Annotated in this window: 50 protein-coding genes and 1 pseudogene (2 of these 51 cut by a window edge); 20 read left to right on the top strand and 31 right to left on the bottom strand. The window is 69.6% G+C overall.

All coding sequences use genetic code 11. The annotated features are described in order from the left end of the window. The 3 genes from JFB92_RS09245 to JFB92_RS09255 all read left to right on the top strand — a co-directional run. A protein-coding gene (locus JFB92_RS09245) for a 2-oxoacid:acceptor oxidoreductase subunit alpha (RefSeq protein WP_307789075.1) crosses the window boundary here: on the top strand, window positions 1–830 show its final stretch. Its footprint begins 1027 nt before the window's first position; 830 of the gene's 1857 nt are visible here — the last part of the coding sequence; its start codon lies beyond the left edge, outside the window; it ends in the stop codon at window positions 828–830. Then, the gene (locus JFB92_RS09250) at window positions 823–1857 is read left to right on the top strand and encodes a 2-oxoacid:ferredoxin oxidoreductase subunit beta (protein ID WP_199037316.1); all 1035 of its coding nucleotides are present in this window, start codon (window positions 823–825) and stop codon (window positions 1855–1857) included. Before JFB92_RS09245 ends, JFB92_RS09250 begins: the two co-directional genes overlap by 8 nt. 225 nt (window positions 1858–2082) lie before the next feature. After that, window positions 2083–3321, top strand: a complete 1239-nt coding sequence (locus JFB92_RS09255; RefSeq protein WP_199037318.1) for a right-handed parallel beta-helix repeat-containing protein — start codon at window positions 2083–2085, stop codon at window positions 3319–3321. Window positions 3322–3387: 66 nt separating this feature from the next. On the opposite strand, the gene betT is transcribed toward JFB92_RS09255, so the two are convergent. Genes betT through JFB92_RS09270 form a run of 3 tightly spaced genes read right to left on the bottom strand, consistent with a single transcriptional unit; the run spans window position 3388 to window position 8652 of the window. After that, window positions 3388–5511: a choline BCCT transporter BetT gene (betT, locus tag JFB92_RS09260; protein ID WP_199037320.1), complete on the bottom strand. Its 2124-nt coding sequence runs from the start codon at window positions 5509–5511 to the stop codon at window positions 3388–3390. A 10-nt stretch (window positions 5512–5521) separates the two neighbouring features. Then, window positions 5522–7174: a choline dehydrogenase gene (gene betA, locus JFB92_RS09265; protein WP_199037332.1), complete on the bottom strand. Its 1653-nt coding sequence runs from the start codon at window positions 7172–7174 to the stop codon at window positions 5522–5524. Then, window positions 7174–8652, bottom strand: coding sequence for an aldehyde dehydrogenase family protein (locus tag JFB92_RS09270; protein ID WP_199037334.1), 1479 nt, complete (start codon window positions 8650–8652; stop codon window positions 7174–7176). Before JFB92_RS09270 ends, betA begins: the two co-directional genes overlap by 1 nt. A 98-nt stretch (window positions 8653–8750) precedes the next feature. Here JFB92_RS09270 and JFB92_RS09275 point away from each other — a divergent pair, with 98 nt between their 5' ends. Then, entirely contained in the window at window positions 8751–9143 is a 393-nt protein-coding gene (locus JFB92_RS09275; protein WP_199037336.1) for a phage holin family protein, read from the top strand. On the opposite strand, the gene JFB92_RS09280 is transcribed toward JFB92_RS09275, so the two are convergent. Then, window positions 9140–9919 (bottom strand): IclR family transcriptional regulator, encoded by a 780-nt coding sequence (locus tag JFB92_RS09280; protein ID WP_307789076.1) that lies wholly within the window; start codon window positions 9917–9919, stop codon window positions 9140–9142. The two genes, JFB92_RS09275 and JFB92_RS09280, sit on opposite strands and share 4 nt — an antisense overlap. A gap of 472 nt (window positions 9920–10391) precedes the next feature. Between JFB92_RS09280 and JFB92_RS09285 the strand changes: the two genes are divergently transcribed. The 3 genes from JFB92_RS09285 to JFB92_RS09295 all read left to right on the top strand — a co-directional run bounded on the left by JFB92_RS09285 (window position 10392) and on the right by JFB92_RS09295 (window position 13282). Continuing rightward, window positions 10392–11552, top strand: a complete 1161-nt coding sequence (locus tag JFB92_RS09285; RefSeq protein WP_307789078.1) for an MFS transporter — start codon at window positions 10392–10394, stop codon at window positions 11550–11552. Between the two features lie 64 nt (window positions 11553–11616). Then, window positions 11617–12612, top strand: a complete 996-nt coding sequence (locus JFB92_RS09290; protein ID WP_372451608.1) for a polyprenyl synthetase family protein — start codon at window positions 11617–11619, stop codon at window positions 12610–12612. A gap of 73 nt (window positions 12613–12685) precedes the next feature. After that, window positions 12686–13282 carry a Uma2 family endonuclease gene (locus tag JFB92_RS09295; RefSeq protein WP_199037338.1) on the top strand — a complete coding sequence of 199 codons (597 nt, stop codon included), beginning with the start codon at window positions 12686–12688 and terminating at the stop codon, window positions 13280–13282. Window positions 13283–13285: 3 nt separating this feature from the next. On the opposite strand, the gene JFB92_RS09300 is transcribed toward JFB92_RS09295, so the two are convergent. Both JFB92_RS09300 and JFB92_RS09305 read right to left on the bottom strand, forming a co-directional pair. Continuing rightward, on the bottom strand, window positions 13286–13873 hold the full coding sequence (locus JFB92_RS09300; RefSeq protein ID WP_199037340.1) for a TetR/AcrR family transcriptional regulator: 588 nt from the start codon (window positions 13871–13873) through the stop codon (window positions 13286–13288). Next, entirely contained in the window at window positions 13851–15383 is a 1533-nt protein-coding gene (locus JFB92_RS09305) for an MFS transporter (protein ID WP_199037342.1), read from the bottom strand. The genes JFB92_RS09300 and JFB92_RS09305 overlap by 23 nt, the downstream gene beginning before the upstream one ends. Window positions 15384–15492: 109 nt before the next feature. Between JFB92_RS09305 and JFB92_RS09310 the strand changes: the two genes are divergently transcribed. Next, on the top strand, window positions 15493–16143 hold the full coding sequence (locus tag JFB92_RS09310) for a hypothetical protein (protein ID WP_199037344.1): 651 nt from the start codon (window positions 15493–15495) through the stop codon (window positions 16141–16143). 121 nt (window positions 16144–16264) lie between these two features. Here JFB92_RS09310 and JFB92_RS09315 read toward each other — a convergent pair whose 3' ends face one another. The 16 genes and pseudogenes from JFB92_RS09315 to JFB92_RS09390 form a co-directional block, all read right to left on the bottom strand. Beyond that, entirely contained in the window at window positions 16265–16555 is a 291-nt protein-coding gene (locus JFB92_RS09315; protein ID WP_199037346.1) for a hypothetical protein, read from the bottom strand. A 273-nt stretch (window positions 16556–16828) separates the two neighbouring features. Further along, window positions 16829–18367, bottom strand: coding sequence for an NADH-quinone oxidoreductase subunit NuoN (gene nuoN, locus JFB92_RS09320; RefSeq protein ID WP_199037348.1), 1539 nt, complete (start codon window positions 18365–18367; stop codon window positions 16829–16831). Then, the gene (locus JFB92_RS09325; protein ID WP_199037350.1) at window positions 18360–19901 is read right to left on the bottom strand and encodes an NADH-quinone oxidoreductase subunit M; all 1542 of its coding nucleotides are present in this window, start codon (window positions 19899–19901) and stop codon (window positions 18360–18362) included. The genes nuoN and JFB92_RS09325 overlap by 8 nt, the downstream gene beginning before the upstream one ends. After that, a complete protein-coding gene (nuoL, locus tag JFB92_RS09330) occupies window positions 19898–21799 on the bottom strand; it encodes an NADH-quinone oxidoreductase subunit L (RefSeq protein WP_307789080.1) in 1902 nt (633 codons plus the stop codon). Before nuoL ends, JFB92_RS09325 begins: the two co-directional genes overlap by 4 nt. A 10-nt stretch (window positions 21800–21809) precedes the next feature. Continuing rightward, window positions 21810–22109 (bottom strand): NADH-quinone oxidoreductase subunit NuoK, encoded by a 300-nt coding sequence (gene nuoK / locus JFB92_RS09335; protein WP_199037352.1) that lies wholly within the window; start codon window positions 22107–22109, stop codon window positions 21810–21812. Then, window positions 22106–22870 carry an NADH-quinone oxidoreductase subunit J gene (locus tag JFB92_RS09340; RefSeq protein WP_199037354.1) on the bottom strand — a complete coding sequence of 255 codons (765 nt, stop codon included), beginning with the start codon at window positions 22868–22870 and terminating at the stop codon, window positions 22106–22108. Before JFB92_RS09340 ends, nuoK begins: the two co-directional genes overlap by 4 nt. Continuing rightward, the gene (gene nuoI, locus JFB92_RS09345) at window positions 22867–23421 is read right to left on the bottom strand and encodes an NADH-quinone oxidoreductase subunit NuoI (RefSeq protein ID WP_199037356.1); all 555 of its coding nucleotides are present in this window, start codon (window positions 23419–23421) and stop codon (window positions 22867–22869) included. Before nuoI ends, JFB92_RS09340 begins: the two co-directional genes overlap by 4 nt. Next, window positions 23422–24732 (bottom strand): NADH-quinone oxidoreductase subunit NuoH, encoded by a 1311-nt coding sequence (gene nuoH / locus JFB92_RS09350; protein WP_199037357.1) that lies wholly within the window; start codon window positions 24730–24732, stop codon window positions 23422–23424. Continuing rightward, window positions 24729–27188 carry an NADH-quinone oxidoreductase subunit G gene (locus JFB92_RS09355; protein ID WP_199037359.1) on the bottom strand — a complete coding sequence of 820 codons (2460 nt, stop codon included), beginning with the start codon at window positions 27186–27188 and terminating at the stop codon, window positions 24729–24731. The genes nuoH and JFB92_RS09355 overlap by 4 nt, the downstream gene beginning before the upstream one ends. Before the next feature lies 1 nt (window position 27189). Next, on the bottom strand, window positions 27190–28524 hold the full coding sequence (gene nuoF, locus JFB92_RS09360) for an NADH-quinone oxidoreductase subunit NuoF (protein WP_307789081.1): 1335 nt from the start codon (window positions 28522–28524) through the stop codon (window positions 27190–27192). A gap of 2 nt (window positions 28525–28526) precedes the next feature. Next, a pseudogene (gene nuoE, locus JFB92_RS09365) lies at window positions 28527–29213 on the bottom strand (NADH-quinone oxidoreductase subunit NuoE); the annotation flags it as partial. Then, the gene (locus tag JFB92_RS09370) at window positions 29210–30562 is read right to left on the bottom strand and encodes an NADH-quinone oxidoreductase subunit D (RefSeq protein ID WP_307789082.1); all 1353 of its coding nucleotides are present in this window, start codon (window positions 30560–30562) and stop codon (window positions 29210–29212) included. The gene JFB92_RS09370 and the pseudogene nuoE, both read right to left, overlap by 4 nt. Continuing rightward, on the bottom strand, window positions 30559–31293 hold the full coding sequence (locus JFB92_RS09375; RefSeq protein ID WP_199037363.1) for an NADH-quinone oxidoreductase subunit C: 735 nt from the start codon (window positions 31291–31293) through the stop codon (window positions 30559–30561). Before JFB92_RS09375 ends, JFB92_RS09370 begins: the two co-directional genes overlap by 4 nt. Beyond that, entirely contained in the window at window positions 31224–31859 is a 636-nt protein-coding gene (locus tag JFB92_RS09380) for a NuoB/complex I 20 kDa subunit family protein (RefSeq protein ID WP_199037365.1), read from the bottom strand. The genes JFB92_RS09375 and JFB92_RS09380 overlap by 70 nt, the downstream gene beginning before the upstream one ends. A gap of 2 nt (window positions 31860–31861) precedes the next feature. Then, window positions 31862–32221, bottom strand: a complete 360-nt coding sequence (locus tag JFB92_RS09385) for an NADH-quinone oxidoreductase subunit A (protein ID WP_199037367.1) — start codon at window positions 32219–32221, stop codon at window positions 31862–31864. A 4-nt stretch (window positions 32222–32225) separates the two neighbouring features. Beyond that, entirely contained in the window at window positions 32226–33545 is a 1320-nt protein-coding gene (locus JFB92_RS09390; protein ID WP_199037369.1) for a geranylgeranyl reductase family protein, read from the bottom strand. A gap of 466 nt (window positions 33546–34011) precedes the next feature. Between JFB92_RS09390 and wrbA the strand changes: the two genes are divergently transcribed. Further along, a complete protein-coding gene (gene wrbA, locus JFB92_RS09395) occupies window positions 34012–34635 on the top strand; it encodes an NAD(P)H:quinone oxidoreductase (protein ID WP_199037371.1) in 624 nt (207 codons plus the stop codon). A 63-nt stretch (window positions 34636–34698) separates the two neighbouring features. Here wrbA and JFB92_RS09400 read toward each other — a convergent pair whose 3' ends face one another. Further along, window positions 34699–35157, bottom strand: a complete 459-nt coding sequence (locus JFB92_RS09400; protein ID WP_199037373.1) for a MarR family winged helix-turn-helix transcriptional regulator — start codon at window positions 35155–35157, stop codon at window positions 34699–34701. Between the two features lie 82 nt (window positions 35158–35239). On the opposite strand from JFB92_RS09400, the gene JFB92_RS09405 reads away from it, so the two are divergent. The 3 genes from JFB92_RS09405 to JFB92_RS09415 all read left to right on the top strand — a co-directional run bounded on the left by JFB92_RS09405 (window position 35240) and on the right by JFB92_RS09415 (window position 38307). Further along, window positions 35240–36094, top strand: coding sequence for a dioxygenase family protein (locus JFB92_RS09405; protein ID WP_199037375.1), 855 nt, complete (start codon window positions 35240–35242; stop codon window positions 36092–36094). Between the two features lie 79 nt (window positions 36095–36173). Next, window positions 36174–36917, top strand: a complete 744-nt coding sequence (locus JFB92_RS09410) for a carbonic anhydrase (protein WP_199037377.1) — start codon at window positions 36174–36176, stop codon at window positions 36915–36917. A 136-nt stretch (window positions 36918–37053) separates the two neighbouring features. Next, the gene (locus tag JFB92_RS09415) at window positions 37054–38307 is read left to right on the top strand and encodes an RNA-guided endonuclease InsQ/TnpB family protein (protein ID WP_199037379.1); all 1254 of its coding nucleotides are present in this window, start codon (window positions 37054–37056) and stop codon (window positions 38305–38307) included. Between the two features lie 34 nt (window positions 38308–38341). Here JFB92_RS09415 and JFB92_RS09420 read toward each other — a convergent pair whose 3' ends face one another. The 5 genes from JFB92_RS09420 to JFB92_RS09440 all read right to left on the bottom strand — a co-directional run bounded on the left by JFB92_RS09420 (window position 38342) and on the right by JFB92_RS09440 (window position 43751). Beyond that, on the bottom strand, window positions 38342–38980 hold the full coding sequence (locus JFB92_RS09420; RefSeq protein WP_199037437.1) for a class I SAM-dependent methyltransferase: 639 nt from the start codon (window positions 38978–38980) through the stop codon (window positions 38342–38344). Window positions 38981–39670: 690 nt separating this feature from the next. Next, the gene (locus JFB92_RS09425; RefSeq protein WP_199037386.1) at window positions 39671–40909 is read right to left on the bottom strand and encodes an amidohydrolase family protein; all 1239 of its coding nucleotides are present in this window, start codon (window positions 40907–40909) and stop codon (window positions 39671–39673) included. Window positions 40910–40930: 21 nt separating this feature from the next. Beyond that, window positions 40931–42037 carry an adenosine deaminase gene (locus tag JFB92_RS09430; protein WP_199037388.1) on the bottom strand — a complete coding sequence of 369 codons (1107 nt, stop codon included), beginning with the start codon at window positions 42035–42037 and terminating at the stop codon, window positions 40931–40933. A gap of 117 nt (window positions 42038–42154) precedes the next feature. After that, window positions 42155–42775 carry a DUF4272 domain-containing protein gene (locus JFB92_RS09435; RefSeq protein WP_199037390.1) on the bottom strand — a complete coding sequence of 207 codons (621 nt, stop codon included), beginning with the start codon at window positions 42773–42775 and terminating at the stop codon, window positions 42155–42157. Window positions 42776–43079: 304 nt separating this feature from the next. Next, window positions 43080–43751: a hypothetical protein gene (locus tag JFB92_RS09440; RefSeq protein WP_199037392.1), complete on the bottom strand. Its 672-nt coding sequence runs from the start codon at window positions 43749–43751 to the stop codon at window positions 43080–43082. A gap of 392 nt (window positions 43752–44143) precedes the next feature. Between JFB92_RS09440 and JFB92_RS09445 the strand changes: the two genes are divergently transcribed. From JFB92_RS09445 to JFB92_RS09455, 3 genes are all read left to right on the top strand, one after another. Then, complete coding sequence (locus JFB92_RS09445) at window positions 44144–45184, top strand: hypothetical protein (protein ID WP_199037394.1); 1041 nt, start codon at window positions 44144–44146, stop codon at window positions 45182–45184. Window positions 45185–45255: 71 nt separating this feature from the next. Then, entirely contained in the window at window positions 45256–46701 is a 1446-nt protein-coding gene (locus JFB92_RS09450; protein WP_199037396.1) for a serine/threonine-protein kinase, read from the top strand. Next, window positions 46698–47396, top strand: a complete 699-nt coding sequence (locus tag JFB92_RS09455; RefSeq protein WP_199037398.1) for a ComEA family DNA-binding protein — start codon at window positions 46698–46700, stop codon at window positions 47394–47396. The genes JFB92_RS09450 and JFB92_RS09455 overlap by 4 nt, the downstream gene beginning before the upstream one ends. A gap of 67 nt (window positions 47397–47463) precedes the next feature. Here the strand turns inward: JFB92_RS09455 and JFB92_RS09460 are convergent, their stop codons facing one another. After that, on the bottom strand, window positions 47464–48036 hold the full coding sequence (locus tag JFB92_RS09460) for a hypothetical protein (RefSeq protein WP_199037400.1): 573 nt from the start codon (window positions 48034–48036) through the stop codon (window positions 47464–47466). A gap of 131 nt (window positions 48037–48167) precedes the next feature. Here JFB92_RS09460 and JFB92_RS09465 point away from each other — a divergent pair, with 131 nt between their 5' ends. The 4 genes from JFB92_RS09465 to JFB92_RS09480 all read left to right on the top strand — a co-directional run bounded on the left by JFB92_RS09465 (window position 48168) and on the right by JFB92_RS09480 (window position 53508). Then, window positions 48168–49841, top strand: coding sequence for an N-6 DNA methylase (locus JFB92_RS09465; RefSeq protein WP_199037402.1), 1674 nt, complete (start codon window positions 48168–48170; stop codon window positions 49839–49841). Between the two features lie 129 nt (window positions 49842–49970). Continuing rightward, window positions 49971–51638 carry an extracellular solute-binding protein gene (locus tag JFB92_RS09470; RefSeq protein ID WP_199037404.1) on the top strand — a complete coding sequence of 556 codons (1668 nt, stop codon included), beginning with the start codon at window positions 49971–49973 and terminating at the stop codon, window positions 51636–51638. Beyond that, on the top strand, window positions 51635–52630 hold the full coding sequence (locus JFB92_RS26550; RefSeq protein ID WP_199037406.1) for an ABC transporter permease: 996 nt from the start codon (window positions 51635–51637) through the stop codon (window positions 52628–52630). The genes JFB92_RS09470 and JFB92_RS26550 overlap by 4 nt, the downstream gene beginning before the upstream one ends. Further along, the gene (locus tag JFB92_RS09480; protein ID WP_199037408.1) at window positions 52627–53508 is read left to right on the top strand and encodes a carbohydrate ABC transporter permease; all 882 of its coding nucleotides are present in this window, start codon (window positions 52627–52629) and stop codon (window positions 53506–53508) included. Before JFB92_RS26550 ends, JFB92_RS09480 begins: the two co-directional genes overlap by 4 nt. 504 nt (window positions 53509–54012) lie before the next feature. Here the strand turns inward: JFB92_RS09480 and JFB92_RS09485 are convergent. Next, on the bottom strand, window positions 54013–55254 hold the full coding sequence (locus JFB92_RS09485) for a DUF6236 family protein (RefSeq protein WP_199037410.1): 1242 nt from the start codon (window positions 55252–55254) through the stop codon (window positions 54013–54015). Between the two features lie 71 nt (window positions 55255–55325). Further along, on the bottom strand, window positions 55326–56273 hold the full coding sequence (locus JFB92_RS09490; RefSeq protein WP_199037412.1) for a helix-turn-helix transcriptional regulator: 948 nt from the start codon (window positions 56271–56273) through the stop codon (window positions 55326–55328). A 111-nt stretch (window positions 56274–56384) separates the two neighbouring features. Between JFB92_RS09490 and JFB92_RS09495 the strand changes: the two genes are divergently transcribed. After that, window positions 56385–56414, top strand: partial view of a VOC family protein gene (locus JFB92_RS09495; RefSeq protein WP_199037414.1) — the start only. 336 nt of this gene lie beyond the right edge of the window; only the first 30 of its 366 coding nucleotides appear in the window; the start codon lies at window positions 56385–56387; the stop codon falls past the right edge of the window.

Below are 56414 nucleotides of genomic sequence, written 5' to 3' on the forward strand. Positions count from 1 at the left end.
GCACCGGCATGCCCACCAAGACCGAGCAGGCCGACCTGCTGATGGCCATGTTCGGCCGCCACGGCGAGGCCCCGATCGCCGTGCTCGCCCCGCAGTCCCCTTCGGACTGCTTCGACGCGATGCTCGAGGCCGCCCGCATGGCCCTGCGCTACCGCACGCCGGTCATGCTCCTGTCCGACGGCTACATCGCCAACGGCGCCGAGCCGTGGCGCCTGCCCGACATGGAGTCCCTGCCGGACCTGTCGGTCGACTTCGCCACCGAGCCGAACGCGACCGACGACGCCGGCGAACCGGCCTTCCTGCCGTTCCTGCGCGACCCCGACACGCTCGCCCGGCCTTGGGCCGTGCCCGGCACGCCCGGCCTCCAGCACCGCATCGGCGGCATCGAGAAGGCCGACAAGACCGGCGACATCTCCTACGACCCGGCCAACCACGACCACATGGTGCGCACCCGCGCCGCCAAGATCGCCGGCATCCCGGTCCCCGACCTGGAGGTCGACGATCCGGACGGCGACGGGGAGATCCTCGTGCTCGGCTGGGGCTCCACCTGGGGCCCGATCGGCGCGGCCGTCCGCGGCCTGCGCGAACGGGGCATCACCATCGCCCGCGCCCACCTGCGCTACCTCAACCCGATGCCCGCCAACCTCGGCGAGGTCCTGGACCGGTACGACAAGGTCGTGGTCCCCGAGATGAACCTGGGGCAGCTGGCGCTGCTGCTGCGCGGCTCCTTCCCCGGCACCGACGTCGTCGGGTACAACAAGGTGCGCGGCCTGCCGTTCACCTCCACCGAACTGCAGGACGCCCTCGAGGAGGTCATTAAGAATGGCTGACGCAGTCAAGCTGGACGCCCCCAAGCTCAAGGCCAGGGACTTCAAGTCCGACCAAGAGGTCCGATGGTGCCCCGGCTGCGGCGACTACGCGATCCTGGCGGCGGTCCAGTCGTTCCTGCCCGAGCTCGGACTCGAGCGCGAGAAGATCGCGTTCGTCTCCGGCATCGGCTGCTCCTCGCGCTTCCCGTACTACCTCAACACCTACGGGATGCACTCGATCCACGGCCGCGCCCCGGCGATCGCCACCGGCCTGGCCACCAGCCGCCCCGACCTGTCGGTGTGGGTCGTCACCGGCGACGGCGACGCGCTCTCCATCGGCGGCAACCACCTGATCCACGCGCTGCGCCGCAACGTGAACCTGAAGATCCTGCTGTTCAACAACCGGATCTACGGGCTCACCAAGGGCCAGTACTCGCCTACCTCGGAGCCGGGCAAGCTCACCAAGTCCAGCCCCGTCGGCTCGGTCGACGCCCCGTTCAACCCGCTGTCGCTGGCGCTGGGCTCGGAGGCGACGTTCGTCGCCCGCACCCTCGACTCCGACCGCGCCCACCTGCAGCAGGTGCTGCGCGCGGCCGCCGAGCACGAGGGCAGCGCGTTCGTCGAGATCTACCAGAACTGCCCGATCTTCAACGACGACGCGTTCGAGGTGCTCAAGAGCCCTGACACGCGCGAGGCGGCACTGATCCGCCTCGAGGACGGCGAGCCGATCCGGTTCGGCGCCGACGGCGGCGAGCGCGTCGTGGTCCAGTCCGGCTACGGCCTGGAAGTCAAGGACGCCGCCGAGGTCGACGCGGCCGACGTGGTCGTCCACAAGGAGTCGGTCGACGACCCGGCCTACGCGTTCGCGCTGACCCGCCTCTCGGGCACCGAACTCGACCACACGCCGATCGGCGTGTTCCGCAACGTCAAGAAGCCGACCTACGACGCCCAGGTCCGCACCCAGGTCGAACACGCCACCGCCGGCGTCGACCGCAAGGAGGCCCTCGAACGCCTCCTGGGCTCCGGAGACACCTGGACGGTCCTCTAAGAGCGGCCCGGGGCCCCGAGTTCGGGGCCGGGCGACTCCGACCGGGGAGGGGCGCACGGATCGCGCACGGGTCTGGCACGGGCCGATTCGTGCGCGGTCAGCACTTGGAGGAACGACTCAAATACGCTGGTCAGACCCTTGGAATAGGCGTGGTCCGATCGTGCGGGCCGGTTCGGATGCCCTAATCTGTGCCGATCACCCACCCCCGAACCTCAGGAGTCGACGTTGCTTCGGCATATTGATCGGTCCCGATCCAGTAGAAAAGCCCGCGCGTTCGGCCTCGCCGCCCTGTCCGCGATCGTGCTCGGCGCGCTCGCCGCGGTGCCGCTCACCGCGCACGGCGACGACACCGAACCCGCATCGGATTCGAGCGTCGGCGAGATCAACGAATTCGTGCTCAGTCCCGAGTCCTCGACCGTGCTGGCGCTCCCCGACGCACCGGACGCGGACTCGGAAGTGACGCTCACCCTCAACGCGCGCTGGGCGTGGAGGTCCACGAACATCTCGGTCTGCGCGGGCGCGACGCTCACCGACGAGTGCAAGTCGAACGTCGTCCTGACCACCCCGGTCCAGGACGAGGCGACGACCACGTTCACCCTGCCCCTGCCGGCCGAGGCCGATGGCTCGATCACCGTCTACAACGATAGGGCGAGCGTCCGCATCAGCGGCACCGTGGACGGATACGCCGACACCGCCCCGGAGCCGGGTCCGCCCGGCGAACCGCCGCGGGTCGGCGTGCCCGAGGGCACGGAACTCACCGTCCACGAGGGCGACCTGGTGATCACCGAGCCCGGCACCGTCATCGACGCGATGGACATCCGCGGCCTAGTCAAGATCAAGGCCGACGACGTGACCATCAAACGGTCGATCATCAGCGGACGCCCCCTCGACGGCAACTTCGCCCTGATCACCAACGACCTCGGCGAGTACTCGTTCACGCTGGAGGACAGCGAGCTTCGCCCGAGCGACCCGAGCCGGTGGATCAACGGCATCACCGGGTCGAACTTCACGGTGCTGCGCACCGAGATCGCGGACGTGGTCGACCAGATCCACATCGTCGGCGGGGACGTGCGGGTCGAGGATTCCTGGCTGCACGACAACCTGTACTACGAGGGGGTGCACTCGGACAACGTCCAGATCCAGGGCGGCTCGAACATGGTCTTCCGGGGCAACTGGATCGAAGACGCCCCGAACGCGGCGGTCATATCCACGCAGGACCGCGACCAGGTCACCGACGTCACCTTCGAGGACAACCGGATCGACGGCGGCTCCTGCTCGGTCAACATCACCATGAACCACAACCGGGACCGGCCCACGACCGGCTTCAACCTGTCCGGCAACGTCTTCGGCACCGGCCAGGAGATCGACCGGTGCGCGATCATCGCGCCGCCGGAGATCGAGGTCGGCAACGAGGACAACCGATTCGTCGACGGCGAAGAGGTCCGCATCACCCCCGGCGCCTGAGGCACCGGTCGCGGCCCGCGACCCGGAGGCGGATGAGCCTGCTTCCGGGTCGCGGGCCGCGGTCTGCTACGGCTCGCGGGTCTCGGTGTCGCCGAAGTGAAGGTCGTCGGGGACGGCCGGGCCCCCGGGGGCCTCGCGGAGGTGGCGCAGGTACTCCAGGTGTCGCTCGTAATGGTCGAGGACGTCGCCGATGAGCTGGGACTCGGTATAGCCCATCACGTCGTATCCCTGGCTGCCCTCGTTGAGGTAGACCTCCAGTCGCCAGTACTCCTCGGCCTCGGAGATCACGTTCATCGCGAAGGCCGGGACCTGGGCCGATTCGGGCCAGATCGCGTACGAGAAGTGCTCCTCGGTGCCCATGTCGACCTGGAGTTCCAGGTAGGGGATGCCGGTCTCGGCGGCGGTGCCGGTCACCACGTTGGTGTTGCAGCCCTGCTCGGTCAGCTCGTCGCAGACCTTGTCGAACGCCGGCGCCGCGGTCGCGCTCACGTACCTGGCGACCTGCCTGCGGCCCGGATAGCTGGAGGCGCGGCGGATGCGCTGGCGCCAGGACCGCATGCCGGTCTTGGGGTCGATGTTGGACCGCTCCGAGAGCGCCTGCGGCAGCGCGGTCTTGAGCGCCTGCGCCCGGTAGGTCTCGACCCGCAGCGCCCGCCACAGGCCGATGGCCACCAGGTACATCACGAACGAGAACGGCAGTCCCATGATGATCGTCGCCCCGTAGAGGGCGTCGAGGCCGCCGACCAGGAGCATCGACAGCGTGACCATGCCCAGCAGCACCGACCAGAAGATGCGCATCCACCGGTCGGCGTCCCGCGTGGGGTCGTCCATCTTGGAGGTGAAGTTGCCCAGCACGATCGCGCCGGAGTCGGCCGAGGTGACATAGAACAGCAGGCCCACGAACGTGGCCAGACCGGCGATGAACGTCACCCCCGGATACTGGTCGAGCAGCGTGTAGAAGCCCTGCTCGGGCAGGGCGATGGTGGCCTCGCCCCATTCGGGGTCGGCGTCGGCGCGGTCGATCGCGGCGTTGCCGAAGGCGGCCAGGAACAGCAGGGTGAACAGGAACGGGATCACCATCGCGGCGGCCACGAACTGGCGGATGGTGCGGCCGCGGCTGATCTTGGCCAGGAACAGGCCGACGAACGGCGCCCAGGCGATCCACCAGGCCCAGAAGAACAGCGTCCACGTGTTGAGCCAGTCGGTCGGCTGGTCGTAGCCGAAGGTGTCCATGGTCATCGACGGGAACCGGGAGACGTAGTCGCCGACGTTGAGCACGAGCTTGTTCATCGTCTGCGCGAAGCCCTCGACGACGATGACGTAGACGACCATGAAGATCGCCAGGACCACGTTGAGCTCGGACAGGCGCCGGATGCCCTTGTCGATGCCGGCCACGGCCGAGGCGGTCGCCATGAACACCGCCACGCCGATGAGCGCGACCTGCCAGAGGGTGTTCTGGGGGACGCCGAACAGGAAGTTCAGCCCGAAGTTGAGCTGGGCGACGCCGATGCCGAGGCTGACGGCCACGCCGAAGACGGTGCCGAGCACCGCGGCGATGTCGACCGCGTCGCCGACCGGCCCGTGGATCCGCTTGCCGAAGATCGGGTACAGGGCCGAGCGGATCGTCAGCGGCAGCCGGTAGCGGAAGGCGAAGAACGCCAGCGCCAGACCCATGAGCGTGTACATGGCCCAGCCGGTGATGCCGTAGTGGAACAGGGTCCACACGATCGCCTGGCGGGCCGCCTCGACCGTACCGCCCTCCCCGACCGGCGGTTCCAGGAACTGTGTGACCGGCTCGGCGACCGAGAAGAACATCAGGTCGATGCCGATTCCGGCCGCGAACAGCATGGCCGCCCACGCGAACACCGAGAAGTCGGGCTTGGCGTGGTCGGGTCCGAGTTTGACCTTCCCGTAGCGGGACAGGGCCAGCGCGATCACGAACACCACCACGAGGGTGGCGGTCAGGAAGTAGTACCAGCCGAAGTACTCCGAAACCCAGGCGACGGCCCTCCACAGGACCTCGCCGGCCTGGACGGGCGCGATCATCGCCCAGACGCTGACGGCGACGATCAGGGCCGCCGATCCGAAGAAGACGACCGGGTTGATGCGGTTGCGGCCGCCGGAGGCGGCCTCGATGTCGGTGGGCGCTGCGGTGCTGGGCTGGGTTCCGTTCGTCGGTTCGTCGGACACAGGGGGCTCCTCACTCTCGGTGGGCGTGTCGGTAGTAGGAGACGTCCGCGGGCGGCAGCGGCGTGTTGCCGAGGATGAGGTCGGCCGATTTCTCGGCGAGCATCATCACCGGCGCGTAGATGTTGCCGTTGGTCAGGTACGGCATGGCCGAGGCGTCGACGACGCGGAGGCGTTCGAGGCCGTGGACGGTCATGCTCAGCGGGTCGACGACGGCGTCGTCGCCGGTACCCATCTTGGCGGTGCAGGAGGGGTGGTAGGCGGTCTCGGCGTCCGATGCGACCCAGTCGAGGATCTCGGCCTCGCTCTCGACCTCGGGCCCGGGGCTGAGCTCGCCGCCGTCGAAGGCCTTGAACGCCGGCTGGGACAGGATGTCGCGGCCGACGCGGACGGCCTCGACCCATTCCTTGCGGTCGTTCGGGGTCGACAGGTAGTTGAACCTGAGCGCCGGTTTGGCCTTCGGGTCGGCCGATTTGATCTTCACGTCCCCGCGCACGTCGGAGTACATGGGCCCGATGTGGATCTGGTAGCCGTGCTTCGCGTCGACCTTGGTGCCGTCGTAGCGGACGGCGATCGGCAGGAAGTGGAACATCAGGTTCGGGTAGTCGACGGTGTCGTTGCCGCGCACGAACCCGCCGGCCTCGAAGTGGTTGGTCGAGGCCGGGCCCCGCTGGGCGAGGATCCACTGGAGGCCGATGCGCGGGTAGTGCACCGGGTTGTAGATGGGGTTGTAACTGACCGGCTGGGTGCAGGCGTGCTGGATGTAGACCTCGAGGTGGTCCTGGAGGTTCCGCCCGACGCCGGGCAGCTCGTGGCGGGGCCGCACCCCGACCGAGCGCAGGTGCTCGGGGTCGCCGATGCCCGACAGCTGCATCAGCTGCGGGGTGCCCACGGCTCCGCCGGCCAGGATGACCTCGCCGCCGAGGACGGTGTGGGTGACCCCGGCCCGCCGGTACTGGACGCCGACGGCCCGCCTGCCCTTGAGCAGGACCCTGGTGGTCAGGGCGAGGGTCTTGAGCGTCAGGTTCGGGCGGCGCTTGACCGGGTGGTAGTAGGCGCGGGCCGAGGAGAAGCGGCGGCCGTTCTTGATGTTGCGGTCGAAGTGGCCGAAGCCCTCCTGCCGGTAGCCGTTGACGTCGTGCGTGAGCGGGTATCCGGCCTCTTGGGCGGCGTTCAGGAACGCCTTGAACAGCGGATTGGCGGCCGGGCCGCGCTCGAGCCACAGCGGGCCGGAGTCGCCGCGCCATTCGTCGGCGCCGACGGTGAGGTTCTCCATGCGTTTGAAGTAGGGCAGGCAGTGGGCGTAGTCCCAGGTCTCCATGCCCGGGTCGGCGGCCCAGCGCTCGAGGTCCATGGGGTTGCCGCGCTGGAAGATCATGCCGTTGATCGACGAGGACCCGCCCAGGACCTTGCCGCGGCCGTGGTAGACGCGGCGGCCGCCCATGTGCGGCTCGGGTTCGGACTCGTAGCGCCAGTCGTAGAGGGGGTTGCCGATGATCTGGGTCAGCGCGGCGGGCATGTGGATGAACAGGTCCCAGATCCAGTCGGTGCGTCCGGCCTCGAGGACCAGGACGGTGGCGGTGGGGTCGGCCGAGAGCCGGTTGGCCAGGACGCACCCGGCCGAGCCGCCGCCGACGATGATGTAGTCGTACTTCTTGACCGGCATTACTGCTTCCCCCCGTCGAACCAGCGCATCGGCGCCGGGTCGGTGTTCTGCCAGATGTGCTTGGACTCGCGGTACTCCTCGAGCCCGGCGGGCCCGAGCTCGCGGCCGATCCCGGACTTGCCGAAACCGCCCCATTCGGCCTGGGGCACATAGGGGTGGTAGTCGTTGATCCAGATCGTGCCGTGCCGCAGGCGCGCGGCCACGCGCTGGGCGCGACCGGCGTCGGAGGTCCACACGGCCCCGGCCAGGCCGTACTCGGTGTCGTTGGCCAGCTCGACGGCCTCGTCCTCGCCGGTGAAGGTCTCGACCGACAGGACCGGGCCGAACACCTCTTCGCGGACGATGCTCATGGTGCGGTCGCAGCGGTCGAAGATCGTCGGCTCCAGGAAGAAGCCGTCGGCCAGGGCCGGGTCGTCGGGGCGAGCGCCGCCGCAGCGCAGCACGGCCCCCTCTTCTCGGGCCTTCGCTATGTAGCGCTCGACCTTCGCGCGGTGGGCCTGCGACACCAGCGGTCCGACCTCCACGCCCTCATCCTGGCCGCGGCCGAGCCGGATGGCCGAGGCGCGTTCGACCAGGGCGTCGACGAACCGGTCCCGGACCGGCTCCTCGACGATGAGGCGGGCCCCGGCCGAGCAGACCTGACCGGAGTGGAAGAACGCGGCGTTGAGGGCGTAGTCGACGGCGGTCTCGAAGTCGGCGTCGGCGAAGACCACGTTGGGGTTCTTGCCGCCCAGTTCGAGCGCGATGTTCTTGACGTCGGCGGCGGCCGCGGCCATGATGCGCTTGCCGGTCTCGACGCCGCCGGTGAAGGAGACCATGTCGACCCCGGGGTGCTCGACCAGCGGGGCCCCGGTGCCGGCGCCGTCGCCGAGGACGAGGTTGAGGACCCCGTCGGGCAGGCCGGCGCGCTCGGCGAGGCGGACCAGTTCGACCGTCGCCAGGGGCGTGACCTCGGAGGGCTTGATGACGCAGGTGTTGCCGGCGGCCAGGGCCGGGGCGAGCTTCCAGGACATCTGGAGCAGCGGGTAGTTCCAGGGGGCGATGAGGGCGCACACGCCGATCGGCTCGTAGACGATGCGGCTGATCGAGCCCGGCACGCCGGTGTCGACCACGCGGCCGGAGTCCTTACCGGCCAGGTCGGCGTAGTAGTCGAAGACGGCGGTGATGTCGTCGACGTCGGTCTCGGCTTCGGGGACGGTCTTGCCGGTGTCGAGCGATTCGGTGCGGGCCAGGTCGGCGCGGTTCTCGCGCAGCAGGCCGGCGACCGCGCGCAGGAGCCTGGAGCGCTCGGCGGCGGTGGAGGCCCGCCAGGGCCCGGAGTCGAAGGCCGCTCGCGCGGCCCGCACGGCCTCGTCCACATCGGATTTCCCGGCCTCGTCGACCGTCGCCAGGACCGAGCCGTCGGCCGGGTCGAGGACCACTCTGGTGGCGCCGTCGGCGGCCTCGACCCAGCTGCCGTTGATGAACAGGTCTGCCATGGATCCCAGTGTCTCCGTTCGAGCCGCGCTTTTGGGCGAAATGCCCGGAACGATACCCGAACGCTATGAGGGCGGCGCGCGTTTGTCAGGATGGTGAGGTGAAGATCATCGTCAAGATCGCGGTCACCGGCGCGGCCTTCTGGCTCGCCTCGTGGCTGCTGTCCGGAATCCAAATCGGAACCGCGCAGGACTCGCTGACCGACCGACTGCTCACCCTGGGCGTCATCGCAGTGATATTCGGCGTGGTCAACGCCGTCCTCAAGCCCATCATCAAGACTCTCGGGTGCGGGTTCTACATCCTCACCCTCGGCCTGTTCTCCCTAGTGGTCAACGCGGGCCTGTTCATGCTGGTCGCCTGGATAGCCGAGCAGTTCGACCTGGTGTTCGGCGTCGACCACTTCGGGTGGGCGGTCCTGGGCTCGCTGGTGGTCACCGTCGCCAGCTGGGTGATCAACCTGGTCCTGCCCGACCGGGTCGCCCCCAACGGCTAGAGCAGCGGCTGCAACTCCACCGCGGCGCGGCGGAGCCGCTGGGTGAACTCGGGCCAGAACCGGCTCGCGTCGTCCAGCGGCATCGCCGCGGCCAGCACCACCCGCGCGGCCGGGTTCTCGCTGTCGCACACCACCACCGCGGCGCAGCCGACGCCGTCCTGGAACTGCCCGAACTCGGCGTACACGCCCGACTCCCCCGCCACCAGCAGGTCGTGCTCGAGCGCTTCGGGCTCGGTCAGGGTCCTGCCGGTGAACGGGCGCATCCCGGCGTCCTTGAGGAACTGCTCGCGCTCGCGCGGCTCCAAGGTCCCCAGCAGGGCCTTGCCCAGCGCCGTGGCGTGGGCGCCGTCGTCGAAGCCGACGATGAGGTCCTCCACGTGCGGCGAGCGGTTCCCCTCGGTCACGGCCGTGACCGCCGGGCGGCCCTCGACGAACCTGGCCACGAACGTGCTGTAGCCGGTCTCGGTGGACATGCGGCGCATGAACTCCCCGGCCGTGCGCGGGCCGGCCATCGCCTGCGTCAGCTCCGAATAGCGGTCCGACAGCTCCAGGCCCAGCGTGTAGCGCCCGTCGTCGCCGCGGCACAGGTATCCCTCGTGGACGAGTGTCCGCAGCAGGTTGTAGACCGTGGCCCGGTTCAGCCGGCACTCGAAGGCGATCCGCGGGGCGCTCACGCCCTCGCGGTGCTTCCCGACCAATTCCATAATGCGCAATGCCCGCTGCACACTCTGGATCATCTTGCTGGGCCCGTCACTGGATCGCCGCTGCTCCACCATGCCGCCGCTCCGTCTGCCGCCTGCTTGACCGGTACCGCCCCTGGCCGTGCGGCCCGAACCGTCTAACTATATAAACAACCGCCGCTTGCGCCCACCTGCGGCAGCGGGCAGTATCTAAGAGTCAGCACCGTTCGGGACTCGACGGAAGTCGAGTATCGAACACAGTATCGCGGCGGTGGCGTCGAGTCCCCACCAAACTTCATGTCGCCGCCGCGGCTAACAACATCACATAGACCGAAGCGCGGCGGCTCTCCCCACCAGAGCCGCCGCGCTTCGTTCGCGCCCGGCGGCCCGGGGCCCTTCCCTGCACCCCTGACATCGTCTCGCCTCGGCGGGGGACGCATCCAGCCTCGCACGCGAGGCGCGGCCCGGTCAATCGATGTCACCCGAACTCGCGACACACCGTCACCGGGCGACCGCGAACCGGGCACCGACTGGCCGACCGGCTAGCAACGGGAGTACGGTTGCCGCCGTGTCGACCCGAGCCGCGCCGAAGACCGCCTCGACCATCTTGACCGCGCTGAGCGTCAGCGTCGGCGCGGTCATGCCGGTCTTCCTCTTCGGCGGCCTCGCCGTGCAGATCGCCGACGAGCTCGACATGCGGCCCTCGGAGATCGGCCTGGTCTCCGGGATCTACTTCGCCGCCGCCGGACTCACCGCCATCCCGGCCGGGCGCGTGGTCGAACGCTACGGCGCCCCCGCCGTCGCCCGCCTTGCCGTCGCCCTCGCCGCGGCCGCGATGCTCGCGGTCGCCCTCCTCGCCCGCGAACCGCTCACCCTGATCCTGATCATGCTCGCCGCCGCCCCCGCCAACGGACTCGGCCAACTGGCGTCCAACGCGATCCTCTCGGACTGGGCGCCCGGCCGCCACAAGGGCCTCCTGTTCGGCGCCAAGCAGGCGTCCATACCGCTGTGCACCATGCTCGCCGGACTCAGCGTCCCAGCCATCGCCCTCACCCTCGGCTGGCGGTGGGCCTTCGGCGCCGCGGCGGTGGTGGCACTGCTGGCCCTCCTCCCCACCATCGGCCTGGGCCGTATCCAGCGGCCGGCGAGGAACGGCAACGGCCGCGTCCTCGACCGGCGGCTCGTGATCTTCGCCGCCGCGGTCTTCCTCAGCGCCTCCTCCGTCACCGCACTGGGACCGTTCCTGACCACATACGCCGTCCACACCGGCGCCTCCGAATCGTTCGCCGGGATCAACCTGACCATCGGCGGCCTCGCCGGAGTCATCGCCCGCACCGGATTCGGCGCGCTCGCCGACCGCAGAAGCGGCGGCGAGTTCGGCCTCATCGCCGCCATGCTCCTCGGAGGCGCCGCCGGACTCGCGACCTTCCTGTTCGGCGAGCCGTGGCTGCTGCCGGTCGGCACCGCCGCCGGATTCGCGCTCGGCTGGGCCTGGCCGGGCCTGATCAACTACGGCATCGCCAAGCGCTACCCCGACACGCCCGCGGCGGCCACCTCCATCACCCAGACCGGCGTCTTCCTCGGCGGGGCGGCCGGCCCGATCGCGTTCGGCCTCATCGTCGACCACTTCGGCTGGACGACCGGATGGACCTGCTCGATCATCGGGCTGACACTGGCCGCGGCACTGATCCTCATCGGGTCCCGAGTCCGGCCCGCACCGGCCCGATAGGAGCCGCGCGACTGCCGCTTCCCGTCCCGTGCAGAATCGGCCCGCCACAGGATAAGGTGACCCTGTGGTGACCACCGGAAGCGCGCAGACCGCCCTGCGCTTTACCGACGAATCCTTCGCCGACCGCATCCGCGAGTCGCTCGAAGCCGTCGAGGAGCGCCTGCTCAAGGCCGTCGACACCGACCAGCCGCTGCTGCGCCAATCCGGATCGCACCTGATCAACGCCGGAGGCAAGCGGTTCCGGCCGATGCTCACCCTCGCCTGCTCCCACCTGGGCGACCCGGGCCGGCCCGGCATCCTCGAATCGGCCGTGGCCCTCGAACTGACCCACCTGGCCACCCTCTACCACGACGACGTCATGGACGAGGCCGCCGTCCGACGCGGCGCGGCCAGCGCCAACGCCCGCTGGGACAACTCCGTGGCCATCCTCACCGGCGACTACCTGTTCAGCCAGGCCGCCCAGATCATGGCCGAACTCGGCCCCGAGGCCGTCCGCGCCCAGGCGCTCACGTTCGCGCGACTGGTCCGCGGCCAGATCAACGAGACCATGCCCCGCCCCGAAGGCATCGACGCCGTCGAATGGCACCTGGAGATCCTCTCGGAGAAGACCGGCTCCCTCATCGCCACCTGCGCCAAGTTCGGCGCCTGGTTCGCCGGCGCCGAGGCCGCGACCATCGCCGTCGCCGAAGAGTTCGGCGAAGTCATCGGCGTGGCCTTCCAACTCTCCGACGACATCATCGACATCGCCTCCGACCAGTCCGGCAAGACCCCCGGCACCGACCTCCTCGAAGGCGTCCCGACCCTCCCGGTCCTCTACGCCCTCGCCGGAACCGACCCCGCCGAGGCGGCTCTGCGCGACCTGGTCGCCGGACCGGTCCCCGAGGACCGGCTCGACGAGGCCCTGCGCCTCCTGCGCGCCTCCAGCGCCCTCGACGAGGCAAGAGCCACGCTCGACCAGTACCGCAAACGCGCCCGGAACCTGGCCGCCTCCCTCCCCGAGGGCCCGGCCCGAGGCGCGCTGCTGGACGTCTGCGACTACATGACCGAACGAGACTCCTGACCCGATTACCACGGACTGCCGGTAAGATTCGCTTGTACGCGGACACGGGCGCAAGGCTGCCGAGGAGGCGAAGATGGTCATGGCCCTCGAACGGAACCAAACCGACACGGACGCTTATGACGGGGCGGAACACGAGTTCCGCGAGCAACTGTCCATCGCCGACGAAATGGAAGCTCCGAGACATAATGTCGAGGTCTTCGGGGGAAACATCGTCGTGTCTCCGTTTTCGCGGTGGTCGTACTACAAGCCGATGAAGTCGGTGCGCCTGCAACTCGAAGCACATGCGCCTGACGGCTTCGACGTTTCGGGAGAGCCGTTCAAGTTCATCTTTCCGGCAGCGCATGGAGCGCTCGGCCCGGATCTCTATGTGTTCGACCCCGACCTGGCGGAGAACGACACACCGTTCGCGCCGTCTGAATCGCTTGCACTGGTCGGGGAACTCACCTCGCCCTCGACCCGCCGCAACGACCTGTCTTCCAAGCTCGACGTCTATGGTCGCTCAGGTGTGCCGGTCTACCTGCTCTTCGATATGAAGAAGCGGGAACTGACCGTTTACTCCGACCCATCGGACCACGGCTACCGCACTCGCACGACCACTGAGTTCGGCAAGTCTGTGCACGTCCCGGACCCGTTCGACTTCGAACTCGACACTGCGGCATTCGCCGAATAGCCGTCAGAGCGGCACACCCCGCTCCAGGTGGTCCAGGCACCGGTCCATGATGGTCATCAGGTCCTCGCCCAGGCCGCCGTCGCTCCAGGCGATCACCCCGGCGGTCCAGGAGGCGACCAGCACCGCCGCGAAATGCCGGACCTCCAGGTCGGTCGCGTCTCGCCCGGTCCGTTCGGCCACCATCTCGGAGATCAGGCGCTCGGTGGCGACGGACTGCTGGACCTGGCGGGCGCGCACGGCCGGGACCGAGACGATGATGTCGACGCGTTTGCGGACCCGCTCCATGTCCTCGGGCGTGAACTGCCCGAACAGCACCCGCAGGGCGGTCCTGAGCGCCTCGATCGGCGCCATGCCCTCGGGCTGGTCCTGGAAGGCCGCCACGATCATCGGGTCGTACTCGTCCTGGACGACCACGTCCTCCTTGGTCGGGAAGTAGCGGTAGAAGGTCGAGGGGGAGACCCCGGCCGCCGCGGCGATCTGCTCGATCGTGGTCTCGTCGTACCCCTGCTCCTCGAACAGCCGCATGGCCTCCCCCTGCATCCGGTGGAGGGTCTCGATCTTCTTCCGCTCACGCAGTCCCGGTCGGTTCATGCTGCGATTGTGCCTCGTCCTCGGCGGGCTCGATCCGCTTGGGGAACTTCAGCGCGGCCGCGACCTTCACGGCCCCGGCCAGGACGGCGCAGCCGAGGAAGACCACCGTCATCGCGTCGGTGAACGCCGAGAAGGCCGTTTCGGCCACCTCGGGGGCGCCCAAGGCGTCGGCCGCGGCCGCGGCTCCGGCGACCGAGTCCTCGGCGGCGCGCTCGGCCTCGGCGGGCAGTTCGGGCAGGTCCAGGCGCGCGAGGTAGACCGTGGAGGACACCGAGCCGAGCACGGCGACGCCGATGGCCCCGCCGGTCTGGCGCATGGTCTGCATGAGCGCCGAGCCGACCGCGGCCCGCTCCGGCGGCAGGGAGCCGAGGACGGCGTCGGTCGCCGGGACCAGCGACATTCCGAGCCCGGTCCCGAGGACGGCGAGCCAGGTCGCGGCCAGGCCGTATCCGGTCTCGGGCCCGGTGGCCATCGCGACCAGGCAGCCGGCGCCCAGCATGCCGAGCCCGCCGGTGACGGTGGCGCGGTAGCCCAGGCGCGCGGCGAGGTGCTCGCTGGCGAGGCCGCCGACCATGAGCCCGCCGATCATCGGCAGCAGTCGCAGCCCGGTCCCGAACGCGGAGTGGCCCTCGACGACCTGGAGGTACTGCGGGACCAGGAACAGCGAGCCCATCAGGACCAGGGAGGCGGCGGTGGCCACGATCGAGCCCCACAGGAACGGGCGGGACCGGAACAGCCCCAGGTCGACCATCGGGTCGGCGGCGCGCATCTGCGTGGAGACGAACACAGCCAGCAGGAGCAGGCCGCCCAGGCCCGCGACGAGCGTGCTCGCGGAGAGCCAGCCTTCGACGGGCGCCTCGATGATCCCGTAGACGAACGCGGCCAGTCCGACGACGGCGCACGCGGCCGGCAGCGGCTGGATGCGCGGGGCGTGGCGGTCGATCGACTCGGGCAGGAGCACGGCGACGGCGGCCAGGCCGACGAGGATCAGCGGGATGTTGATGAGGAAGACCGAGCCCCACCAGTAGTGCTCGAGGAGCCAGCCGCCCAGGAGCGGGCCGAGCGGCAGGCCGATGGCCATGCCCGCGGTGAGGACGGCGACCGCGCGGGTGCGCTCGGCACCGGAGAACATACTCGGGACGACGGCCATGGAGACCGGGAGGACGACGGCCGCTCCGACGCCCATCAGTGCGCGGGCGGCGATGAGCACGGCGACGCTGTCGGCGGTGGTGGCGAGGACGCAGGCGACCAGGAACACGGCCAGGCCCCCGAGGAGGACCTTCTTGCGTCCGACGCGGTCGCCGAGGAGGCCGGCGGGCAGCAGGAGTGCCGCGAGCACGACGATGAAGGCGTCGACGATCCACTGGAGTTCGGCGGTGGAGGCGCCGAGGTCGACCGCGAGGGTCGGCAGTGCGACGTTGAGGATCGTGACGTCGAGCCCGACGACGAGGAGGCCGAGCAGCAGCGCGAGCATGGCGCCCCAACGGCGGGAGGAAGAGAGTGTCTGCATGGCGCCTCATTCCGGTCCGACATTTTGATAGTAACTATCATTTGATAGTAGCTATCATTATCTTCGCTGTCAAGCCACCTCTGACCGAACGGCCGAGGATGCGGCTTGGGTGGATTCGCTATGGTTCATAGCGCCACCTCGGTTCCCGTTGAGCGGCGACGACGACGCCTCCCGGAGCACCGAGCCCCGCCGAGAAGGGAGCCCCGTGCACCCCAGCCGCACCGACGCCGCAACCGCGAAACCGAAGACCGTGTTCACGGCACAGTGCCTGATCTGGTTGCAGTTCGCGGCCATCGTGGGCCTGTACTGGCTGGGCGTGAACTTCCTGGTGGCCGCGACCACGGCGACGCCGAGCAGCCAGACCGCACTGAACGTGATCACCGGCGGCGGCGCCGAGCGCTGGATTCTGATGCTGACGGCCCTGTGGGTGACGGTCTCGCTGCCGGTGGTGGCGGTCCAACTGGGACGGCGGAAGGCCGGCGCAGTGCGGGCGGCCTGGTACTCGCTGGCGCTGATCCCGGCCGGAATGTACGTCTGGATCACCGCGCGGGCGTTCTTCGCGACCTTCCCGGACAGCCTCGAGTTCTACATAGGAGCGGCGGCGATGCTGGTGGTGTGCGGGGCCCTGCCGGCGGTGTCGCTGCTGTGCCTGTCGAGCCGCCCGGCCAGGAAATGGTTCGCGATCACCGAGCCGGCAGAGGCGGAGCCCGAGACTCCCGTCGAGGCGAAGGAACTGGCCGGGGCAGGATCGCCCCGATAGGCCGTGGCCCGCGGGCTCGGCAAGGTACCGCCGATCCGGGTTGCGGCCCGCGTCCGAAGCGAACGGGTCGGAGACACGTGGGGCCCGGCCGAGTCCGGCCGGGCCCGACTTCATCGATTCGCTACCCGTCGAGTTCGGGGATCTCGACTTCGAAGTTCCACTCGTTGTCATTGCCCTCAGTGAAATGAAGGATGGCCTCGAACTCCTCACCGCCCGCGGTGATGGTGCACGTGTGGGTCATGCCCTCTTCCGGCTCGACGTTCTCATCGCCGCAGTCGGCGTCACTGCCGCCGATGACCGCGTTGTTGACCTGCTCCTCGAGGTCGCTGACCTCGATGGTCGAAGAGCAGGCGCCGAGGAGTGCGACGGCACCGAGGCCGACGGGAAGGGCAAGTAGTGTACGGGAACGCATTGTGCGTCCTCTCATTTCGTGTGGTTGTTGGCCCGGACATCTTGGCATTCCGATGCTCGTCGATGCCGGAAGTGACTGCGTACGGACTTGGAGTCTAAACGGGTTTGCCCGGCGGGCAGCGTCCCCACGGAGGCCTCGTGCGGAATTCATGCGTGATCCGTGCAGGGTCGCACCCATCCCCACCACTTCGGCACTCGTTGCCGGGTTCGCCTTGAAAACCGAGAGCCGGGGCCGACGGGCCTTGACGGTCCGCCCCGGCTCCGGTCTCGTGTCTCAGTTCGCCATGTACGTACTGGCCTGGCTCGCGATGTCAAGCAGGAATCCCGGGGCCACACCGAGGAGGATCGTGGCCGCCACGCCTGCGGCGACGACCGTTCCGGCCATCGGGCTCGGGAGGTTGACCGTCGGCGCGTCCGGGGCCGGTTCGTTGAGCCAGAGGAGGACCACGACCCGCAGGTACGGGAAGGCCAGGATCGCCGAGGAGATGACCCCGACGACCACCAGGCCGACTTCGCCGGCCTCGACGCCGGCGCTGAAGAGGCCGAACTTGGCGGTGAACCCGCTGGTGAACGGGATGCCGGCCAGGGCGAGCATGAGGATCGTGAAGATGACGGCCGTGCCCGGGGAGTTCTTGCCGAGGCCGGCCCAGCGGGACAGGTCGGTGGCCTCGTTGTCGCCGTCGCGGACCAGGCTCACGACCGCGAATGCCGCGATCACGGTGAAGCCGTAGGCGGCCAGGTAGAACATGGTCTGGCCGACCGCGTCGCCGAGGGCGATCACGCCGATCAGGAGGTATCCGGCGTTGGCGATCGAGCTGTAGGCCAGCAGGCGCTTGATGTTGCGCTGGGTGACCGCAAAGAACGCGCCGCCGATCATGGTGGCGATGGCGATGACGGTCAGAATCATGTGCCAGTCCCAGGCCGAGGACTCCAGCCCCACGTTGAACACCCGCAGGAGCCCGCCGAATGCGGCGACCTTGACGCAGCCGGCCATCAGGGCCGTGACCGGGGTCGGGGCGCCGGTGTAGACATCGGGGGTCCACATGTGGAAGGGGACGGCCGCGGCCTTGAAGAGCAGGGCGACCGCGAGCATGCCGACGCCGATGTAGAGCAGGATGCGGGGCTCGCCGGAGCTGATGCCCGCCTGGTTGATGCCGTTCAGGTCGATGGTGCCGGCGAAGCCGTAGAGCATCGCCATCCCGTAGACGAAGAACGCCGAGGCGAAGGCGCCCAGCAGGAAGTACTTGAGGGCCGCCTCCTGGGAGATGAGCCGGCGGCGCTTGGCCAGGCCGCACAGGAGGTACAGCGGCAGGCTCAGCATCTCCAGGGCCACGAACATGGTCAGCAGGTCGCCCGAGACGACGAACATCATCATGCCGCCGACGGCGAACAGCGCGAGCGGGAAGATCTCCGTCGCCCCGGGCTCGCGGCGCTGGGCCACGTCGGCGGCCGAGTCGGCCACGACCGCGGCCTCGTTGACGAAGTCGCCGCCCTTGGTGGTGCGCTGCTCGGCCAGCAGGAGGACGGCGATCAGGGCCAGGATCGCGATGGTGCCTTGGAGGAACAGTCCGGGGCCGTCGAGGACGACCGAGCCGATGTCGGTCTCACCGGTGCTGAAGGCGGTCGCGCTCTTGCCGGCGTTGGCGGCGACCGCGATGAAGGCCGCGGCCAGGGCCGCGATGGCCAGGGCCACCTGGACCGGGAGGCGCTTGGTCTTGGGCACGACCGCTTCGAACAGCAGGCCCACGAAGGCCGCCGCGAAGACGATGATCATGGGCGACAGGCCGGCCCAGTCTATGTGCATCTCACTCATTGGCATCTCCGGCGGCAGGAACTTCGGCGGGCTCGTCTTGGACGAACTGGAGGGTGTTGTCCACCGCGGGTGTGACCGCGTCGATCAGGGGCTGCGGGTAGAACCCGAAGCCGAGGATCGCGATCACCAGCGGGGCCACGAGGGCCTTTTCGCGGATGGTCAGATCGCGCTTCATCGCCGGGACCTCGTCGAGGGCCGGGTTGCGGGTGCCCTGCATGGTCCGCTGGTACATCCACAGGACGTAGGCGGCGGCGAGGATGATGCCGAGGGTGGCCACGACCGCGACCGGTTCGTTGGCCGAGAAGGTGCCCAGCAGGACCAGGAACTCGGAGACGAACGGGGCCGTTCCGGGCAGCGACAGCGAGGCGAGGCCCGCGAAGAGGAACACCCCAGCCAGGAGGGGGAGGGTCTTCGCGGCTCCTCCGTAGTCGCCGATCGACGACGACCCGCGGCGCAGCGCCAGCATCCCGACCACGATGAACAGCAGGCCGGTGGCCAGTCCGTGGTTGAACATGTAGAGGATCGCGCCGGTCGCCGAGGAGGAGGTGAAGGCGAAGATGCCGACGCCGATGAATCCGAAGTGGGCGATCGAGGTGTAGGCGACCAGGCGTTTGAGGTCGGTCTGGCCGATGGCCACCAGCGCGGCGTAGATGACGCCGATGACGCTCATGCCGATCACCCACGGCGCGAACGTCCGGGTCGCGTCGGGGAACAGCGGCAGGCAGTAGCGCAGGATCGCGAAGGTGCCGATCTTGTCCATGACGCCGACCAGCAGCGCGGCGATGGCGGCCGGGGCGGCGCCGCCGGCGTCGGGCAGCCAGGTGTGGAACGGGAAGAACGGCGCCTTGATCGCGAAGGCCACGAAGAAGCCCAGGAACAGCCAGTTCTGGAGGGTTCCGGCCTCCATCGGCTCGGAGGCGACGAGGGTCTGCCAGTCGAAGACGCCGCCGTTGTTCACCCACAGGCCGATGACGGCCACGAGCATGAGCAGGCCGCCGAGCAGGGAGTACAGGAAGAACTTGACGGCGGCGTACTGGCGGCGGGGCCCGGAGCCGTAGGAGCCGATGAGGAAGTACATCGGCACCAGCATCGCTTCGAAGAAGAAGTAGAACAGCAGCACGTTCGAGGCCAGGAAGGTCGCGAGCATGGCCGCTTCGAGCGCGAGGACGAGCGCGAAGAAGGTCGGGACGGAGCGCTGGACGGCGTCGAGGTCCCGCCAGGCGGCGAGCATCGCGATGGGGGTGAGCCCGGCGGTGAGGGCGACCAGGAGCAGGGCGATGCCGTCGACGCCCCAGGACAGGTTGAGGTCCCAGGCTTCGATCCAGGTGTAGGTCTCGGTGAGTTGGAGCCATTCGGCGTCGGCGCCGTAGTCGAAGCCGGCGGCGACGGCGACGGTGATGAGCGCGACCGCGCCGGCGAAGCCGAGGGCCGTCCATTTGGCGGCGTTGGCCTGTTCTCGTCTCATCGAGGCGACGATGATCGCTCCGATGAGGGGCACTGCGACCAGTGCCGAGAGCAATGGAAGCTCGTTCATTGGATCACCACAACCATGAGCGCGGCCACCACGATGACGGCGCCGGACAGTATGGACAGGGCATAGGAGCGGACGAAGCCGGTCTGGAGTCGCCCGAGCCTGCGGGAGGTGCCGCCGACGGCCGCGGAGAGGCCGTTGACGATGCCGTCGACGCCGCGGGCGTCGACGGCGACCGAGGCTCCGGCGGCGACGCGGCCGGGTCGTTCGAACAGGCCGCGGTTGACCGCTTCGCCGCCGAGGTCGGCTCGGGCGAGTCGGACGGGCCAGGCGGCGGCGCGCGGGACTTCGTCGGTGCCGCCGCGGAAGAGCAGGATCGCGAGCGCGGCGCCGAGGATCACCACGGCGGTGGTGGCGATGGTGGCCTGCATGTGGGTCAGGTGTCCGTGGTGTTCTTCGTGTTCCCCGAAGACGGGGACGAGCCATTCGGCGACGGGGGTGGCCATGAGTCCGCCGGCGGCGAGGGAGCCGAGGCCGAGCAGGACGAGCGGGCCGGTCATGATCGCCGGGGACTCGTGCGGGTGGACGTCGTCGGTCCATCGTTTGGGTCCGTGGAAGGTGAGGACGAACAGCCTGGTCATGTAGAAGGCGGTGAGTGCGGCGCCGAGGAGTGCGGCGCCGCCGGCGACCCAGCCTTCCCAGCCTTCGCGGGCGAAGGCGGCGGCGATGATGGGGTCCTTGGAGAAGTAGCCGCTGAAGGGGAACAGGCCGATGATGGCGACCCATCCGGCGGCGAAGGTCGCGTAGGTCCAGGGCATGACGCGCCACAGCCCGCCGAAGCGGCGGATGTCGGTCTGGTCGTTCATGGCGTGCATGACCGAGCCGGAGCCGAGGAAGAGGCCGGCTTTGAAGAAGCCGTGGGCGAGCAGATGGATGATGCCGAGGGCGTAGGCGCCGCCGCCGAGGCCGACGGCGAGGAACATGTAGCCGATCTGGGAGACGGTGGACCAGGCGAGGACGCGTTTGATGTCGTCCTTGGCGCAGCCGACGATGGCGCCGAACAGGAGGGTGAGGGCGCCGATGGCGACGACGACGGTCTGGGCGGTCTCGTTGAGGTTGAAGATCGGGTTGGAGCGGGCGATGAGGTAGACGCCGGCGGTGACCATGGTGGCGGCGTGGATGAGCGCTGAGACGGGGGTGGGGCCTTCCATGGCGTCGGGGAGCCAGGTCTGGAAGGGCCATTGGCCGCTCTTGCCGCAGGCGGCGGCGAGGAGGAGCAGTCCGAGCGCGAGGGCCATGCCGTCGGAGAGTTCGCCCGCGCCGTTGAAGACTTCGGCGAAGTCGAGGCTTCCCACGGCGCCGATCATGACGAACATGGCCAGCAGGAAGCCGACGTCGGCGACGCGGTTGGTCAGGAAGGCCTTCTTGCCGGCGGTGGCGGCGGAGGGTTTGGCCTGCCAGAAGGCGATGAGGAGGTAGGAGGCGAGGCCGACCCCTTCCCAGCCGATGAAGGTCATGAAGTAGTTGCCGCCGAGGACGAGGATGAGCATGGCGGCGACGAAGAGGTTGAAGTAGGCGAAGAATTTGCGCCTGTCGTCGTCTTCGGCCATGTAGCCGACGGCGTAGACGTGGATGAGGAATCCGACGCCGGTGATCAGGAGCGTGAAGACGCCGCTGAGCGGGTCGAGCAGGAGGCTGGCCTGGATGTCGAGCTCGCCGACCGAGATGAAGGTGAACAGGTCGGTGGCGGCGGTCTTGTTGTCGAGGCCGGACAGTCCGCTGAACATGGCCAGGGCGAGCGCGAAGGCGCCGCCGACGGTGGCGACGCCGAGCCAGTGTCCCCATCTGTCGGATCTGCGGCCGGTCAGGAGCAGTATGGCGGCTCCGGCGGCGGGCAGGGCTATCAGCAGCCAGGTCCAGGAGAGCAGCCCGGTGGCGGGCGCGTAGGTCACTTCGTCCACTGAGTCCTCACTAGGCCTTCAGGAGGTTGGCGTCGTCGACGGAGGCGGAGCGTCGGGATCGGTAGATCGCCATGATGATCGCGAGCCCGATCACGACTTCGGCGGCGGCGACGGCCATGACGAAGAACGCCATGATCTGGCCGTCGATGGTGCCGGTGGTGCGGGAGAAGGTGACCAGGGCGAGGTTTCCGGCGTTGAGCATGAGCTCGATGCACATGAACACGACGATGGAGTTGCGCCGCACCATTACTCCGATGGCGCCGATGGTGAACAGCGCGGCGGAGAGTATGAGGTAGTGCTCCGGGCTCATCGCTCCTCTCTCCCTTCTGTGGGTTTGGGTGCGGCCTCGACGGCGGTGAGTTGCCGCGGCGGGACGTATTCGGACAGGCTCTCGGCGGCGGTGGTCCCATCGGGCAGGAGCGCGGGCGTGGCCGTGGAGTCGGAGGTCGCGAAGACGCCGGGTCCGGGCTTGGGCCCGGGGTAGTTGCCGGGCGCGAAGCGTTCGCGGCTGGACTCCTTCTGGCTTCGGGCCTCGCCTCTGCGGGAGACGTGGGCGAACATGAGCGCGCCGACGGCGGCGACGGTGAGGACGCCGGAGACCACCTCGAACGGGAAGATGTAGGTGGTGAACAGTTCTTCGGCGATGGCGGGGACGTTGCCCTGCCCCGGAGCGGGGTCGCCGGCGACGGTGAGTCCGGTGACGGCGTGGGCGAGGCCGGAGGTGAGCAGGGCTGCCAGTCCGACGCCGAGGAGGGCGGCCAGGAACCGCTGTCCTCGGAGGGTTTCGAACATGGAGTCTCTGGAGTCACGTCCGAAGAGCATGAGCACGAACAGGAAGAGCATCATGATCGCGCCGGTGTAGACCATGATCTGGACGAAGCCGAGGAACGGCGCCGACTGCATGATGTAGAAGACGGCGAGGGTGACCATGGTGAGGGCGAGCATGAGCGCGGCGTGGATGGCCGAGCGGGCGAGGACGAGGCCGATGGCCCCGCCGACTGCGAGCGGCGCGAGGATCCAGAACGCGACGGTCTCACCGGTGGAGGCCGTCTGGGCGAGCTCGGCGATCACTGGTTTCTCCTCTCGAGCATCTCGGTGAGGGAGAACTCGGCGCCGGAGCTGGGGCCGGGGTTGTCGGGCCCGGAGCCGTAGTAGTCCTTCTCGGAGTCGCCCAGCCGCATCGGGTGCGGGGGCTGCTCCATGTCCTCGGTGAGGGGGGCGAGGAGTTCTTCCTTGGTGAAGATGAGGTCGCGCCGGTCGTCGCGGGCGAGTTCGTACTCGTTGCTCATGGTGAGCGACCGGGTCGGGCAGGCCTCGATGCACAGCCCGCAGAAGATGCAGCGGGCGTAGTTGATCTGGTACGTCTTGGCGTAGCGCTCGCCGGGTGAGTACCGCTCGGTGTCGGTGTTCTCGGCGCCTTCGACGTAGATGGCGTCGGCCGGGCACGCCCAGGCGCACAGTTCGCAGCCGATGCACTTCTCGAGCCCGTCGGGGTGGCGGTTGAGGACGTGCCTGCCGTGGTAGCGGGCCTGGACCTTCGGCGGGTTCTCAGGGTAGTCGACCGTCACCTTGGGCTTGAACATGTGGCGGAAGGTGACGCCGAAGCCTTTGGCTGTGGACATCTATTCCTCCTCCTTGCCTTTGTCGGTGCCGCCTTCGATGGCGCCAGCAGTCTCGCGCTGCTCGAGTTCGGTGAGTCCCCGCGGGTTGGGCGGGACGACGAGGTCGAGCGGCGGTACGGGGTAGCCGCCGAGCCCGGCGTCGGGTTCTTCGGGCGGTTCGTAGGGCTTGCGGGTGGGCCAGAAGAAGATCAGGGCCATCACGGCGATGGCGGCCCCTCCGGCGAAGGCGATGCGCGTGGGCAGGTCGTTGCCGGTGTCGAGGCCGATGTTCATAGCCGCGAGGACGAGGATCCACACCAGGCTCACGGGCACGAGAACCTTCCAGCCCAGGCGCATGAACTGGTCGTAGCGGAAGCGCGGAAGGGTGCCGCGCAGCCAGACGTAGAAGGACAGGAACGCCAGGACCTTCCCGAAGAACCAGACCAGGGGCAGCCAGCCCTCGTTGGCGGCGGGCCACCAGGAGTCGGGGAAGGGCGCGGCCCAGCCTCCGAGGAACAGCGTCACGCACAGGGCGGACATGGTGACCATGTTGACGTACTCGGCCAGGAAGAACGAGGCGTACTTGAGGCTGGAGTATTCGGTGGCGAACCCGGCCACGATCTCGGATTCGGCTTCGGGCAGGTCGAAGGGGGCCCGGTTGGTCTCGCCGACCATGGCGATGACGAAGATGACGAAGCTGGGCGCCAGGATCAGGAAGTACCAGCCGGGGAGGGTGATCTCGAGGCCGCCGAGCTGCATCGGGATGCCTTCGGCCTGGGCGTCGACGATGCCGCCGGTGGACAGGAGCTGGGATTGGAAGAACACGCCGAGGACGGCCAGTCCGAGGGCGATCTCGTAGGAGATGACCTGCGCGGCCGCGCGGAGCGAGCCGAGCAGCGCGTAGGTGGACCCGGACGACCAGCCGGCGAGGACGATGCCGTAGACGCCGAGGGCGCTGGTGGCGAGGATGAGCAGGACGCTCACTTCGAAGTCGGTCATCTGCAGGGCCGTGGTCCGGCCGAACACCGAGACCTCGGGCCCGAAGGGGATCACCGCGAACGCGGTGAACGCGCAGGTGACGGCGATCGCGGGCGCGGCCAGGAACACCCATTTGTCGGCGGTGCGCGGCAGGATGTCCTCTTTGAAGGCCAGTTTGAGGCCGTCGGCGAGGGACTGCAGGAGTCCGAAGGGCCCGTTCCGGTTGGGGCCGGGCCGCACCTGCATGACGGCGACGAGTCTGCGCTCGTACCAGATGGTGAACAGCACCAGCAGGACGAGCACGACGAAGACGACGACGCCTTTGATCGCGATGAGCCAGAACGGGTCGTTCATCGGCTGACCGCCTCCTTGTCTTCTCCGGCGGCGGGCTTGGGCACGGTCGGGTAGGCGCGGACCGCGACGACGTCGCCGGCGTTCGCGCCGAGGTGGCGGAAGATGCCGCGGCCAGGCGCGTTGGTCGGCAGCCACACGACGCCTTCGGGCATGTCGGTGACCGCCAGCGGCAGGGTGATGCCGCCGATGGCGGTGGAGACGGTGACGCCGCCGCCTTCGGTCGCGCCGATGGCCTTGGCGGTGGCGGCCGAGAGCCGCACGACCGGGTCGGGGGCGCAGCCGGCCAGGTGCGGGTTGTTCTCTTGGAGGGAGCCGCCGTCGAGCAGTTGCCGCCAGGTCGCCAGGACGGCCTTGTGCCCCGACTTCGTCTCGGCGGCGAGCCCGGCGCGGGCCGGGGTGTCGGGCCGCCAGTCGGGGGCGGGCTGGCGGGTGATCGGGTCGGGCAGTCCGGCCAGTTCGGCCCTGACCGCACGGGTGTCGCCGAGGCCGATCTGGGTGCCCATGGCCTGGGCGATCAGGTCCAGGACCCGGTGGTCGCTCATCAGCTCGGAGTCGAAGACGGCCTCGAAGGTTCGCAGGCGTCCTTCCCAGTCGAAGTAGGCGCCTTCCTTGTCGGTGACGGGCGCGACCGGGAGGATCACGTCGGCCACGCGGGTGACCGCCGAGTGCCGCAGTTCGAGGGAGACGACGAAGCGCGCGGCGTAGAGGGCGGCCTCGACGGCGGGGGCGTCGGCGAAGTCGTAGGGGTCGACGCCGCCGACCAGGAGCGCGTCGATCTCGCCGTCGGCGGCGGCTTGGAGGATCTGCCAGGCGCCGCGTCCGTCGGCGCCGGGCAGGGCGTCGGTTCCCCAGTAGTCGGCGAGTTGTTCGCGGTCGGCCTCGTAGTCGGCCAGGCCGCCGCCGGGGAGGAGCCCGGGCAGGCATCCGGCTTCGACGGCGCCGCGGTCGCCGGCGCGGCGGGGCACCCACGCGATGCGGGCGCCGGTGGCCGAGGCCAGTCGGACGGCCGCCGAGAAGGCGCCTTCGACGGTGGCGAGGCGTTCGCCCAGGAGGATGACGGAACCGTCTTCGGACAGGGCGTCGTGGACGGCTCCGCTGGAGCGCCAGGAGTCGAGCAGTTCGGCCTCTTCGCCGGGCAGGCCCTCGATGAGGTTCGCGTTCAGTTTGCGGGTGCCGCGGGTCGCGAAGGGGGCCAGGACGTGGACGCGCTGGCCCTTCTTGCGGACGGCCTTCCTCATGCGCAGGAACGCGATGGGGCATTCCTCTTCGACTTCGAGGCCGGCGGCCAGGACGACCGGCGCGTTCTCGAGGTCTTCGTAGGTGACCGCGCCGCTGGAGGGGTAGACGCCGGCGACGGCGTGGGCCAGGAACTCCGACTCCTCGGTCGAGTGGGGCCGGGAGCGGAAGTCGACGTCGTTGGTGCCCAAGGCGATACGGGAGAATTTGGCGTAGGCGTAGGCGTCTTCGACGGTGAGGCGGCCGCCGGGCAGGACGCCGACGCCGCCGGCTTCGGCCAGTCCGGCGGCGGCGCGGCGCAGCGCCTCGGGCCAGGATGCCTCGCGCAGGCTCCCGTCGGCCTCGCGCACCAGCGGTTTGGTGACGCGGTCGGCCGCGTCGACGTAGGAGGACGCCCAGCGGCCCTTGTCGCAGTTCCATTCCTCGTTGACGGCGGGGTCGTCGCCGGCGAGGCGGCGCAGGACCTTGCCGCGGCGGTGGTCGGTGCGCTGGGAGCATCCGGCGGCGCAGTGCTCGCAGACGCCGGGGCTGGAGACGAGGTCGAACGGGCGGGACCGGAACCGGTACTGGGTGCCGGTGAGGGCGCCGACCGGGCAGATCTGGACGGTGTTGCCCGAGAAGTAGGACTCAAACGGCTCGTCTTCGTAGATGCCGACCTGTTCGAGGGCGGACCGTTCCATCAGTTCGATGAAGGGGTCGCCGGCGATCTCGTCGGAGAAGCGGGTGCAGCGGGCGCACAGGACGCAGCGTTCGCGGTCGAGCAGCACCTGGGAGGAGATCGGGAGGGCCTTCTTGTAGGTGCGCTTGTCGGCCGCTTCCATTCGGGTCTCGGTGCGCCCGACGGACATGGCCTGGTTCTGCAGGGGGCATTCGCCGCCCTTGTCGCAGATGGGGCAGTCCAGGGGGTGGTTGATCAGGAGGAACTCCATGATCCCCTCCTGGGCCCCTTTGGCGACTTCGCTGGTGTGCTGGGTCTTGACGACCATGCCCTCCATGGCCGTGGTGGTGCAGGAGGCGGCGGGCTTGGGCATGCCGCGTCCGTTGCCCATGTCGGGGACCTCGACCAGGCACTGGCGGCAGGCGCCGGCCGGTTCCAGGAGGGGGTGGTCGCAGAAGCGGGGGATCTCGATGCCGAGTTGCTCGGCGGCGCGGATCACCAGGGTGCCCTTGGGGACGGTGATCTCGACGCCGTCGATGGTGAACGTGACCTGCTCAGTCATGTCAGTGCGCTCCGATCAGTTCGGCGTCGAAGAGCGGGGGCTTGGTGCCCTCGATGTAATCGAGGTAGTCCTGCCGGAAGTACTTGAGCGACGAGGTGACGCATGAGGTCGCGCCGTCGCCGAGGCCGCAGAAGGCGCGGCCCAGGAGGTTCCCGCAGGCGTTCTCGAGGAGTTTGAGGTCGCTTTCGGCGCCTTCGCCGGACAGGATGCGCTCGTAGACGCGGACCATCCAGTAGTTGCCTTCGCGGCACGGCGTGCATTTGCCGCAGGATTCGTGCTGGTAGAACTTCAGCCACCGCCAGCACGAGAGCACCGGGCAGTCCTGGTCGGAGAAGACCATGATCGCGGTGGTGCCGAGGATCGATCCGGCCTTGGCGACGTTGTCGAAGTCCAGCGGAACGTCCAGGTGCTCGGCGGTCAGGAGCGGGGTCGAGGACCCGCCGGGTGTGAAGTACTTGAGTTCGTGGCCCTCTTGCATGCCGCCGGCGAGTTCGATCAGTTCGCTCAGGGTGGTGCCGAGGCGGCATTCGTACTGGCCGGGGTTGACCACGCGGCCGGAGAGGGAGTAGATCATGGTGCCGGCGGCGTTCTCGGATCCGAGGGACTTCCACCATTCGGCGCCGCCGAGGACGATGTGCGGGACGGCGGCGATGGTGCCGACGTTGTTGATGCAGGTGGGCTTCTGGTAGAGCCCGTGCGTGGCCGGGAACGGCGGCCGCAGCCGCGGCTGGCCCCGCAGTCCTTCGAGGGAGTCCAGAAGGGCCGTCTCCTCGCCGCAGATGTAGGCGCCGGCGCCGGAGTGGATGACGATGTCCAGGTCGAAGCCGGAGCCGAGGATGTCCTTGCCGAGGTATCCGGCGGCTTTGGCCTCGGCCACGGCGTGGCGCAGGCGGCGGGCGGCGTGGACGGCTTCGCCGCGCACGTACACGAACGCGCGGTCGGCCTTGATGGCGTAGGAGGCGATGGCGATGCCCTCGATGACCGAGTGCGGGTCGTTCATCATCAGCGGCAGGTCCTTGCAGGTGCCCGGTTCGCCTTCGTCGGCGTTGACGACCAGGTAGTGGTCGTTGCCGTCGTCGGGCACGAACTGCCATTTCATGCCGACCGGGAAGCCGGCGCCGCCGCGGCCGCGGTGGCCGGACTCCTTCATGAAGGCGATCAGGTCGGCCGGGTTGTGGCGCAGGGCTTTGCGGAGTGCCCGGTAGCCGTCGAGCTGTTCGTACACGTCGATCTTCCACGCGCCCGGGGACAGCCAGCGCTTGGTGACCACGGGCGTGAGCTTGGACAGTACGTCTTCGCGGGGGCGTCTCGGGTTCGGCACGGTTGCTCGACTCACTTCGCTTCCTCTTTTTCGACCAACGGCGCGTCCGGATCGAACTGCGGCGCGGTGATCCCGGCCTCGGCGGCGAGGCGGTTCCCGGCGAGGGTCGCCTCGCCTTGGGCGTCGCCTTCGAGCGCGGCCTCGCGCTCGTCGTCGAACCCGGCCAGTTGGACCGACGTCTCCTTGAGAGTGCACAGGGGCGCGCCTCGACTCGGGAACGGCCGCTTGCCCTCTTTGAGCTGGCGCACCAGGTCGACGGCGCCGGCCTCGTCCATGTTGTCGAAGAACTCGTAGTTGACCGTGACCACGGGCGCGTAGTCGCAGGCGGCGAGGCATTCGGCGTGTTCGAGCGTGATCTGGCCGTCGGCGGTGGTCTCGTCGTGGCCGACGTTGAGCTCGCCGGAGAGCTCGTCGAAGATCTTCTGCCCGCCCTTGGCGTGGCAGAGGGTGTTGGTGCACACGCTGACCAGCCAGTCGCCGGCCGGTTCGCGCTTGTACATCGTGTAGAAGGTCGAGACGGCCTGCACCTGGGCCTTGGTGATGTCCAGGGCCTCGGCGCAGAAGGCGATCCCGTCCTCGGAGACGTAGCCGTCGTGCGACTGCACCAGGTGCAGCAGCGGCAGCAGCGCCGACCGGGACCGGCCCTCGGGGTAGCGGGCAATGATCTCGGCCGCCTGCTGGTGGATCTTGTCCGGGTAGCTCACCGGTCGCAGCCTCCCATCACGGGGTCGAGCGAGGCGCCGCCGGCGATGACGTCGGCGAGCAGGCCGCCTTCGGCCAGGGCGGGCAGCGCCTGGAGATTCACGAAAGTCGGTTCTCGCATGTGGATGCGGAAGGGGCGGGTCCCGCCGTCGGAGACGGCGTGGACGCCGAATTCTCCCCGGGGCGCCTCGATCGCGGTGTAGACCTGTCCGGCCGGGACGCGGAAGCCCTCGGTGACGAGTTTGAAGTGGTGGATGAGGGCCTCCATCGACTGGCTCATGATGTGCCGGATGTGGTTGAGGCTGTTGCCCATGCCGTCGGCGCCGAGTGCGAGCTGGGCGGGCCAGGCGATCTTCTTGTCCTCGACCATGACCGGGCCGGGCTCGAGCCGGTCGAGGCCCTGCTCGATGATCCTCAGGCTCTCGCGGATTTCCTGGATCCGGATCAGGTAGCGGGCCCAGGCGTCGGCGCCGTTGTGGGTGGGAACCTCGAAGTCGTAGTCCTCGTAGCCGCAGTAGGGCATGGTCTTGCGCAGGTCCCAGGCGAGCCCGGCCGACCGGAGGACCGGTCCGGTGACGCCGAGGGCGAGGCATCCCGAGACGTCGAGGTAGCCGACGCCCTGCGTGCGTTCCTGCCAGATGGCGTTGCCGGTCAGCAGGTCGTCGTAGTCGTCCAGGGCCGTCGGCATGTACTCGATGAAGTCGCGGATCATGGCCACCGCGTCGTCGGGGATGTCCTGGGCGACGCCCCCGGGGCGGACGTAGGCCATGTTCATGCGCAGGCCCGAGACGGCCTCGAAGATGTCGAGGACCTTCTCGCGGTCCCTGAAGCCGTAGATCATCATCGACAGGGCCCCCAGCTCCATGCCCATGGTGGCGAGGGCGACCAGGTGACTGGAGATGCGGTTGAGCTCCATCATGATCACGCGGATCACGTTCGCGCGCTCGGGCACGGTCACGTCGAGCAGCCGCTCGACCGCCAGGCAGTACCCGACCTCGTTGAAGACCGGCGCGAGGTAGTCGGCGCGGGTGACGAACGTGGTGCCCTGCGTCCAGGTGCGGTATTCGAGGTTCTTCTCGATGCCGGTGTGGAGGTAGCCGACGACGGGGCGGACGGACCGGACGGTCTCGCCTTCGAGTTCGCACACCAGGCGGAGGACCCCGTGGGTGGAGGGGTGCTGGGGGCCGAGGTTGAGGATGATGCGTTCGTCGTTGAGCGGGTCGACCGAGGCGACCATCTCGTCCCAGTCGCCCCCGGTGACGGTGTAGACCCGGCCCTCGGTGGTCTCGCGCTCGGCGGCGTAGGCGTCCTCTGCCTCGAAGACGTCGTGCGGGTGGTCGGTGGCAGTCACTTGTAGGCCCTCCTCTCATCTGGAGGCGGAATATGCGCGCCTTTGTATTCGACGGAGATGCCGCCCAGCGGGTAGTCCTTGCGCTGGGGATGGCCCTCCCAGTCGTCGGGCATGAGGATGCGGGTCAGGTGGGGATGGCCGTCGAAGACGACGCCGAACATGTCGTAGGTCTCGCGCTCCTGCCAGTCGGCGGTCGGGTAGACGCCGGTGACGCTGGTGACGACGGGGTTGTCGGTCCCGACGGCGGTCTCCAGGCGCACCCGGCGCCGGTAGGTCATGGACGTCAGGTGGTAGACCACGTGGAGCCGGTGCTGGCGGCCCGGGTAGTCCACGCCCGAGACCGAGTTGCACAGCTCGAACTTGAGGCTCTCGTCGTCCCGCATGAGGCCGCAGACCTCGGCGGTCTTGTCGGGCGCGATGTGGAGGGTCAGCTCGTCGCGGTCGACGACGGCGGCTCGCACGATCTCGTCGCCGAGTCCTTCGCGGACTGCGGCGAGGATCTGGTCGAAGTAGCCGCCGAGCGGTTCGGGGGTGGCGATGACCTCGCCGCCGGTCGGCGTGGCGCGGACCAGGCCCCCGAACCCGGAGGTGTCGCCGGTGCCGGCGACGCCGAACAGGCCGCGGTCCTTCTCCATGCCGACGGGCTGGACTTCACCTTCGCTCACGGCTTGACCACCGCCTTCCTGATGCGGAGCTGCTCTTGGGTGCCGGCCTCGACCGCTTCGGTCCATTCCTTCTTGCGGCGCTTGTCGAAGCGGTAGGAGGAGGGCATCGAGCCGGGCTTGACGGCCGGTTCGGGCAGCTCGGCGAGGGCGGCGCGGCGCTTCTCCCCCAGCGGTTCGTGCTGGACCTTGTCGTGGAGCTTGAGGATGGCGTCGAGCAGCATCTCCGGGCGCGGCGGGCACCCGGGCAGGTACATGTCGACGGGCACGACATGGTCGACGCCCTGGACGATCGCGTAGTTGTTGAACATGCCGCCGCTGGTGGCGCACACGCCCATGGACAGCACCCACTTGGGGGCGGCCATCTGGTCGTAGATCTGGCGCAGGACCGGCGCCATCTTCTGGGACACGCGCCCTGCGACGATCATCAGGTCGGCCTGGCGGGGGGAGGCGCGGAAGACCTCCATGCCGAACCGGCCGGTGTCGTAGCGGGCCGCGCCGGTGGACATCATCTCGATCGCGCAGCAGGCCAGGCCGAACGTGGCCGGCCACATGGAGGCCTTGCGGGTCCAGTTGACGAGGGCCTCGACCGAGGTGAGGATGATGCCTTGGGGCAGTTTCTCTTCGATTCCCATCGCTAATCCCAGTCCAATCCGCCGCGACGCCATTCGTAGGCGTAGGCGACGAACAACGCTCCGATGAACATGACGACGGCCCAGAATCCGAAGATTCCGAGCACGTCGTGGTGGACCGCCCACGGCACCAGGAAGATGATCTCGATGTCGAAGACGATGAACAGCATCGCCGTCAGGTAGAACTTCACCGGGAACTTGGTGGGCCCGGAGGAGCTCGGGGCGGGCTCGATGCCGCTTTCGTAGGGGTCGGATTTGGCGCGGTTGCGCCGGAAGGGTCCGGCGATGCGCGAGGCGACGATGGAGACGAGCGCGAACCCGAGTCCGATCGCGAACATGACGATGACGGGCACATAGACTTCCATCGGCTCAAGCCCTCCTTCCGTCTAGGCTGGCGAGCCGGACTGGGGTCCGGCCCTGTCGGGGGGTGGCGATCCGGATCCCGTTGACGACCCTGTCGGCCAGGTCGCGCCCGGGGGTGTCGGTGAGGTTCGCCAGCAGTTTCAGCACGATCCGCATGAGCGGGCGGCTGCGCAGTCCGTACTCGGTGCACAGCCGCATGATGCGCGGGTTCCCGATGAGGTGGACGAAGATCTCGCCCATGCGGTAGTAGGAGCCCAGGTGCGCGTCCATCTGCGCGCCGTAGGCCCGCAGGCGGGCCTCGCGGCGGGGCGCGTTCGGCTGCCGCAGGGCCTCGGCGACGGCGCGGGCGGCGATCTCGCCGGCCTCGACGGCGTAGGCGATGCCCTCGCCGTTGAAGGGGTTGACCATGCCGCCGGAGTCGCCGACGAGGATCATGCCGCGGGTGTAGTGGGGGACGCGGTTGAAGCCCATGGGCAGGGCGGCGCCGCGGACCGGGCCGTCGGCGGCGGTCTCTTCGCGCAGGCCCCACTCTTCGGGGGTGGTGGCGAGCCAGTCGCGCAGCAGCGCCCGGTAGTCGGTCTTGCCGTAGCCGGTCGAGGAGTTGAGGACGCCGAGTCCGACGTTGACGCGGCCGTCGCCGAGGCCGAAGATCCAGCCGTAGCCGGGCTGGATGACCTCGGGCGCGTCGGCGGTCCGCAGCGACAGCCAGGACTCGAGGTAGGGGTCGTCGTGCTTGGCCTCGGATTCGTAGTAGCGGCGCACGGCCACGCCCATGGGGCGCTTCGGGTCGCGTTTGACGCCCAGGGCCAGGGCGAGGCGTCCGGAGACGCCGTCGGCGGCGATGACGACGGGGGCGCGGTAGCGGACGGTCCGGCCGTCGCGGCGGGCGCTGACGCCGGCCACGCGCCCGGCGAGGTCGAATTCGGGGGCGGTGACGTTGACGCCGGTCTGGAGGGAGGCGCCGGCCTCGACGGCCTTGGAGGCCAGGAGCTGGTCGAAGTCGGCCCGGGTGCGGGTGAGGCCGTAGTCGGGGAAGGAGTCCAGGACCGGCCAGTCGAGTTCGAGGACGCGGTCGTCGGCGACCACGCGCAGACCGCGGTTGCGGGTCCAGCCGGCCTCGGGCGAGGTGTCGACGCCCATCTTGAGCAGTCCCGCCACGGAGCGGGGGGTGAGGCCGTCGCCGCAGACCTTCTCTCGGGGGAAGGCGGTCTTCTCCAGCAGCAGGACGTCGAGTCCGCGGCGGGCCAGATGGTAGGCCGCCGCTGAACCACCGGGGCCGGCGCCGACGACGATGACGTCGGCGTCGGGCGTCACTGGCGTGGTCACAGGCGTCCTCTCAGACTGAGCCGATTCTCGGCGTCGCAAGCTCCGCCGGTACTGGGGCGGTGATCGTTCTTACCGGGCCACATCACTTGTGAAGCCATTCACAAGCATTTGTCCGCAGTCTAGATCTTCGCTAACCACCCACCGTCACTTAGGTCTGCCTAAGTTGCTGTTACGGGTGGTCACGAGGCGTACGGATGTGCCGTGACGGAACCGGAGGCACGGGTGGCGCACTCGCGGCGAATACACCGGTGAGTCCAGTGACGAAGCAGACATTCCGGAGCACCCGAACCTTCCGAACCAATGAAACGCTCTCGCAACAAAGGCGGCGGTGGCGAGGGCCACATTGGTTCAAATTTGAACCTTGGCGGAAATCTCGCTAAGGTCGGGAGTCAGAAGGTTCAAAGTTGAACCAATCCGAGTCTTCGGCGGCCGCGCCGCCGACACCTGAGCAATAGAGGTATGCAGCATGTCCGTCGAACCCGTCAAGGTCGCAGTCGTCTTCTACTCCTTCACCGGCAACGTCACCAAGCTGGCCCGCCACATCGCCGACTCCGCCGAGAAGGCCGGCGCCGAGGTCCGCCTGGTACGCGCCGCCGAGCTGGCGCCCCAGGAGGCCATCGATTCCAACCCGGCCGCGGTCGAGAACGCCAAGGCCATCGCCGAGCTCCCCGTGGCCACCGGCGACGACATCGTCTGGGCCGACGCGGTCATCATGGGCTCGCCCACCCGCTACGGCAACGTCGCCGCCCAGCTCAAGCAGTTCATCGACACCCTCGGCCCGCTGTGGTTCCAGGGCAAGCTGGCCGACAAGGTGTACTCGGGCTTCGCCGCCACCTCCGGCAAGCACGGCGGCAACGAGTCGACCATCCTGGCGCTCTACAACTCCTTCCACCACTTCGGCGGCATCATCGTGGCCCCCGGCTACGCCAACGAGGCCCTGTTCGCCAACGCCAGCCCGTACGGCGCGGCCCACTTCGGCTTCGACTCCGAGATCGACGAGACCGTGCTGACCGGTGCGGCCGCCCAGGCCGAGCGCGTGGTCGCCACCGCGGCCGCCCTCAAGGCCGGTCGCGCCTCCGTCGCGGCCTGACGCTTCGCAGCGGGCCCGGCCGATCCCCGACTCGGGGCGGGGATCGGCCGGGCCCGTTCGCGTCTACTGCTTGAGGCGCTCCAGCAGGCGGCCGGCGATCCGCCCGAGTTCGGCGGTCTCGCCCTCGTCGAGCTGGTCGAAGACCAGCTCGCGGACGAGGCGGACGTGCCCGGGGGCGGCCTCGGCGAGCCTGCGGCGGCCGCCGTCGGTCAGCCGCGCCAGGGTCGAGCGGCCGTCGGAGGGGCAGGCGAAGCGCTCGATGAGGCCCTCGTCCTCGAGGCGCTTGGCCACGTGGGACAGGCGCGAGAGGGAGCCGTTGCTCAGGAAGGCCAGGTCGCTCATGCGCATGGTCTGGTCCTCGGCGTGCTCCAGGTGGGCCAGGACGCCGAACTCGAAGTGGCTCATCCGCGCGTCGCGCCGCAGCTGCTCATCGAGCGCGACCGGCAGCCTCATGACCACGCCTATGAGACCCAGCCAGGTGGTCATCTCGTCGTCGTCGAGCCAGGGCGCCTCGTCATTCATCCCGCAAGCCTAGCGTCGCTAGTTGATTCCTCAAGCAAAACGAGTACTATTTAGTTGAAGCTTTAACTATCTGGAGGCCGCCATGCCCGCCGGAGCCGCCTTCGACTCCTTCCTCGAGACGACCGCGCCCCGCGCCGCCGAGCGGCGCGACTGGACCGACGCCGACGGTCCGCTGCCGGCGGTCTACCTCAGCCACGGCGCTCCGCCGCTGTTCGACGAGGCCGAGTGGATCGGGCAGCTTTTCGAGTGGGCCCAGCGGATGCCCCGGCCCAAGGGCGTCCTCATCGTCTCGGCCCACTGGGAGTCGGCCCCGCTCATGCTCTCGGCCCCCGCGGCGGGCACGCCGCTGGTCTACGACTTCGGCGGTTTCGACGCCCGCTACTACTCCATGAGATACGACACACCCGACGCGACGGCGATGGCGGACCGGGTGGCCGCGGCCATGCCGGACGCCGAGCCGCTGCACCGGCACCCGAGCCGCGGGCTCGACCACGGGGCGTGGGTGCCGCTGAAGGTGATGTACCCCGACGCCGACGTCCCGGTGCTCCAGCTGTCGATCCCCACCCACGACCCGGACCGGCTCATGGCCATCGGGGCGCGGCTGCGCCCGCTGCGCGAGGAGGGCTACCTCGTGATCGGCTCCGGCTTCATGACCCACGGGCTGCCCTACATCGACTGGCGCCGCCCCGAGCGGGTCCAGGGCTGGTCGGCCGACTTCGACGCCTGGGCCGCCGAGGCGATCGGCGCCGGCGACATCGCGACCCTGGCCGACTACGCCTCGGCCGCTCCCGGGATGCCGTACGCGCACCCGACGGTCGACCACTACATCCCGCTGTTCGTGACCTACGGCGCCGCCGCCGACCCCGAGGCTCCGGCCCGGACGGTCATCGACGGCTTCTGGCTCGGCCTGGCGAAGCGGTCCTTCAAACTGGACTGACTCGCTAGAGCGCGCGAGGTATTTCACAACCGATAGTCCGACATTCAAGTAAACAACCTCGCATGCATAGCCTCCGGACATGACGAGCAAATCTCTCATTTCCACCCGGCGGGGCCTCCTCGCCGGAGCCGGGGCCCTCGGTCTCGGCGCAGCACTGACCGCCTGCTCCGGCGAGGACTCCGGCGGAGCCGGAGCCTCCGAGACCACCGCACCCGCCGTGCCGGCCGGCCGGCCCGCCAACGCCGACGAGGCCTGGGACCTCCTGGTCGAGGGCAACGAGCGATGGGCCTCCGGCGAGCCGCTCCACCCCGGCGGCGAGCCCTCGCTGCGCGAGGAGCTCGTCGACGGCCAGGCGCCGTGGGCGATCGTCTTCGGCTGCGTCGACTCCCGCGTCTCGCCCCAGTACGTCTTCGACACCGGCAACGGCGACCTCATGACCGTCCGCACCGCCGGCAGCACCTTCGACCCCCTGATCGTCGAATCGGTCGGCTACGGCCCCAACGCGCTCGACACGCCGCTGGTGGTGGTCCTGGGCCACCAGCACTGCGGCGCGGTCACCCACGCCGCCGAGACCATCGGCGCCGGCGACGAGGACGGCGACCTGTTCGACCAGATCACCGAGGCGCTCCGGCCCGCGTACGAGGCCGTCGAGGGCACGACCGACGACAAGGAGGAGCTGATCGAGGCGATGATCCGCGCCAACGTCGCCTACACCGTCGAACAGCTCGCCCGGACCCCCGAGTTCGAGCCGCTGGTGGGCAACGGCACCGAGATCGTCGGCGCCTACTACTCGCTGGAGACCGGCGAGGTCGAGCGCCTCTGAACCGGACGGCCCTCCGCCGCTACCTGGAGTCTGGAGGGTGCTCCGGTCTTCAGGCCGGAGGGGATTCCAGGTCGATTGTCTGCCCGACGGTCCCGCGTCAGCGGGACTTGTCGTACCCGGGCGTTATGGTCGGTTCGTGCTCCTGCGGTACCGGTTCCGGCTTTATCCGACAGGCCCGCAACGCGCGGCCCTGGCCCGGAGCTTCGGCTGTGCCCGCGTGGTCTACAACGACGCGGTCGCGGCCCGGAAGCGAGCCCACGCCGACGGCAAGCCGTACCCGACGACGGCAGCACTGTCGAAGGCGCTGATCACCGAGGCGAAGCGGACCCCGGAGCGGGCGTGGCTGGCCGAGGTGTCGGCGGTGGTGTTGCAGCAGGCCCTGGCCGACGCCGACCGCGCCTGGCAGAATTTCTTCGACTCGTTGTCGGGCCAGCGGGCCGGACCGAGGATGAGCCCGCCGAGGTTCAAGCGCCGCTCGAACACCCAGTCGATCCGCTTCACGCGGAACGCCCGGTTCCGGGTGCTCGGCAGTGGCAAACTCAGGGTGCCGAAGATCGGCGATGTCAAGGTCGCCTGGTCGCGGGAGCTGCCGTCCGAGCCGACCTCGGTGACGGTGGTCAAGACGGCGACCGGAAAGTACTACGCCAGTTTCGTGGTGGCGCTCGACGGTGAGGCGACCCTGCCGCCGGTCGAGGACGAGACCGGTATCGACCTGGGCTTGAAGGACTTCGCGGTCCTCTCAGGCGGGAAGGTCATCGAGAACCCTCGGTTCTTCCGCAGGCTGGAGCGCAAACTCACCAAGGCGCAGCGGGTGCTGTCGCGCAAGCAGCGCGGCTCGGCCAACCGCGAGAAGGCCCGCGCCAGAGTGGCGCGGGTCCACGAGCAGATCAGACACCGCCGGGACGACTGGATCAACCAGCAGGTCGCGACCATAGTTGCCGAGAATCAAGGCATCTATGTCGAAGACCTGTCGGTGCGGGGCCTGGCCCGTGGCCGGGGAGCGAAGTCGATCCACGATGCCGCACTGGGGATGTTCACCGACCGGTTGGCGTCGAAGGCGGCACGGGCCGGGCGCACGTTCGCGAAGGTGGACCGGTACTTCCCGTCCACGCAGTTGTGCGCTGCCTGCGGTGTCCTCGCCGGCCCCAAGGGCCGGGAGGGCTTGCGGGTCCGTGAATGGGTGTGCCGGTGCGGGGCCGTCCACGACCGCGACCTGAACGCCGCCGTCAACATCCTTGAAGAAGGACGACGCATGGTCGCCGCCGGGCAGGCGGAGACGGTAAACGCCTCCGGAGGGCAGGTAAGACCAGGGACACCTGGCATCGCCCGAAACACCCGCCCAGCGGGACGGAACGAGGAACCCACCCGTACCCTGACCACGGTCAGCTAGCCGGGAATCGCCTTCCTGAAGGAAGGTGAGGATGTCAATTGAAGCCGCGGTGGAGGGCCACCGCGCCGCCGGCGAGGTTGCGCCAGGCGACCTTCCGGAAGCCGGCCGCGACGATCCGATCGGCGAACCCGGCCTGGTCGGGCCATTCCATGGTCGACTCGGCCAGGTACCGGTAGGCCTCGGCGTCGGAGGAGACCCTGGCGGCCACGCGCGGCAGCACGTGCTTGACGAACACGCCGTGCGCGGCGCGGTACGGCCGCCACACCGGCCTGGAGACCTCGCACAGCACCATGCGGCCGCCCGGTGCCAGGACCCGCAGGATCTCGGCCAGGCAGGCGTCGAGGTCGGCGACGTTGCGGATGAAGAACGAGCCGGTGACGGCGTTGAAGGCGTCGTCGGCGAACGGCAGGCGCAGCGCGTCGGCGGCCACCAGCGGGACCTGGCGGTCCCGGTGGGCCCTGAGCATGCCGAGCGAGAGGTCGGCGCCGACGACGTCGGCCCCGGACCTGGCCAGCTCGGCGGTCGAGACGCCGGTGCCGGCGCCGAGGTCGAGGCAGCGCTCGCCGGGCTGGAGGCTGAGGGCCTCGCGGGTGGCCCGGCGCCAGCGCCGGTCCTGCCCGGCGACCATCAGGGTGTTGGTGCGGTCGTATCGGGGCGCGACCCGGTCGAACATCGCCGCGATGCGCCCGGGCTCCTTACGCGGTGTATGCGGTTCATTCGCCTGGCTCACCCGCTCAGCCTCGCACACCGGTCACGAACAATCCGCCGGAGCCCTGTGGTTGTGGGCCCCGGCGGATCAAGGGGTTAGCGGGCAGGCGCTGGTAGCGCCTCACGCGGGCCTGAGGGAGCGGGGGAGGAAGGGGCCCGGCGCGTCGCCCGTGGGAAAGGTTCGGAAGATACTCGGACCGGTTCGGGAGGAAATACGATGCGTGACGGCTCTGCTGGTCGTCATGTGCACCTCTCCTCCGCGTCGTCGAGTGGTTCGGCCGCGGGCCGCCGCGGACGAGTCGTGGAGATCACCGCGTGCGGCCTGCGCTACACCGACCACACTGACGTATGGCGGGGTGTGATGTCGATCTATGAAACCGAACCGTTATCCCACGTAACCCAAGCGATAACTAGCGCGTGTGCGCTGTCATATTTCGGCTGGCAGAACGCTGGTTCGGCCCGATGAGGGGGGTTCTGTCGGAGTTTGGGCCGGTCGGCGGGGCGCGCGTACACACACAAACGCGCACCCCGCCGTCTCCAGGGGATAAACGGGGAATTCCCCGTCGGGGAAAAGATTCGGCGGCCTCGCGGCCCCATCACTATTGCGGACGGTGCCGCGGGGAGACAAGCAGTGAGACCGAACCGTTATCGAAACTCAATGCTCGATCAGCCGCCCGGCCACGACGGTGGCCTTGCAGTTGCCGGCCGCGGAGCCGACCAGCGCGGCGTACGGGTTCTTGTCGGTGTCGACGTCGAAGACGGCCAGGTCGGCGCGGGCGCCGGCCTTGATCGCGCCGATGTCGGTGCGGCCGAGCGCGGCCGCCCCGCCCTCGGTGGCGGCGCGGAAGAGCCATTCGTTGAGCCCCTCGCCGTCGTCGCCCTGGGCGAGCGCGAGCCTGCGCAGCACCGGCAGTTCGGCGGCGACGTCGAGGTCGGGCGCCGAGGCCCGGGAGTCGGTGCCGACCGCGACGGGGTTGCCTTCGGCGCGATGGGCGGCCACCGGCGGCTCCCCGGACTCGAGGCGGGCGTTGGAGCGGGCGCACAGGGCGACCGCGGTGCCCTTCTCGCGCAGCAGGGCCCGGTCGTCCTTGTCGAGGTGGACGCCGTGGGCGACGTGGACGTCGCCGCCCAGCAGGTCCAGTTTGCCCATTTCGGCGGCCGGGGAGTGCCCGGCGCCGCCGTCGCCGAGCTGGAGCTTGAGCCCCATGCGGCGGTTCATGAACGCGAACGGCCCGGCGCCGCCGCGCACGAACATTTCCTCGTGCCCGGTCTCGGCCAGGTGCGGGTGGAGGCGGATGTCGAGGGTGCGGGCGTGCTCGACCAGGGCCTTGATGACGCCGGTGCCGAGCGTGTAGAGGGTGTGCGGGCTGATGCCGACGGCGATCGCGGAGTTGTTGACCGCGCGGTTCTCGGTGACGACCTCCCGCCAGGGGCCGCGGCGCTCGTCCCAGGAGTCGTCGTCGATGAAGCAGGCCTCCCAGTAGGCGATCCCCGCCAGGTCGGAGGCCAGGAGCGGTTCGAAGGCCGCCGCGGGGGTGACCACGTCGGCCACGGCGGTCACTCCCGCGCGCAGCGACTGGTCGATGCCCGACCGGGTGGCGGCCTTCCACTCCTCATCGGTGTTGGCGGGGTTGCGGCGGGCGAATTCCTGGATCCACTCGAAGAATTCCTTCTCGCCTTCGTGCATGTCGGCGTAGCCGGTGTAGCACAGGTGCGTGTGGGCGTTGACCAGACCGGGGGTCATGACGCCGTCGAACTCGGTGGTGGCCTCGGCCTCGGGGGCGTCGTCGGCGGGGCCGACGTAGGCGATGCGCCCCTGGTCGACCCCGACGGCGCCCTCGCGGATGATCTCGCCCGCAATGGGGACGACCACGGGGGCTGTGTAGACGTGCATGACCGAAGCTTACCCAGGGTCCTAGGCGGACTCTCGCAGCCGCCGGTAGGCCGGGCGGACGATCTGGTCGATGCGGCGGCGGCGCTCGGGGTAGGGGCTGAAGGCGGCCTCCATCGCGTTCACGGTCACCGTCTCGATCTCGTCCCAGCCCCAGCCGAACGCCTTCGAGAGCAGCGCGAACTCGCGGGAGGCGCTGGTGCGGCTCATCAGGCGGTTGTCGTTGTTGACCGTGACGCGGAAGTCCAGGTCGAAGAACGTCTGGATCGGGTGGCCCTCGATCGAGGAGGCGGCGCCGGTCTGGAGGTTGGATGAGGGGCACACCTCCAGGGCGATGCGCCGGTCCCGGACCCATTCGGCCAGGCGGCCGAGGCGGGGGCGGAGCATGCCGTCGACGTCGGTCTCCCATTCGAGGTCCTCGTCGAGCCTGACGCCGTGGCCGAGGCGGAGGGTGCCGCACTGCTGGACGGCCTGCCAGACCGACTCCTTCCCCACCGACTCCCCGGCGTGGATGGTGAACGGCATGGACTCGGCCCGCAGGTGGTCGAAGGCGGCCTTGTGGCGGCTGGCCGGGAACCCGATCTCGGCTCCGGCGATGTCGAAGCCGACCACGCCCTTGTCGCGGTACTTGACCGCCAGCTGCGCCGCCTCCATCACGCGGTCGGCGTGGCGCATCCCGCACAGGATGGTGCCGGTCTCGATGGTGTGGCCGGCCGCCCGGGCCAGGCGCTCGCCCTCTTCGAGTCCGTCCTGGGTGGCCTCGACGACCTCCTCGAGGCTCATGCCTCCGGCCTGCTGCTGCTCGGGGGCGTAGCGGAGTTCGGCGTAGACGACGCCGTCGGCGGCCAGGTCCTGGACCGCTTCGGCGGCGACGCGGGAGCAGTGCTCGGGCTTCTGGAGGACGGCGACGGTGTGCGCGAAGGTTTCCAGGTAGCGTTCGAGGGTGCCGGAGCTGGCCGCGTCGAAGAACCATTCGCCCAGCTCGCCGGCTTCGGTCCGGGGCAGCCGGTAGCCGATCTCGTCGGCGATGTCGATGATCGTCTGGGGGCGCAGGCCGCCGTCGAGGTGCTCGTGGAGCACGGCCTTCGGGGCGGAGCGGATCTGTTCGGTGGTCAGCGGTCCGGAATTCATCCCACGAATCCTAGTCGTCTAGGAAAGCGGACCTGACTCACATGCGGACCTCGTCCCCGACGCGTCGGACACGCGGAGTCTTTCGGGTTCCGGCCCGGGCCCGGGCGGACCGGCGACTCACATCCTGACTTCGTCCCAGTGCGCGGGGCGCTCCTCGGCGAAGACCACGGCCCACTCCAGGGCCCAGCGGCGGTGCCACACCAGGTTGTCGTCGACGCCGCTCGGCAGCGCCCTCCCGGAGCGCCGGGCCTGGTCGCAGATCCAGTCGAGGCAGTAGTAGAGATCGAACATCTCGGCGACGACGGCCGAGTCGCGGGTGGGGGTCAGGCGGCGGTCGCGCCAGTCGCCGAAGCTCTCGGGGGCGCGCAGGTCCGGCAGCAGCTCGGGCAGGTCCTCGCTGCACTCGGCGCCGGGGTCGAGGTGGTCGGCCAGGCCCAGGAGCCAGGTGACGGCGTAGAGGCTTTCGAGCTGGTCGGCGTAGCGGGTGCGCTCGCCCCTGCCGCAGGCGATGAACCCCCATTCGTCGGGGGTGAGGTGGTCCAGGACGTGGGCGTCGAGGAGCCAGCGCATGGCCAGTTCCTCGGGCATGCCGAAGACGCGGGCCTGGACGATGTTGAGGATCGCCGCGCGGGCCTCGAGGTGGATGCGCGGGCGCAGTTTCGGCATCTGCCGCTGGGGGAAGGGCATCGGGAAGTCCGCGGGCGGGGCGGGTATGCCGAGGGCACTCAGGCCGTCCACTGTACGCAGTCTCACGGAGCGCGGGTCTGAGATCAGCGACGGCATGACGGCTCCCTACACCACTAAGGGTTCACCTGACGGGGTGGTCACATGACACGGAGGGGTGGTTTTGAAAGACTGTAGCGTCCGACACACGGCCGAGTCAATCGGCCCCTCGTCATATTCCTGCCGTCACCGCCGTCATCTCATCGGGGTTGCACAGGAGTTTCGCAGGGTGTTCGGCCGGTCCCCTGTGGCCGGGCCTGCGCGGGAACGAAGCAGGGCCGGGGCGAGTGCCCCGGCCCTGCTCAGCGTGTTCCGGCGGCTACTCGACGCAGAGGAGCGCGGAGGTGCGGCCGAACAGGTCGGTCAGTTCGTAGTAGACGGTCTCACCGCATTCGGTCGCGGCCGCTTCGAGGTCGGCGGCGGCGTGCTCGGTCAGTTCCAGCTCGACGACGTCGGCCACGGAGTAGTCGGCCAGTTCGGAGTCGCACGGCACGGTGGACCAGGTGGCGTCGGCGCTCGAGAAGCAGTCGCCGGCGGCGGGGACGACGGCGGTGCGGCCCTCCTCGTCGGGCTCGGCGATCGCCTCGACGCAGAACAGGTAGTCGACTTCACCGGAGACCTGGTCGTAGATCATGTTCCAGTCGGTGAGGGGCTTGCCCGGCAGGAAGGCGCCGACTTCTTCGCCGCAGAGGTCGAAGGCCGGCTGGTAGTCGGTCAGGTCGCCGGCCGCGGCGGTGGCGTCGGTGTCGCCGTCGATGGCGGTGATGGACCAGTACGCCTCGGGGTCGGAGCAGTCGATGGTGAACACATCGGGGTCCTCGCTGAGGACTTCCTGGGGCAGGCAGTCGCCGGAGGCGGCTTCGGCGGCGGCGTCGACCTGGTCGCCGCTGACTTCGGATTCGGCGTCGGTCGAGTCTTCCTCGAGGAGGCCGCATCCGGTGAGCGCGGCCGCGGCCAGCGCGATGGCGCCGAGGGATAGGAATCGTTTCATGGTCTCTTTCGATTGTTGGACGGGGCGCGCCGTGCGGGCCGGCAGGGCGCATCGAGCTTCTCGACTCTAGAGGGCGCCCGCCACAGCCGGGACCGGGCACGACCGCCCTGACGTCGCCGCACGAGCGGCGGCAGCGACGAAACCGGACAGAAATGGCGGAGATCACCTTTCACCGAGGTGGGCGAGAAGCGCGACGGGAAGCGCGCACCGGCGGAGTCCACATTCGCCGCTCGGGGCCGGATTCGGTGGAAATTCGCCCGAGTCGGACAACCTCGGCGGTGCGCGCTGCGTCCTATGAGGGCCGGGGTCGGCCGATTCCGGTCATACCTCACACCTGAAAGGGCGGACACATGTCGAGAACGGCGCGACGAGATCTCAAGGGGCGCAGGGCCGTGGCCGCTGCCGCGGCGGTGCTGGCGGCGGGAGCGGTCTATCCGGGCCAAGCGGCGTCGGCCGAGGAGGCCCAGGATGCGGCCGCCGAGTGCGTGATGACCACGCTGCCGATCCCCGAAGGCACGTCGTTCACCTTCACCACGGCCGCGAGCGACGACGGCTCGATCGTGGCCTACCGGACGTATCCGGCCGACCCGAACTCCGACTTCGCGCGCCCGCTGCGGCTCTACCAGGACGGGGAGGTCACCGACATCCCGGTGCCCGGCGCGGATCAGAGCGTCGGCGGGGTCAACTCCGAGGGGACGGCCGTCGGCTTCTCGTTCATCGACGGGGTGCAGATCCCGTTCGTGTGGACCGAGGGGAAGCTCGAAAAGCTCGACGCGGGCGAGGGCGGCGGCGACGCCCGCGACGTCAACGAGGCCGGGGACATCGTCGGCAGTCGCGGCGACTACCCGTCCGTTCCGGTCCTGTGGCCGGCCGGCGAGTCCGAGCCGGTGGACCTGCCGCTTCCGAAGGGGGCCCTGTCGGGCACGGCCACCTCGATCGACGAGGACGGCACGATCGTCGGCTACTACGAGGACGCCTTGAACGGCAACTACAGGCCATACGTCTGGGACGCGGACGGCGAGGGGGCCGCGCTGCCGATGCCCGACGGGATCGAGCCGGGCACGGCCCACTCCTACCCGAAGGAGATCGACGAGGGCTGGGTGGTCGGCTACCTCCGGGCGCCCGAGACCGACGGTTCGGTCGGCATTCTCTGGAACCTCGACGAGGGCACCGCCGAGACGGTCAAGCTCGACACGACCGGGTCGGTCAATCCCGACGGATGGGTCTCGGGGAGCGTCGATCCCTACGCGGCCGTGGTCACCGACTCCGACCGCTTCAAACTGCCCGGCGCGGTCGACCCGGACGACAACTGGTTCGGCGACCAGGGCACCAGCATCAGCGACGACGGCACCCAAGTCGCCGGCAACGTCTTCGCCGGTGAGAACGAGTACGGCCACGTGCTCAACGCGGTCGTCTGGAACTGCCGGAAGTGAACGGCCGGCCCTCGGCGGCATCGCCGCCGGGGGCCGAGCGGTGGGCGGCGTCGGCCGGGTAGAAAGGTGCGGTGAACTCCACTCGCGTCATCGGCGGCCGGTACGAACTCGCGCGGCCGGTCGGTTCCGGCGGCATGGGTCGGGTCTGGCAGGGCGTCGACGACCGCCTGGACCGCGAGGTCGCGGTCAAGGTCGTCAAGGCCGACCTGCTCGACGGGCCCGACCGCGAGGAGGCGATCGGCCGGTTCCGCCGTGAAGCGCGCGTCACCGCCCGCATCGCGCATCCGGGCGTCCCGGCGATCTTCGACGCCGGTCTCGAGGCCGACACCGGCGAGTTGTACCTGGTCATGGAGTACCTGCCGGGGCTGAGCCTGCGCGACCTGCTCGACGAGGCCGCGTCGCCGCTGCCGGTGGACTGGACGGTCGCGATCGGCGCGCAGTTGGCGTCGGTGCTGGCAGCGGCGCACCGGTCCGGGGTGGTGCACCGGGACCTCAAGCCCGCCAACATCATCGTCGGCCTCGACGGCCTGGTGAACGTCGTCGACTTCGGGATCGCGGCGGTGCTGGAGACCGGGGCGTCCCGGTTGACGGCCACCGGCGACAAGCCCGGGACGCTCAACTACATGGCGCCCGAGCAGATCCGGGGACGCCCGGCGGGCCCGGAGACCGACCTGTACGCGCTGGGGGCGCTACTGTTCGAGATCGCGACCGGGCGGCGCCTGTTCGCCGAGCGCGGCTCGGGCTACGAGGTGCAGACCGCGCACTTGAACGAGCGGCCCGATCCGGTGCGCCGCCACCGGTCCGAGCTGCCGCCCGAATTGGACGGCCTGGTCTCCCGCCTGCTGCGCAAGGACCCGGCCGAGCGGCCCGGCGACGCCGCCGAGGTGTACGCCTCGCTGGCGGGTCTGCTGGCCCGCGTCCCGGTCTCGGGCGAGCGCGCGGGCGATTCGGGCGACCCGACCTGGCCGTTCCGGGCGCCGCTGGCGCCGCCGGAGGCGGCCGCTCGGATCGCCGCGGCGGCCCCGGCCGCCCCTGCCGGGGCCGATGCGGGCCGGGTGGCCGAGGCCGAGCGGACCCTGGAGGCCGGGGACGCCTCTGCGGCGCTGTCGGCGTTCCGGTCCCTGGCGGCCGATCTGGAGGCGTCCGATCCGGCGCGGGCGCTGCACTGCCAGATGAGGGCGGCCCAATGCCTCGCCTCGCTCGGAAGAGCGTCGGCGGCGCTGACCGGACTGGGCAGCGTGGTCGAGCGGCAGCGGCGCCTGCTGGGGGCCGGGGACCGCCGGACGCTGCGCAGCAGGCGGGTCGCGGTGGACATGCTCGCCTCGCTCGGGCGGGGGCCCGAGGCGCACCGGGAACTGGCCGCCGTCGCACGCGACATGGCCGCGTCGTTGGGCCCGAACGACACCGATACGATCGAGGCCGACCGGCTGCTCCGATCCTGGTCGGCTCCCTCGCAGGCTGCCCCGGGGCGGCCGACGCAGTCCCCGCCTGCCCCTGGGAGTCCAGTTATCAGATGACCGCCCCCGGTCCACTTGCCCCGCAACGCAATCGCTCCAGAGCCCTCACCGAGGTGGGCACCGTCCTGTGGGCGCTGCTGCCGCTGCTGACGTGCGGATTCGGCGCTCCGATCTCGTTGGGCATCGCGCTGGCGAAGCGTCGCAGCGCCCTGACGCTCGTCGCGCTGATCGTCCACGGTGCCCTCCTGGTCGCCGCCTTCGGGGTCGCCGGCGAGTTCGGCCGGACGCCTCCGCTGTGGGCCGACGTCGTCTTCTATGTGGGTGTGTTCTTCCCCGCGATCGTGGCCACGCTGCACCTGTTCGTGATCCGGGGCCAGGTGTGGGCGCTGTATCCGCCCGCCGATCGGGTGCCGGTGGCGCGGGAGGCCGGGGCGGAGGCGGTCGACCGGGCGCGGCGCCTGCGGGAGCAGGCCCGCCGGACGGCCGCGGCCGATCCGATGCTGGCCAAGCGGCTGGCGATCGGGCGGCCGGACCTGCCCCGGCAGTTCGACGACGGGGGTCTGGTCGACATCAACCACGCGCCGCCGCAGGTGCTGACCTCGCTGCCGGGTGTCACGCCGGAGGGCGCGCGGCAGATCCGCGAGCGGGTGGAGCTGGTCGGGCCGTTCACCAGCCTGGGCGAGGTGCTGCTGGTGGTCGAGATCAGCCCGGCTTTCGAGCACCACCTGAACGAGTACGCGATCTTCATCCCTTAGGGAGGAAAGGGAGGGCGCGGGTTCCGCCCCTGGACCTCCGCGCCCTCCGGTCCGGATTCGCCGCTCTCTAGGCGATTTCGAGGTAGACCCGGTTGTCGTCGTCGATCGACCAGATGTCCTCGATGTAGATGAGGGCGCCGTCGGCGTCGGCCGAGGGGATCTCGGCGCATTCGTTGCCGGAGGCGTCGGCGCCGTTGGCGACCTCGGAGCTGTCGATGAGGTCGTCGGGGATGACGTTGGGGCAATCGTCGTAGTAGGTGCCGCCGGCGAAGACGCCGATGGTGAGGTCGAGCCAGAGGGTCCCGGTCTCGTCGCCGTTGTAGGTGCCCTCGACGGCGTACATCGCGAACTGGTTGCCGTCGGCGGGCTCCTCGTTGAACTCGTTCTCGGCGAGGACGGCCTCGGTCGCGTCGAGTTCCACGTCGGAGACGGTGATGGTCCAGTCGCCGACCTCGACCTCGGTGCCGGCCGGGAGCGGGGAGTCCGGGCTGGTGCCGTCGGCGGCGGTCTCCTCGGCCGCCTCCGAGGTCTCGGTGTCGCCGCCGCTGTCGGAGCCGGCTTCGGAGTCGCAGGCGGCCAGGCCGAACCCGAGCAGTCCGACGGCGCCGATCATCGCGAGCTTCTTGACGTCGATACTCATGATGCTTCTCCTCGTGATTGGATGTTCAATACGAAATTATTGTGAACTCACTTCACGAGCATAGTGTGTTGTGTCGAGGTTCAGCAACCGGGGGTGCGTTACGATTCGGTCAACACGGAACAGGGGAGCGCATGAGCGACGAGACCATCACCTTGACCGACCTGGCACGCCTCGCGGGCGTCGGACGCAACGCCGTCAGCAACTGGCGCCGCCGGGAGCCCGACTTCCCCGATCCGGTGGACCAGGGCTCGCGCCGCCCGCGGTTCCGCCTGGCCGAGATCGAGCGCTGGGCCGCCCAGCACGACCGCCCGCTGGGTATCACCGCCGCCGACCGCCTCTGGTTCTCCCTCCAGAGCACCCTCAGCCCGGAGAAGGCGATCGAGGCGATCGGCGCGGCGCTGTCGGACTCCGGCACCGGCCTGGGCGAGGCCGTGGCGGAGCTGACCGAGACCGCCGCCCCCGCCGAAGTGTTCGAGTTCTTCGTCGAGCGCGCCCGCGAGGCGTCCGGGGCGGGGCACCGGCCGGGCCTGGCGGCGCTGGCCGAGGTCGCCGCCGCCTGCGCCGCCACCGGCCGGTCCCTGACGGTCCACGACCCGGCCTGCGAGGACGGGGACCTGCTGCTCGAGCTCGCCGGGAAGGCGACCGACCTCCAGGAGGTCACCGGCAAGGACCTCTCACAGGCCCGGGCCGCGCTCTGCGCCCGGCGGCTGCGGCTGGCCCTGCCGGACGCCCGCGTCGCCGCCGAGGCCGGCGACTCCCTGCTCGACCCGCTGGGGACGCGCCGCTACGACCTGGTGGTGTGCGACCCGCCGTTCAACGTCAAGGACTCCGGCCACGAACGGCTCCCCTCCGGCGACGACGCGCGCCTGGCCTACGGGACGCCCCCGCGCACCGAGCCCGAGCTGGCGTGGGCGCTGCACTGCCTCGCACTGCTGGCGCCCGGGGGCGTCGCCGCCGTCCGGATGCCCGCGGCCGTGGCCCACCGGCGCTCGGGACGCCGCATCCGCTCCGAGCTGCTGCGCTGGGGCTCGCTGCGGGCCGTGGTGGACCACCCCGATTCCAAGGCCCACATCTGGGTCCTGGTCCCGCGCGGGGAGAGCAGCCGGCTCCTGGTCTCGACCGGCGGCGACTTCGCCGCGACCTGGCTCGCCCTCGAGTCCGATCCGGAGGCCGACCTCGCCACGCCCCACTCGGCCACGGTCCCGCTGATGCGCCTGTGGGACGAGGACGTCGACCTCTCGCCGGCGTCCTATCTGGCCGCCTCCGAGACCAGCGCGGACGATCTGGCCGCGACTGCCGAGGCGCTCGCGGCCTCCCTGGAGTCGCTGGCGGCCCCGCTGCCGCGCTTCACCTCCGGCGCGGGCGGGTCGGGGCCGGAGGCGAGCCTGGCCGAGCTCGAGCGCGACGGCCTGGTCGAGATCCGCGCCGGGGCGGCAAAGGGCGAGGGAGTGATCGTCGACCCGGCCGGGGAGCGCACCGTCAGGCTCGGCCCCCTCGACTCCGCCGACGATTCACAGTGGATCGTCCGATGCGTCGACCCGGCCTTCGAGCCGGCCTGGATCGCGGCCGTGCTGGCCGCCCGACTTCCCACGGCCGCGAAGCAGAGCGCGACCGGCTCGCGGCGGCGGATCCTCGCGGTCAAGGTCCCGCGCCTGACCGCCGCCGAGCAGCGCCGCCGCGGCCGGGCGTTCGCCGAGGTCCTCGCCGTCCGCGACCGCCTCGACCGGGCCCGCGACCTCGCCGATGACCTGGCCGAGCACGCCGCGGCAGGACTGGCGAGCGGGTCGGCCGCGGTGGCCGAGTAGTGGGACCGGTGTTGCAGGGATCTCATTGATCAAGTTATATTGCCTTTGTTTAGACATACCGACAAAGTCATACGGGCCTTTCGACGACCGGCACTCGACGACCCCCGCAACTCCTTGAAAGGCGTCGACATGGGCGAAGACCGCGCTGCACGGACGTTCAACCTCAACCGCAGAACCCTCCTCCGGTCCGCGTCGGCCGCGGCCGTGGTCGCCGGGGCGGCCGGATGCGCCGAACTCGACGAATCCGGCGACGGCACCGCCGCGGGCACCGACGAACTGGCCGACCTGCTGCCGAAGAACATCCCCTACGAGGCCGGACTCGAACCCGACCTGCCCGGCTCGGCCGACGGCACCGTCTCGCCCGGCTTCCTCGCCCGGCCCGCCGAGGTGACCGAGGCGGTCACCGAGGCCCCGATGACCACCGGCGAGGAGATCACCGCGATCACTCCCCTGTGGAATCCGACCCCGCCGGGCCTGCCCGACAACTCCTACTTCACCGCGGTCAACGAGGCCCTCGGCGGAACCGTCAGGTTCAACATCGCCGACGGCAACAACTACACCGAGAAGATCACCACGACCCTGGCCAGCGGGGACGTGCCGGACATGTTCCAGATCCCCGGCTGGGAGATCATCAAGCTCTCCGACTTCACCGAGGCGGCCAAGGAGCTGTTCGCCGACCTGTCCCCCTACATCGCCGGCGACAAGGTCGCCGACTACCCGCTGCTGGCCAACTACCCCACCGACGCCTGGGCCATGGGCGTCTTCGGCGGGACGCTCCTGGGCGTGCCCTGGGAGCGGGAGCCGTACGAGATCGGCATGTTCGCCCGCCTGGACACCCTCGAGGGCATGGACCTGGCCATGCCCACCAACCTGCAAGAACTCCTCGAGCGCGCCGAGGAGGTCAACGACCCCGCGGCGAACCGGTGGGCCATCGGCAGCATCGACGAGGCCGTCCAGCAGGCGATGGGCGCGCCGACACTGTGGCGCGTCGAGGGCGGCGAGCTGGTCCACAAGTTCGAGACCGAGGAGTTCGCCGCCGCCATCGAGTACATCCGCGGCCTGTTCGAGAAGGACCTGGTGCACCCGGACTACGTGGCCGACAAGTTCACCAACGCCAAGGAGCTCATCGGCTCGGGCCAGGCGGTCTTCTACGAGGACGGCCTCGGGGCCTGGCACGAGATGCAGGGCACCTACGCCGGCGTCGAGGGATTCCAGCTGTGGCCGCTCGACCCGATGGCCCCGGACGCGGACGGAACGCCCTTCATGTGGCGCGGCGACCCTGCCGGGATGTTCACCTTCATCAGGAAGGACCTGTCCGAGGAGCGCGTCGAGGAGTGCCTGCGCGTGGCGAACTGGTGCTCGGCCCCGTTCGGCACCAGGGAATGGGACCTGGTCTGGGACGGCGTCGAAGGCGTCCACTTCGAAGTGGACGACGATGGCGTGCCGCAGCGGACCGAACTGGGCCAGACCGAGGTCGCCAACACCTACCTGTTCCTCTCGGGCCGCTCGAACGCGAACTTCAAATTCCAGTACTCGGGGCTGGTCGAGGGCTACCACGCCTGGCAGGAGAAGGCCGCGCAGTACCTCGACGACCACCCCTTCCAGGGGCTGCGCGTGGAGATGCCCTCGGACATGGCCGCCGAGAACGAGCCCATGAAGGACATGTACCACGAGATCTACCGCGGCCAGCGCGACATGTCCGAATGGGAGGGAATGGTCGCCGACTGGCGAGAGAAGGCCGGCGACGCCGCGCGCGAGTACTACACCGAAGTGGCCGAAGAGAACGGCCGCCTGTGACCGCCGGAACGAAGCCCTCCCCGGCGCCCGCGGCCGGGGAGGCGGCCGCCCCGGCCCGCCGGACGCAGCCCAAGCCGCGGCCGCACTGGAGGCTGCGGCTGCGCCACGACTGGCCGCTGCTGGTCATGGCGCTGCCGATGATGATCCTGGTGTGGGGGTTCTGGTGGATCCCGTCCCTGGGCAACGTGATCGCCTTCCAGGACTACAAGCCCTACACCGGCGGGGTCTTCGGCTCCCGGATCGTCGGCTTCACCCACTTCCAGGCCCTGTTCGGCGACCCCGAGTTCCTCCGGGCGCTCACCAACACGCTGTCGATAACGGCCTTCCAGCTGGTGTTCTACTTCCCGATTCCGATCATGCTGGCGCTGCTGATGCACTCGCTCGCCTCCGAGCGGCTGCGGTCGATGCTCCAGAGCGTGGTGTACCTGCCCTACTTCTTCTCCTGGGTGCTGGTCATCGCGATCTTCCAGCAGATGGTCGGCGGGGCGGGCCTGCTCAGCCAGCTGCTGCGCCGCAACGGCTTCGAGGGCCTGGACTGGATGACCAATTCGGACACGTTCATCCTGCTGGTGACCTCCCAGGCGATCTGGAAGGACGCCGGGTTCGGGGCGATCATCTTCCTGGCGGCGCTGGCCGCCATCAGCCCCGCGCTCTATGAGGCGGCCGCCGTGGACGGCGCCGGACGGTGGCGGCGGCTGTGGCACATCACGCTGCCGGGCCTGCGTCCGGTGATCGTCCTGCTGCTGATCCTGCGCCTCGGCGACGCGCTGAACGTGGGATTCGAGCAGTTCTTCCTCCAGCGCAGCGCGGTCGGTTCGCAGGCGTCGGAGGTGTTCGACACGTTCGTGTACTACAGCGGCATCCGCGTGGGCGACTTCGACTACGGGGCCGCCGCGGGCCTGTTCAAGGGCGTGGTCGGCCTGGTCCTGATCCTGGCGGCCAACAAGGTCGCCCACATGCTCGGCGAGCGAGGAGTGTATTCGAGGTCATGAATCGAGCCGCTTGGGAAGAGAAACCGACCGCGGCCGGCCGGGCCGGCAAGGCGCTGAGCATCGCGGTCATCATGCTGCTGATCCTGTTCCCGCTGTATACGATCGCGCTGACGAGCCTGTCGAGCGCCGAGACCGTGCAGCGAGTCGGCGGCCTGGTCGTGTGGCCCTCGGACGGGGTCAGCTTCGACGCCTACGAGCAGATGTTCCGCAACCCGGTCGTCCTGGACGCGCTCGTGGTGTCGCTGGGCGTCACCGCGTTCGGGACGCTGCTGAGCGTCCTGGTCTCGATCCTGGGCGCCTACTCGCTGTCCCGGCCCGGGTCGCTCGGCCACAAGACAATCCTGTTCTCGGTGCTGCTGATGTTCGTGATCTTCCCCGGGCTGATCCCCGTCTACCTGTGGGTGAGCGCGCTGGGGCTGCGGGACAACTACCTGGCCATCATCCTGCCGATGGCGGTCTCGGCGTTCAACGTGGTGGTCCTGCGCGCCTTCTTCATGAACATCCCGCAGGAGCTGTTCGACTCGGCCCGGATCGACGGCGCCGGGGAGTTCCGCATCCTATGGCGGATCGTCGCGCCGCTGTCCAAGGCGCCGATCGCGGTGGTGACGCTGTTCTACGCGGTGGCGTACTGGAACAACTGGTTCAACGCGTTCCTGTACCTCGACGACACCTCGAAGTGGCCGCTGGCGTTGGTGCTGCGCACCTACGTGGTCGAGTCGGCCCCGCTCCCCCAGGCCTCGGGCCTGGAGTCGGCCCCGCCGACCCTGGCGGTCAAGATGGCGATCGTGGTCGTCGCGATCGTCCCGGCACTGATCATCTACCCGTTCGTGCAGAAGCACTTCAAGAAGGGAGTGATCATCGGCGCGGTCAAGGGCTGAGCGGGCCGACCGGCCGCTCCGATCGACGAAGGCCAGTTCGACACCCTTCGAGACGATGTCGGCCTCGATGCGGCTCCCGGAGCCGGGAGCTTCGGAATCGCCCGATCGTTGTTCCGGACGGCGCGGGCGGTCCCCGCGACCGCCAGGCCGACGACCGACGCGGCCGCTACACCTGTGGCGATGCGGCGCGCGGTCCTCGCCCGCGCGGCCTGGTTCGCCGGCCGCTTGGCCGAGTCGGCCTTGGGCCTGGACTTGGAACCTGCTCGGGACCCGGTCTTGGACCTGGCCTCGGGTTTGCTGTCGGTCAACGCCATCTGCAGTCTCCTCCGTTCGACTAGAGCGCATGACGACTTGAGGCCATTCGCGATCCTCCGACGGTTTACCCTGAATGATGACCTTTGCCCATAATCGTCCGACAGGTCCCATGCCGTGGTATGGGACTGCCAGCGGAAGGGGTCGGACTGAGAATCGAGTGCGGCTCGGATCGAGTCGGGCTCCGGCAACTCAGCTTTGGAACGGGTTGACCATGCGACGCATCAGCTCTGCGCCCTTCAGGCGCTTCTCGATTCGCCACAGGTAGCCGACCGGCGAGTTGCGGATCTCGCCGTGGCGTTTCGCCCGCGCGGCCCGGTACCAGGCACCGAGCCCGAACGCGGCTCCCGCCGCCGCGACAACCGGCTGCCCGGCCGCCCAACCGGCCGCCAGCGCCGCGGCCGCCGGGAACTCGAACTTGAGCGAGGTCGCGCCCAGCACCGTGTCGACGCCGAGGCCGCGCATCGCTCGGCGCAGGTCCTCGAGCGGACGCTCGAACCTGCGCGAGACCTCCTGCTCGAGATACGCCTCCAGTACGTCAGTGTCCCGAATCCCCTCGAGCTCGGCCGACAGCTCGACTCCGCTCGCGGAAACGAGGTCATGGAAGGCGTCGAACTCGGCTGCGTACCGCCGCCGGATCTTGACGATCTTCTCGACCGGGACCGCGGCCGGATCGACCGGAACGGCGATGCGCAATGCCAGCATCCCCACGCGAGAATACGGATCGGCTTCCCCCTGGTCCTCCTCGAGGTCCTGACCCAGCAGCGCGGACGCGAAGCGTTCGGCGGTCCAGGTCCCGCAGGCCCCGTATGCCGAAAGGTCGTCGGACACCGCCACCAGCCCCTCGCGCTCGGCCACCTCGTCGGCGAGCATGCACATATAGGCCCAGGCGAAGTTCGGATGCACCGCCGCGTACTCATGATCAGAGTCGAAGACCGCCAGATTCGTCGCCACCAGCAGTTCGCCGAGCCGTCTACTGATCTTGCGCGAATGCAGCCCGATGAGGCGCCCGAAGGATTCCGGAACCGGATATCGGACCGGCTCCGGCCAGCGCCGCGCAGGATTCTCGACCCTGACCGATTCGTCGAGGTCCGGGAACCGGTATTCGACTCGCCGCTCCCCGGCGCTGGACGCCCCTCCCACCGTATGGACTTCGCGAATCGGGATCCGGTAGCGGTCCACCAGATCCGGGCCGTGTTCACGCAGCGCACCCGACACCCTCGCCGACGCATCCACCAGCACGTCTGCGCGGGGCCCGAGGTCGAGGATGAAGTCGAGCTCCTCGCGAAGCACCCGCGCATCCCGGTTGTCGCCGTCGGAGTAACCAAGTGGCGCGATGCGCGCCATGTTCGGCCAGTACAGGGCGGCGAGCTTGAGCCAGGCACGGTCGTGGAAGTGGGTGTAGGGGTAGTACAAGCCGATCGAGGTCACCATCAGACCATTGTGCCCGTCGCCTGCCGCACCGCTTCGGACCCGATGATCCACGACCTGCACAGGAGCTGCGTTCAGCGGTAGTGGTCGAAGATCTCTGAGGCGAGCTCGGCGAGCCGACGGCGGGCCTCGGGCGGGTCGAGGACGGTGACCGTGTTGCCGAACGGCAGCAGCAGCCGCACGTCCTCGAGGTGCCGGTAGCGGAACCGGCCGAGCACGCGCCCGCGCTCGTCCTCGCCGTCGATCTCGAGGCGCGATCCGAGCATGCGCTCGACGCGGTCGATCCGCTCGGCCTCCCACACCTCGATGAGCAGCCGCATCTCCTTGTCCCCGCCCTGCTCCCACCCGGCGGTCAGCTCGGCCGCGACGCCGGCCAGGCTCGCCCCGTCCCGCAGCCGCTTGGCGGCCCGCAGCGGCTCCCACCGCGAAAGCCGCTGCAGGTTGAACAGGCGCGGCCGGCCGTCCTGGTCGGCGACGAGATACCAGCGGCCGCCCTTCGCCAGCAGCCCGTACGGATCGACGATCCGCGGACCGGCCGTCCCGTCCGACCGCCGGTACCACAGTTTCAAGCGCACGCCGCGCCGCAGATCGCCGACGAGCTCGGCGGGCGCGGTGCCCTCGGGTTCGCGCCCGTACCAGGGCCGGTTGTCGCTGACCACGAGATCCCCGAGGGCCGCCAGCCCGTCCTGGGACCGTGAAGCGGCGACCTTGCGCATCGCTCGGGAGCTGGTCTCCTCGACGCCCAGCCGCTCGCGCTGGGCGTCGTCGAGCCCGGTCAGCGCCAGGTGCTCGCGCTCGGCGGGCGTCAGCCGGGAGGTGTCCAGCGCGCCCCCGGGCAGCAGGGTGACCCCGCCGTAGCGGCCGCGCCGCATCACCACCGGAAATCCGGCGTCCCGCAGCCAGTGCAGGTCCCGGATGACCGTCCGGTCCGAGACCCCGGTCTCGGCCGCGAGCGAGGCGACCGTCGTGGCCGGCCGCGACCGCAGGGCCACCAGCAGCGAGAAGAACCTGTCGGGAGTCATTCCGAGATTCTCCCAGAGAACATGACCGATTCCGTCACCTTATCCGCCTACGTTGGCCCCGTCCACGCAACGAGGCGCCCGCCCGGGCGCCGAACCAGGAAGGAACGCACGATGACCGCACCGAACATGTTCATCGTCTAC

The organism is Glycomyces salinus (genome assembly GCF_016428645.1).
GTDB lineage: Bacteria > Actinomycetota > Actinomycetes > Mycobacteriales > Micromonosporaceae > Glycomyces > Glycomyces salinus.

Excerpts from the sequence above, each read along its gene's own strand:
- JFB92_RS09250 (WP_199037316.1), top strand. The coding sequence starts at position 823 with ATGGCTGACGCAGTCAAGCTGGACGCCCCCAAGCTCAAGGCCAGGGAC.
- betA (WP_199037332.1), bottom strand. The coding sequence starts at position 7,174 with ATGCCGGTCAAGAAGTACGACTACATCATCGTCGGCGGCGGCTCGGCC.
- JFB92_RS09270 (WP_199037334.1), bottom strand. The coding sequence starts at position 8,652 with ATGGCAGACCTGTTCATCAACGGCAGCTGGGTCGAGGCCGCCGACGGC.
- JFB92_RS09280 (WP_307789076.1), bottom strand. The coding sequence starts at position 9,919 with ATGGTGGAGCAGCGGCGATCCAGTGACGGGCCCAGCAAGATGATCCAG.
- JFB92_RS09295 (WP_199037338.1), top strand. The coding sequence starts at position 12,686 with ATGGTCATGGCCCTCGAACGGAACCAAACCGACACGGACGCTTATGAC.
- JFB92_RS09300 (WP_199037340.1), bottom strand. The coding sequence starts at position 13,873 with ATGAACCGACCGGGACTGCGTGAGCGGAAGAAGATCGAGACCCTCCAC.
- JFB92_RS09305 (WP_199037342.1), bottom strand. The coding sequence starts at position 15,383 with ATGCAGACACTCTCTTCCTCCCGCCGTTGGGGCGCCATGCTCGCGCTG.
- JFB92_RS09315 (WP_199037346.1), bottom strand. The coding sequence starts at position 16,555 with ATGCGTTCCCGTACACTACTTGCCCTTCCCGTCGGCCTCGGTGCCGTC.
- nuoN (WP_199037348.1), bottom strand. The coding sequence starts at position 18,367 with ATGAGTGAGATGCACATAGACTGGGCCGGCCTGTCGCCCATGATCATC.
- JFB92_RS09325 (WP_199037350.1), bottom strand. The coding sequence starts at position 19,901 with ATGAACGAGCTTCCATTGCTCTCGGCACTGGTCGCAGTGCCCCTCATC.
- nuoK (WP_199037352.1), bottom strand. The coding sequence starts at position 22,109 with ATGAGCCCGGAGCACTACCTCATACTCTCCGCCGCGCTGTTCACCATC.
- nuoI (WP_199037356.1), bottom strand. The coding sequence starts at position 23,421 with ATGTCCACAGCCAAAGGCTTCGGCGTCACCTTCCGCCACATGTTCAAG.
- nuoH (WP_199037357.1), bottom strand. The coding sequence starts at position 24,732 with ATGAACGACCCGTTCTGGCTCATCGCGATCAAAGGCGTCGTCGTCTTC.
- JFB92_RS09355 (WP_199037359.1), bottom strand. The coding sequence starts at position 27,188 with ATGACTGAGCAGGTCACGTTCACCATCGACGGCGTCGAGATCACCGTC.
- JFB92_RS09375 (WP_199037363.1), bottom strand. The coding sequence starts at position 31,293 with ATGGACCGAAGCGGTCGAGGCCGGCACCCAAGAGCAGCTCCGCATCAG.
- JFB92_RS09380 (WP_199037365.1), bottom strand. The coding sequence starts at position 31,859 with ATGGGAATCGAAGAGAAACTGCCCCAAGGCATCATCCTCACCTCGGTC.
- JFB92_RS09385 (WP_199037367.1), bottom strand. The coding sequence starts at position 32,221 with ATGGAAGTCTATGTGCCCGTCATCGTCATGTTCGCGATCGGACTCGGG.
- wrbA (WP_199037371.1), top strand. The coding sequence starts at position 34,012 with ATGTCCGTCGAACCCGTCAAGGTCGCAGTCGTCTTCTACTCCTTCACC.
- JFB92_RS09400 (WP_199037373.1), bottom strand. The coding sequence starts at position 35,157 with ATGAATGACGAGGCGCCCTGGCTCGACGACGACGAGATGACCACCTGG.
- JFB92_RS09405 (WP_199037375.1), top strand. The coding sequence starts at position 35,240 with ATGCCCGCCGGAGCCGCCTTCGACTCCTTCCTCGAGACGACCGCGCCC.
- JFB92_RS09410 (WP_199037377.1), top strand. The coding sequence starts at position 36,174 with ATGACGAGCAAATCTCTCATTTCCACCCGGCGGGGCCTCCTCGCCGGA.
- JFB92_RS09420 (WP_199037437.1), bottom strand. The coding sequence starts at position 38,980 with ATGTTCGACCGGGTCGCGCCCCGATACGACCGCACCAACACCCTGATG.
- JFB92_RS09425 (WP_199037386.1), bottom strand. The coding sequence starts at position 40,909 with ATGCACGTCTACACAGCCCCCGTGGTCGTCCCCATTGCGGGCGAGATC.
- JFB92_RS09430 (WP_199037388.1), bottom strand. The coding sequence starts at position 42,037 with ATGAATTCCGGACCGCTGACCACCGAACAGATCCGCTCCGCCCCGAAG.
- JFB92_RS09440 (WP_199037392.1), bottom strand. The coding sequence starts at position 43,751 with ATGAAACGATTCCTATCCCTCGGCGCCATCGCGCTGGCCGCGGCCGCG.
- JFB92_RS09455 (WP_199037398.1), top strand. The coding sequence starts at position 46,698 with ATGACCGCCCCCGGTCCACTTGCCCCGCAACGCAATCGCTCCAGAGCC.
- JFB92_RS09460 (WP_199037400.1), bottom strand. The coding sequence starts at position 48,036 with ATGAGTATCGACGTCAAGAAGCTCGCGATGATCGGCGCCGTCGGACTG.
- JFB92_RS09465 (WP_199037402.1), top strand. The coding sequence starts at position 48,168 with ATGAGCGACGAGACCATCACCTTGACCGACCTGGCACGCCTCGCGGGC.
- JFB92_RS09470 (WP_199037404.1), top strand. The coding sequence starts at position 49,971 with ATGGGCGAAGACCGCGCTGCACGGACGTTCAACCTCAACCGCAGAACC.
- JFB92_RS09480 (WP_199037408.1), top strand. The coding sequence starts at position 52,627 with ATGAATCGAGCCGCTTGGGAAGAGAAACCGACCGCGGCCGGCCGGGCC.
- JFB92_RS09485 (WP_199037410.1), bottom strand. The coding sequence starts at position 55,254 with ATGGTGACCTCGATCGGCTTGTACTACCCCTACACCCACTTCCACGAC.
- JFB92_RS09490 (WP_199037412.1), bottom strand. The coding sequence starts at position 56,273 with ATGACTCCCGACAGGTTCTTCTCGCTGCTGGTGGCCCTGCGGTCGCGG.